A 57,180-nucleotide genomic window follows, 5' to 3' on the forward strand; every position below is an offset into this window, starting at 1 on the left:
GATATTGAAGATCAGGGCCAGTTCATTAATCAGCGCGATGTTGACGTCGCGCTGGGTGTTCTCAATCACCTTCGCTGCTTCCGCAACTTTGATACTAGGGGCAAGATGCGTACCAGCGACGACAATCTGGCGGTAAAGTTCGTCGACCAACTGTGCAATGGCTGGCGTCGAGCCAGAGGTGACCTTTTTGATGGTGCTGACTCGATGCGTCTTATCGCCCGGGTTGATGCGCTCTGGGCTGTAGCCCGCAAAAAAATCAACGTTGAACGTCAAGCCCGACACACGCTCGAGGACTGGTACGCACTCTTCTTCTGTCGCGCCCGGGTAAACCGTCGATTCATAAATAACGAGATCGCCTTTTTTCAACACCGCACCAATGGTTTCACTGGCTTTGACTAAAGGATCCAGATCAGGATTCTTGTACTGATCGATGGGCGTTGGTACGGTGACAATGAAAACGTTGGCGCGAGCCAAGACCGTTCGATCCATCGTGAAGGTCAAATGGGTAGCACTGGCCAGCTCTTGGTCGTCTACCTCAAGGGTATGGTCTTTACCGGATTGCAACTCGCTGATTCTAGCGGCATTGATGTCAAACCCAATCACCGGCATTTTTTTACCAAACTCGACAGCCAAAGGTAAACCGACATATCCCAATCCAACCACTGCAAGTCTAATATCTTGAATCTGCAAAGCAATCTCCACGCAACACTTGCGCCTTTATTTGATTGAGGTCTATTTTAGACTTTTCACGCCCTTAGATGATTTTAGGTTCAGGTTTTTTTACGAAACCTGCTCATGGTGACGAGCGAATGGCCGATGGGTTGAACTTCTCAACAAAAATTGATTAAAAAAAAAGCCCAAGACTTTGCAGTCTTGGGCTAAATCCACCAAAGGAGGAGGGTGGAGGAGACAACCTTGGCAAGTTAAGGAGCTACGGCTCTTAAGGTTTGAACAGCGTGCAATGGCTTTTGACGCTTTATTCAAACGCATACTTAACATCCACAACTGAATAATAGCCTAGATTTTTGTGCATTGCAAGAAACAAGCATTTCTCTGGCAAATATCCCAAAAACTGTTGTTTTTGTGCGTCGCAACAAAATGACTGGTTCGGATTAAGCCCTACAGCCTATACGCCGTCATCGTCATCAGTCGTGACGTCAACTTCATCAATTGCCTTACTGGGCTCGGCAACAGCGCCGCCCCACGCTGCTCGGCCATCATCCGATGACCCGCTTCATCAGCCTTCATTTGCGACACAATTGCCCGAGAGCGCTGATCTTGTGCGGGCAGACTCACTAAATGCGTATCCAGATGGGCTTCAACTTGACGCTCAGTTTCAGCCATAAAGCCTAAGTTGCGTGCGATTCCCGCCCTTGCGGCCAATACGCCCATCACAAATGAGCCGGCATACCAGACGGGATTCAACACACTCGGATGACTCGCTAACTCGACCAAACGCTCACTGCACCACGCCAGATGATCGACCTCTTCTTTGGCTGCGTGCTGAAAAAGGTCGCGAACCGTACTGTCTCGACACGCCAGGGCCTGCCCGCGATAGAGAGCCTGCGCACAGACTTCACCGACATGATTTACCCTCATCAAACCAGCTGCATGAGCGCGTTCTTGCTCGCTCAGCCTTGTTGTGGTTGCATCTGAGACGGAGCGTCCCGCTGGATTGGGCCGCGCAGCTCGAGCGCTGTCCGCCAGCACTTGAAGGGCAACATCCACCTCGACAATTAAACCGTCCAGCCAATGCGAACGACGGGTAAACGACGGATAGGACAAAGTCGGTTTCATCTGAGTGGACATCGTGTGGTCGAGTGATTGAATCGAGAGTAACGTCAGCCAAGTGTCTAGTGTAAACCCTAGGCTATGCGTTTCCCTCAAACTCGGGCGACTTCACCCCGATTTTCATTAGGATGACCAATGACTTAAGGTTTATCATTCTTTCTTTAGCAGAGGATTCAGCATGGAATGCACAATTAACTGGGGTGGTCCACAAGGGATGCTGTTTGTGGCGCAAACCGGCAGTGGTCATGTGACGGCGATGGATGGTGCCCCAGAAGGCGGCGGCCACAATTTAGCCCCTCGCCCGATGGAACTTCTCTTGGCAGGTACCGGTGGGTGCACTGCCTATGATGTTGTGCTTATTCTCAAAAGAGGACGCCACGCGGTGACTGGCTGCTCGGTGAAGTTACTGGCTGAGCGAGCTGAAACAGACCCCAAAGTGTTTACGTCGATTCACTTTACCTTTACCGTGACTGGCAAAAGCCTATCGCGCGCTGCTGTTGAAAGAGCGATTGCGCTGTCCCATGACAAGTACTGCTCAGCGTCGGCAATGCTTGCTCTCACGGCCAAGATCACTTGGTCAGCAGAGATCGTCGACGACGCACTGGTCAGCGCTAAAACCCTTGAATAGAGAGTTGCACGGATGAATCAATATGAAAATTTCATGCGCTATGTTTACACGCATGGCGTTGACAAATCTGACAGAACAGGGACTGGCACGCGCTCGTTATTCGGCCATCAGATGCGGTTTAATTTGCAGGAAGGGTTTCCGCTGATTACGACAAAAAAGCTGCATACTCGCAGCATTTTTCTTGAACTGCTCTGGTTTCTGCGAGGCGATTCAAATGTGAAATGGTTGCAAGAACGGGGGGTCAGCATTTGGGATGAATGGGCCCAGGCTGACGGCGAACTCGGGCCCGTTTATGGGGTGCAGTGGCGCTCATGGCCAACGCCGGATGGCCAGCATATCGACCAAATCAGCCAAGTGCTCGAGCAGATACGACAAACACCTGACTCGCGGCGATTGATTGTCTCAGCTTGGAATGTCGCTGATATCAAAAACATGGCGCTCCCGCCCTGCCACGCTTTTTTCCAGTTCTATGTCGCGCAGGGCAAGCTATCCTGCCAACTGTATCAACGCAGTGCCGATATCTTTCTTGGTGTGCCGTTTAATATCGCCAGCTACGCGTTACTGACGCACATGGTTGCTCAGCAGTGCGACCTGGAGGTTGGCGATTTTATCTGGACTGGTGGCGACTGCCACCTCTATTCCAATCATTTCGATCAAGTCGAATTGCAGCTTTCACGTGAACCCTTCGCCTATCCGAAACTCATCATCCAGCGCAAACCAGCGTCTTTATTTGACTATCAGTTCGAAGACTTCGTGATCGAGGATTACGAACATCATCCTCACATCAAAGCCCCTGTGGCGGTCTAACGCCATGCGCACCTCCTTAATCGTCGCTTATTCAGAAAATCGCGTCATCGGGGTGAACAATTCGCTGCCGTGGTCACTACCGGGTGATTTGGCGCATTTCAAACGCACCACCCTAGGCTGTCCGATTATCATGGGGCGCAAGACTTGGGAGTCTCTCGGTAGACCACTGCCCGGCCGGCGCAATATTGTGATCAGTCGAAATGCTGAGTTCGTAGCGCTAGGGGCTGAGGTTGCCACCAGCGTTGACGCCGCCAAAGCGCTTGTTCATGATGCCCCCGAGATCTACTTTATTGGCGGCGAGCAGATATATAGAGAAGCCCTCGCACATGTTGATCGCATTGTCGCCACTGAGGTGAAAACGCAAGTGGTGGGTGACGCCCGATTTGCCGAACTGGACAAAGCCATTTGGCATGAAACGTCGCGGTTGCCACAATTGCCAGAAAATGGCCTCGCTTATGACATCGTCGAGTATTTGAGACGATCTTGAACCTGAAAGCACTCATCTGCAAAAGAATCACGTGAAGACAAAAATTATCTCTACGGTTGGCGGTATCGTCGTATTCATCATTGCAATTTACGCAACGATTACGTGGTGGTCGGGCAGTCATATCGAGCAAGATACTCGCGATGGGATTGAAGCGCTTAACGAGTATTTAGCCGATGGCGGTATGGATTCAATCTCAGTCAAAGAGATCCAATACCAGAGAGGGATATTTTCAAGTGAGGCGGTTTATTTAATATCGCTCGCGCCTACCACGTCCGATACGAAACCTGTTGACATCAAGATTCTCAGCAAAATAGATCATGGCCCTCTGCCATTATGGTCTCTGTTGCATGGTCAGTTCGCCCCCCATCTTGCTGTCATTCACAGCACGCTTGTGCCCACCGCATTGTCAGAGAAACTCTTTTCGTACGCAAAAGGACAACCCTTTATCGAAGGGCAAAGTCTTTTGGACTTAAACGGCGATTTGCACAGTGTCTGGACAACCACCCCACTCAGTGTTTCTCAAGACGGTCTGCATACCGAGTTGGGCAGCGTCTCGATCAAAATCAATGTCGGTGCTAATTTGACCACTTGGCAAAGTGACGTTGGCATCCCGTCTCTCACTTTGGCGAACAAGTCGGGGTCGATCGCGTTTAATGGCGTTCGCCTGTACAACAACAGCCAACAAAATGACAAAGGGCTGACCGTTGGCACCCGAGGTGCCACCGTCAATCAGTTGAGCATTCAGCAACCTGGGCTGCCAACGCTAAAGCTAGACGAGTTGCAAACCCGACTCGTCCTCAATCAAAACGATCGTTTGCTTGATGGCGTCATTCATTATGAAACCGAGAAACTCACCTTGGGGGCCAAAGACTTTGGAAAACTCAATTTCTTGGTTTCATTTGATCACCTCAGCGCCGAGCCGATGAAATCACTCGTCAACCTGTCTGGTGATTTGGTCATTCGCTCGCTCAACCAAGCCTCTGACGCTGACCTGGTCACCAATACGGACATCAAAGCGTTTTGGCAACAGGTACAGACGCTTTTGAAAGATAAGCCAACACTCCACCTCAATCCATTAGTCTGGGATAGCAAGCAAGGCAGTGGCAAGTTCGAGCTTCACTTGGCCCTGGCACCTGTTGCCCTCAATGCGAGCGGTGTGGGTATGACAACCAATCCGCTCGAGACATTTCACGCCAACCTCAATGTATCGCGACCGCTCGCCACGAGTGTTCTCACTGAGATCAAGCTGGGTCAGGGCGTCCCGGAAAGCAAAGCTCAGGCGTTAGCCGAAAAGGAGGTAAACACTGACCTTTTGCTGGCGAGCATCGCAAAAGTAGTGAAGATTGATGGCAACAATGTCGCCGCAAGCCTCACCTTGGAAAAAAACACTTTTAAATTAAATGGCAATCCCGTTTCAACGAGTGGTTTTCTCAACTGGTTAGTGTCAAAAGCCCCACTCGGCTGGTTAGACAGTGATGTCACACAGGTGCAAGGAGAGCCTGACGATGTCGGCTCAAAAAGCCATTTTGACTCACAGGCGTTCACTGATATTTTGACGGCCAACGGACATAACTTTGAGCAAAGAAAGGACGAGCAGGGAGATCCGGTCATTCAGATCGCCCCAGAAGACACCGGTGCGACTCGGATTGAGTTTGTCTTTGTGGGCTGCGGCAGTGATCCAACCTGCGAAGACGTCGTGCTCAGAGCCAGCTACGATCCCAAAAAACCGCAAGCGATTCAGCATATCAACCAATGGAACAAAGATCACAGCCTGGCTAAAGCACGAATCGGCCAAACACAAGAACCTATCCTCGAGATGGATGTCAGCACCTACGGTGGTCTCAGCAAAGAGTCGATGCAATCCATGGTCAATGACTTCTTCGGATTGGTCAAAGACTTGGCCAAAGAGTTTGAGTCGACCGCCGTTAATTAATCCTGCGCGATCGTTTCATAAGCCGAAGCGTCAAGCAAACCGTCAATATCCTTCGGCTGATCAGGCTTGATTTTGAAAATCCAAGTTTCGTACGGATCCTCATTAATGAGGCCGGGGTTATCGTTCAAGGCATCATTGAACGCGATCACTTGACCGGTCACTGGCGCATGGATATCAGAGGCAGCCTTGACGGATTCAACAATGCCGGCAACTGCGCCTGCAGACAATTTTCCACCGACGTTGACATCTCCGACGAAAACAAGGTCACCCAACTGATCTTGTGCAGGTGCCGAAATGCCAACGAGCATGACGTCGCCTTCGGCCTTTATCCACTCGTGCGTTGTTGCATATCGACGATCGTTTGGTATGTGCATTTGAGCTCCGCTAATCTGCATTCACGGCGATTGTATCTAAAGACTCTTCGCACAGGCTACCGCCGACGCCCACGCCCACTGAAAGTTATAGCCTCCTAACCAGCCCGTGACATCCACCACTTCACCGATGAAATGCAAGCCAGGATGCTTTTTCGCGGCCATCGTTCGTTGATCCAGATCGCGCGTGTCTACACCGCCGCGCATCACCTCGGCCTTCTTGAAACCAGCTGTTCCCGACGGGGTCAGCGTCCAGCCGTGAATACGAGTCGCCAGGTCGCGCAGCCACTTGTCACCCACGTCGGCGAGTTTATGGGTTGAATACTCACCTAACCACTGTTCGGATAAGCGACGCGGCCAGAGATTGGCTAATACCGTTCCCAATTGTTGCTTGTTGCCCGATTTATTGGCGATCAGTTCATCACCCAGTTGCCGCCCCGGAGCGAGGTTCAGGCGAATCGTTTGACCGGGCTGCCAATAGCTTGAAATTTGCAAGATCCCCGGGCCAGACAAACCACGATGAGTAAAAAGAACATCCTCTAAAAACGACGTCACTGGCCGATCTGATCCCGTTGAGACGTCAGCTTCGATCGCAACACCAGATAGTTCGCTGAAAGCCCCCCAATCATCTCCGTTAAAGACGAGTGGCACGAGCGCCGGTCGCGGGTCGATGACTTTCAGGCCGAACTGACGCGCGATCTTTAAACCCCAGTCGGTTGCCCCCAATTGGGGGATAGCAAGCCCGCCGGTGGCGATCACCACCGATGATGTCTCAATCAACCCTTGATCACTCGTGATTCGAAACCGTGGTTGCGCCTGCGTCGAGGCGGCTGGCGACGAAGCTGCCGCTGGCAGATCCATGGGCGCGATCACCTCAACCTTGCAGGGCATGCGCCACTGCACGTGTCCTTTGCCACATTCTGCGCGCAACATGTCGATAATGTCTTCGCTGCTGTCATCACAAAAAAGCTGACCCTTATGCTTCTCATGCCAAGCAATCCCATGTTCATTGACCAAGGCAATGAAATTCTGAGCGGTGTAGGCTGCCAGTGCCGACTTGCAGAAATGAGGATTCGCAGAAATAAAGTTGTTGGGCAATACCTCACGATTCGTGAAGTTGCATCGACCACCGCCAGAGATTCGGATTTTCTCAGCTAACTTGCTGGCATGATCAATCAGTAGCACCTTTAAACCACGCTGCCCAGCCACTGCTGCACACATCATGCCCGCAGCCCCCGCGCCAATCACGACGACGTCAACGCGCTGGGTGGTCATGGCGTGAACAGCTCGTGGTGACGTGGTTCAAGCCTACTCTTCGATAATACAGTCAACGTAATATCGCTTTTCACCGTTGGGCAAGACGTCTTCGGCTAACCCGTGAATATAGGTTTCGAAGCCAGGAAACTGCGCGTTGAACTCTCGCGCAAACTGCAAATACTGAACAATGCGCTTATTGAAGCGCTCACCCGGGATCAACAGCGGAATCCCTGGTGGGTAAGGCGTCAACAACACGCCCGTCACGCGGCCTTCGAGCTCATCGATCAGCACTCGCTCAACTTCGCGGTGGGCCATTTTCGCAAACGCATCCGAAGGCTTGAGCGCAGGCACCATGTCACTGAGATACATTTCTGTCGTCAATCGTGCCACGTCGTGTTTACGATAAGCGGCGTGAATTAATTGACAGAGATCTTTGAGACCCATGCGCTCGTACTTGCGATGAATCTTGCAGAAATCGGGCAGGATTTTCCAGAGCGGGTGATTGCGATCATAATCATCTTTGAATTGCTGCAAAGCAGTCAACAGCGTGTTCCACCGGCCTTTGGTAATGCCGATGGTAAACATGATGAAGAAAGAGTAAAGCCCCGTCTTCTCAACCACGACGCCATGCTCGGTCAGAAACTTCGACACCAGCGCAGCGGGGATGCCCGTTTCACCAAAGCTGCCCGACATATCCAAACCAGGTGTAACGACGGTCGCTTTGATGGGGTCCAACATGTTGAAATCTTTCGCGAGATCACCAAAGCCGTGCCAGTGGGCGTTTGACTCAAGCATCCAGTCTTGCTGTGTGCCGATGCCATCCGCGACTAACTGATCGGGTTCCCACAAGGTAAACCACCAATCGTCTGCGCCATATTCGAGATCGACCTTACGCATTGCGCGACGAAAATCCAGTGCTTCACGGATACTCTCTTCAACCAAGGCAGTACCCCCGGGGGCTTCCATCATGGCCGCCGCCACATCGCAAGACGCGATAATCGCATATTGCGGTGAGGTCGACGTATGCATCAAATAGGCTTCATTGAAGATATTGCGATCGAGCTTGCGTGACTCGGACTCTTGCACAATGATTTGCGAGGCTTGCGAAATGCCTGCGAGCAATTTGTGCGTTGAGTGTGTCGCGAAGACCATCGCTTTTGGGCTGCGCGGGCGATTCGGGCCAATCGCGTGCATGTCTTCATAAAACTCGTGAAAAGCGGCATGCGGCAACCAAGCCTCATCAAAATGCAGAGTATCAATCATGTTGCCAAGCTTTTGCTTGATCATCTCGACGTTGTAGATCACGCCGTCGTAGGTACTTTGCGTCAACGTCAAAATACGTGGCTCTTTATCTTTGACCTTGCGGGCAAACGGATTGGCCTCAATCTTCTTGAGAATGTTTTCAGGTTCAAACTCGCTCAAAGGAATCGGGCCGATAATCCCCAGGTGGTTGCGAGTCGGACGCAAGAAAACCGGGATTGCGCCTGTCATGGTGATCGCATGCAAGATGGACTTGTGGCAATTGCGATCGACCACGACGATGTCATCGGCAGCGACGTTGGCGTGCCAAACGACTTTATTGGACGTCGAGGTACCGTTGGTCACGAAATAACAATGGTCAGCGTGAAAAATTCGCGCGGCGTTGATTTCGGATTCTGCAATCGGACCCGTGTGGTCTAGCAACTGGCCGAGTTCATCCACGGCGTTACAAACATCCGCACGCAGCATATTCTCACCAAAAAACTGATGAAACATCTGACCAACGGGGCTCTTCAAAAACGCCACGCCACCCGAATGCCCTGGACAATGCCAAGAGTACGATCCATCTTGCGCATATTTGACGAGTTCGCGGAAAAACGGCGGTGCCAAGCTATCGATATACGCTCGTGCCTCGCGAATAATGTGTCGAGCGACAAACTCAGGCGTATCCTCGAACATATGGATGAAACCATGCAATTCGCGCAAGATGTCATTGGGGATATGAGCGGAGGTGCGCGTCTCGCCATAAAGATAGATGGGGATATCGGCGTTACGGAACCGCAACTCACCAATAAACGCACGTAAGTTCTTGATGGCGCCTGCGACATCTTCTGGCGAATCTACGTCGAACTCTTCATCGTCGATGGACAAGATAAAAGCACTTGCACGACTTTGTTGCTGTGCAAACGAACTCAAATCACCGTAACTGGTGACGCCGATGACTTCCATCCCCTCTTCTTCTATCGCGGCGGCCAGCGCACGCACCCCTAATCCAGAGGCATTCTCTGAACGGTAGTCTTCGTCAATGATGAAAATAGGGAAACGAAACTTCATGGCGTTGACTCCGCGCGAAAGGGCTAAAGAACTGAGGGCTGAAGACGGTGTTTTAAACAGAAACGAGGCGTAGTGTAATACTCGTAAACCGCTTTTTAATGACAACCTTCAAACATCACGTTCTGGGTAAGGTCACGCCCTGTTGACCTTGATATTTACCGCCACGATCTTTGTACGACGTCGAGCAAATTTCGTCGCTTTCAAAAAACAGCATCTGCGCACACCCCTCGCCTGCGTAGATCTTGGCAGGTAGCGGGGTGGTGTTAGAGAATTCTAAAGTGACGTGGCCTTCCCACTCTGGCTCTAACGGGGTGACATTGACGATAATGCCACAGCGGGCATAGGTGCTCTTGCCCAGGCAAATCGTCAGCACACTGCGCGGGATACGGAAGTACTCAACCGTTCTCGCCAGCGCAAATGAATTGGGCGGGATGATACAAATATCGCCCTTGAAATCGACAAAAGACTTCTCATCAAAGTTCTTTGGGTCGACAATCGTCGAGTTGATATTCGTGAATATCTTGAACTCGTCGGCACAGCGCACATCATAGCCATAACTGCTGGTGCCATAGCTCACGATCCGGCCTGATGCGTTCTCTCGCACCTGGCCAGGCTCAAAGGGTTCAATCATGCCTTGACTCATCGCGGTTCGACGAATCCAGTGGTCGCTTTTAATGCTCATGCCAACGTCCCGGTGAAAAGGATCAAGAGCGCGGATTTTACTCTTGTCGCGCCCGATGTTGAGGGCTAACGGATTTAAACCCGCTTGATAGCGATCGTGCCGAACTTTTCGCTCATGTCGCGAGGCAGCTGAGCGACGCGAGCAGCAACTCGGCGTGCGATCTCATGGTAAATGCCAGCCGCTTGGCTATCAGGCTCTGCCAGTACCGTTGGCAGCCCCAGGTCTGACTGTCGACGGATGGACATCGCCAGGGGCAAGCTGCCTAAGCACGCTGTATGGAATTCAGTCGCCATGCGTTCGCCGCCACCGTCACCAAAGATATGCTCGCTGTGCCCGCAGTTTGAGCAAATATGCACCGCCATATTCTCGACAATGCCGAGAATCGGGACTTCTACTTTTTCAAACATACGTAGACCCTTGCGAGCATCGAGCAAGGCGATATCTTGAGGTGTCGTCACAATCAACGCCGCAACAACGGGGACTTTCTGGGCAAGCGTCAGGGCGATATCGCCCGTACCAGGGGGCATATCAACGATCAAGTAATCCAGATCAATCCAATCCGTTTGGCGCAAGAGCTGCTCAAGCGCCTGGGTGACCATCGGGCCGCGCCAGATGGCGGGTGAATCCGGGCTAATCAGAAAGCCGATCGAATTGCATTGCAAACCATGTCCGATCAGCGGCTCCATGGTCTTGCCGTTGCTTCGGGGCTTGTCGTTAATCCCCAACAGGGTCGGCACGCTGGGGCCGTAAATATCAGCATCCAGCAAACCGACACGTGCGCCTTGCGTCTGCAAAGCAAGCGCCAAATTAACCGCCGTTGTGCTTTTGCCCACCCCGCCTTTGCCAGAGGCGACGGCGATGATGTTCTTGACGTTCGGGACGCGATCCACGCCAGGGCGAATCGCATGTGACAGGACGTTGACCGCCAGATCGATCTGAACGGTGCGAGCCCCCACAGACCGCAATCGATCGGTGAGCAGATCACGCAGACCAGCGGCTTGATCCGCCGCATAATAGCCAGGATTAAGCTTGATGCTGACGTCGTCACCGCGGATGTCGATTTGGTTGTCTTTGACCAGTGCAGCTAGGCTGGCATGGCTGTGCGGATCGATCGTTTCATCCAGTGCCAAGCGCACGTCAGTCAGCGTTAAACTCATGTCAGTTTTCCAGTCTATAGTTAGGTAACACGTTGATTTTCTTTACCAAGGGCGTATGCCAACATTGATAACAAGCATTTTTCGTCTGGTCGCGATGGCCATTGCCGGCCTACTGGGCTTAGGCATGGCCTTGATTTTCATTGGGTCAAGCTTTATTGCGATCATTATCCTGCTTTTGACAGGTCGGATCGCCAGCCGTCCTTCAGCCATCAGAGAATACTTCATGCGCGCTCAACGAGCCTGTAAACCCATGTTCAAGACAGGTGCTTTCTACGCACGTGCGCCAAAGCCACCAGGCGACATCATTGATGTCGAGGCTCGAGAAATCAAGTAATTTGATATGGTCGCACCTTCTACCAAATCCGCATTGACCGGTGACGCTGGCGAATCCAAGTCAGCCCAGCGTGTTATCGGCCTCGGTGAGTTATTTCGCGGTTTTGCGACCATCGGTTTGTTGGGCTTTGGTGGCGTGGCTGCGGCGGCACATCATGTCATTGTTGAGCGTTACCAATGGTTGTCAGATAAAGAATACGCCACGGTCTTAGGGATTGGACAAGTATTGCCAGGCGCCAATACGGTCAATGCCGCCGTGATGCTTGGTGACCGCTATCAGGGCCCTAAAGGCTCAGTGGTGTGTGTCTTAGGCATCATGCTTTTGCCGCTCGTTATTTTGGTTGGGCTCGCGACGCTCTACAACGAGTTTTCGCACATCGCTGCGATCAACGATGCGCTGACTGGTGCGGCAGCCGCTGCCGCGGGGCTCGTCATTGGCACTGGCCTGAAAATGGCAAAACGGCTCAAACCTGGTCTCGCTGCGACGCTCATCATCCTGCTGGCGCTCACGGCGATTGCTGGCCTGCACTGGCCAATGATTTACGTCATCCCAGCCTTCATTCCCGTGGCGCTACTGATCACCTTCGTCTGGGGGAAAAAATGACAGACCCCCTGATTCTATGGCAGATGATGCGAAGCTTTGTGATGATTTCGATCATGGCAATCGGTGGCATGAACGCGACGGTGTCTGCGGTCTTGCACGAGATTGTCGACAACTTACACTGGATGGATGCGTCAGCCTTCATGCATCTTTTTACCGTGGCACAAATTACCCCGGGGCCTAATGTGGTGTTTATCAGCCTGCTCGGCTGGCAAATTGCTGGCTGGAAGGGCTTGCTAACGGCCACCTTGTCGATACTTACTATCCCTTGTTTGCTTGCCTTTGGGGTGGGACGTATGGCCAACCGACTGGGTGGCTCATGCGGATTTCGGCTCGTGCAGAATGCCCTGGTCCCCATTGCAGTTGGCCTGGTCATTGCCAGTGGGTTGGATCTGGCTCAAGCGGCGCATCGAGGCTGGCTGACCGCAATCATCAGCGCGGTGAATGTGTTTGTGGCGTTTTATACCAAAGCAAATCCCATCTGGGGGCTGGCAGCCAGCGCCCTTGTCTCGACGCTCGCCGGCTACTGGGGATTCGTGCATTTCTCGTGAATCGCCGCGTTGCCTTAAAATGATCAGCTTGATCTCTTCTTGTCGGCACGATTCATGTCACGCACCATTTTTGTCACGACCGCACTTCCCTACGCCAACGGATCTTTTCACATCGGCCACATCATGGAATACATCCAGGCCGATATCTGGGTGCGGGCTATGCGCATGGCAGGTCATACGGTTCATTTTGTCGGTGCCGATGACACCCATGGCGCGCCCATCATGCTTAAAGCTGAATCCGAGGGGATTACGCCACAGGCGCTTGTGGCCCGTATCGCAGCAGAACGCCCCCAGTATCTAAAGGGATTTCAGATCGACTTCGATCACTGGCATTCAACTGACTCACCTGAGAACGTTGAACTGTCGCAATCGATTTATCGTCAACTTCGCTCGGCGGGCCTGATTGAAACCAAACAGATCGAACAGTTTTTCGACCCAGTCAAGGGCATGTTTCTGCCTGATCGCTACATTAAGGGTGAGTGTCCTACCTGTCACAGTAAAGATCAGTATGGTGACGCCTGCGAAGTCTGCAGCGCTGTCTATGCGCCCACTGACTTGATTGAGCCCTATTCGACACTGACCCATGCCCGTCCGGTGCTTAAAACGTCTGAACACTTTTTCTTTAAATTATCTGACCCTAAATGTGTGGCCTTTTTGCAAGACTGGACGACGGGCACCAACGTTCAGGGCAACAAGCGTTTGCAATCCGAGGTGTTGGCCAAAACCCGCGAATGGCTGGGCGGCGGCGCGAACAATGCCGAAGTCAACCTGGGTGATTGGGACATTTCGCGCGACGCGCCTTACTTTGGTATCGAAATCCCCGATGCCCCGGGCAAGTACTTCTATGTTTGGCTGGACGCCCCAGTGGGCTACCTGGCCTCTTTGAAAGCCTATTGCCAGCTGCAAGGAATCGATTTCGACGAACTGTTGGATCCCGCCGGGACAACCGAGCAAGTTCACTTTATCGGTAAAGATATCGTTTATTTTCACGCCTTATTTTGGCCAGCAACGCTCAAATTTGCGGGGCGTAAAACACCCGATCAACTCAACGTGCATGGCTTTATCACCGTCAGCGGTGAAAAAATGTCTAAGAGCCGTGGTACAGGCATATCGCCCCTTCGATATCTGGAAATCGGCATGAACCCAGACTGGTTGCGCTATTACATTGCAGCCAAACTAAATGCGCGCGTTGAAGATATCGACTTCAACGCTGACGATTTCATTGCACGGGTCAATAGCGATTTAGTTGGCAAATACATCAATATTGCCAGCCGTGCCGCCAATTTCATCAGCAAGTATTTTGATGGGGTGCTGGGTTATACCGGCAACGCTCAAGCTTTAGCCGACACGTGGGCCGAAGCGGCCGCCAACGTTTTTCAGAATATTGAAGCTCGCGAGTATGGCCGCGCTATCCGTGACATCATGGCGCACGCAGATCAGATCAATCAGGCGTTTGACACTGCCCAACCCTGGTTAGTGGCCAAAGGCTTAGCGGCTGAAGACACCATCAAACGTACTGAGTTGCAAAACATCTGCTCGCAGGCACTTGCTGGCTTTAAAGCCCTGTCGGTGATGTTGGCACCAATTCTGCCGACACTCAGTCATCGGGTGGCGACCGAGTTGTTCAGTCTGAATCGACCTTTCGTCTGGGCCGACGCTGGCACGTTACCCACACACATCAACCCCTTTAAACATCTTATGCAACGGGTTGAACCCGCGATGCTAGATGCCTTGTTTGAGTCGTCTGCAGACGATGTTGCCGCCGAAACCGCCACGACACCTGGCGGTGAAGCCATCGGCCCGACGATCTCCATTGAGGATTTTACAAAGGTCGATCTGCGGGTTGCCCGCATCGTCAATTGTGAGCATGTTGAAGGCGCAGCAAAGCTCTTGCGCCTGACGCTTGATGCGGGTGAAGGCCGCCATCGCAACGTTTTTTCGGGGATTAAATCTGCATACAACCCCGAGCAACTCATTGGCCGCCTCACCGTGCTTGTCGCCAACTTAGCCCCTCGCAAGATGAAGTTTGGTATCTCTGAAGGCATGGTTCTCGCGGCGAGTCACGCGGATGATTCAGTGGATGCAGGTATCTATTTGCTCGACCCTGCGTCGGGATCACAACCTGGGATGCGGGTCAGATAAAGGACGTCAGTTGCGGGCGTTGCCTCGCAACTGAAAGCGACGGTCGTTTAGGCGATTGGCTGCGGGCTTAGGCGATTGGCTGAGGGTTAAGCCCTGAATCAAGCGTCTCACGCTCATCGAAGACAAAACAGTTGCCCTCGTAGCCTATCCCACCGGTCTCTTCGAAATACTTCAAGATGCCGCCATCCAGCTGAAAGACATCTTTCAGACCCAGCTCTGTCATATAGATGGCCGCCTTTTCACATCTGATGCCGCCTGTGCAAAAGCTGATCACCGTTTTGCCTTCAAGCTCAGTTTGATGCGCTTTCACCGCAGCCGGGAATTCTGTAAATTTGGTCAGGTGCCAGTTGATCGCATTCTTGAAAGTACCCGCCTGCACTTCAAAATCATTGCGCGTATCCAGCAAAACAACCGGTTGACCTGCATCATCACACCCTTGCCCTATCCATCTTGCAGCGGTCTGCGCATCGACCGCTGGCGCCCGGCCCTCAATCGGTCGAATCGTCGGGTGGTCCATCCGGATAATCTCTGATTTGATTTTGACTTTGAGTCGTTTGAACGGCAGCTCAGTTGATTCGCTGTATTTCACTTCAAGGGCGGCGAACGCCGGCTCTTGCTGCAACCAGGCAAGAAACGCGGTGATTTGCGCCTTTGACCCAGCCAGAAAGAGATTGATCCCCTCTGGGCTCAACAGCACTGTGCCTTTTAGTTCAAGCTGTGTGGCTTGGTCAAAGAGTTCAACACGTCTTTGATCTAGTTGATCGAGCTCAACGAATTTATAAGCTGCGATATTAAGGACTTCAGGCATGATGTCTACAAAAATCTGGAGCGGGTGATGGGAATCGAACCCACGCTTGAGGCTTGGGAAGCCGCCGTTCTACCATTGAACTACACCCGCGAAGTGTTCGGGATTATACGGCACAAGCAGCTCGATCGCTCACCAATCGCCGCTGCACCTGCCGTCTAGCACCAGATTACAATGTCGCACATGGAAATCCTACTCAATGGCGTAGCAAAAATGCTCGCAGCCCCCACAACCATCGCCGAATTGATTGAACAGCTCGGGTATACCGGCAAACGTATCGCCATCGAGCGAAACGGCGATATTGTGCCTAAAAGTACACACGCCACCGTTATCCTGTGCGACGGTGACCGCCTTGAAATCGTTGTTGCTGTCGGAGGTGGTTGATGTTGACGACTCACATCCGCAGCTTTGTGCACCGCAGAAGCCACATTACTCAAGGGCAGCAACAAGCACTCGATACTTTGCTGGCGAAGTGGGGGGTGACGTATCAAACCTCATTACTGGATCTGAACGCAACGTTTAATCGCCAAGCCGATACGATTCTTGAAATCGGTTTCGGGATGGGCGAGACCACCGAGAAAATCGCGCTGTCGAGACCAGCAGATAATTTTCTTGGTGTTGAGGTATTCAATGCTGGGGTTGGGTCGTTGCTCAAGCGCATCGAAGCGTCATCACTGCAGAATATTCGCATTATTCAGCACGACGCGGTCGAGGTGATCCGTGACATGATTGCCCCCGGCACGCTGGCTGGCGTTCATATTTACTTCCCTGATCCCTGGCCGAAACTGCGGCATCACAAAAGGCGTTTAGTTCAGCCACCCTTTATAGCTTCGCTGGCCAGTCGGCTTAAACCTGGTGGTTATCTGCATTGCGCGACCGACTGGGAGCACTACGCCATGCAGATGCTAGATGTGCTCAGCCACGAACAAAGCCTTGAAAACACCGCAGAAGGGTTCGCCCCCAGGCCAGACTATCGGCCCTTAACCAAATTCGAAAATCGCGGCCTGCGGCTCGGCCACGGGGTCTGGGATGTAATTTTCAAGCGCAAAACTGCGTGAGTAAAAGTCAAGGCGTGCCGTACAATGTTGATTACGGATTGATATGACTGCCTACACTGACGTTTCCTTCTTTCCACGCCACGCCAAACCCCTGAGCAGTTATCGCAAGTTCTGGGCTGAGCGTTTTGGTGTGGCACCCTTCTTACCGATGAGTCGCGACGAAATGACTCAGCTCGGCTGGGATAGTTGCGACATTATCATCGTGACCGGTGACGCTTATGTCGACCATCCCAGTTTCGGCATGGCAGTGATAGGGCGGATGCTGGAAAACCAGGGGTTTCGGGTGGGGATCATTGCTCAGCCCGAATGGCAAAGCGCCGACCCTTTTAAAGTCCTCGGCAAACCGAATCTGTTTTTCGGCGTGACAGCGGGCAATATGGATTCCATGATCAATCGTTATACGGCTGATCGAAAAATGCGCAGTGACGATGCGTATACCGCTGGCGACATTGGTGGCAAACGCCCGGATCGCGCCGCGATTGTGTACACCCAACGATGCAAAGAAGCCTATAAAGACGTGCCCGTTATCTTAGGGGGTATCGAAGGCTCGTTGAGACGAATTGCCCATTACGACTATTGGTCTGACAAAGTCCGTCGTTCGGTGGTCGTCGATAGCAAGTGTGATTTGCTGTTGTACGGCAACGCTGAACGCGCAGTCGTCGAAATTGCCCATCGGCTGGCGGCCAAAGAGCCCGTACATCAAATGATTGATATCCGAGGCACCGCCTTCATGCGGCGTGAAACACCCGAAGGCTGGTTCGAGATCACGTCGACCAGTGTCGATGAGGTCGGGCGCGTTGAAGCCCATGTCAACCCCTATTTAATGATCAGTGAGCAGGCGTTTGAGCAAGGGCAAAGCTGCGCTCGCAACGACGAGGCGCGTGCCGTCGCAGCAGAAGCCACCGCCAAGAGCTCACATAAAAGCAAACGAGTCGCTGGTGAATCGCCACTCGTGTTTTCGCCCAACCCAGCACTGCCATTGAAAGGCAAGCTCAAGGTGCCTGCGCGTGATCGAAGCGTGATTCGACTACCCTCTTACGAGCAAGTGAAATCGGATCCGGTGTTATATGCCCACGCCAGCCGTGTCCTGCACCTCGAAACAAACCCCGGCAATGCTCGTGCCATTGTGCAAGCGCACGGTGAAGGACGAACCGCGCGCGACGTATGGATCAATCCACCACCGATCCCGTTGACCACCGCCGAGATGGATTTGGTCTTTGACTTACCCTATGCACGCAGCCCCCACCCATCTTACGCGGATGAAAAGGGCAGCCACGATGGGGCCACTAAGATCCCCGCTTGGGAAATGATCCGTTTTAGCGTCAATATCATGCGGGGCTGTTTTGGCGGTTGCACCTTCTGCTCAATCACTGAGCACGAGGGACGGATTATCCAGAGCCGCAGCGAAGATTCAGTGATTCGCGAGATTGAAGATATTCGCGATAAAGTCCCTGGCTTTACCGGTGTCATTTCTGATTTGGGTGGCCCCACGGCCAACATGTATCGTATTGGTTGCAAAAGCCCAGAGATTGAATCTGCCTGTCGTAAACCCAGTTGCGTTTACCCCGATGTTTGCCAAAATCTGAATACCGATCACAGCTCGTTGATCCATATGTATCGACGCGCTCGCGCCTTGAAGGGTGTTAAAAAAATCCTGATCGGCTCTGGGCTGCGGTATGACTTGGCGGTGAAGTCACCCGAATACATCCGCGAGCTTGTCACCCACCATGTGGGTGGTTATTTAAAAATTGCGCCAGAACACACCGAGATGGGGCCTTTGTCTAAGATGATGAAGCCAGGGATCGGCAGTTACGACAAATTCAAACAAATGTTTGATAAGTTCAGTCTGGAAGCTGGTAAGAAGCAATTTCTGGTGCCCTACTTTATTGCCGCCCATCCAGGCACGAGCGACGAAGATATGATGCATCTGGCGATGTGGCTCAAGAGCCATGGTTTTCGAGCCGACCAAGTGCAGACCTTCTATCCAAGCCCCATGGCAACGGCGACTGCCATGTATCACTCGGGACGCAACCCACTGTCACGAGTGACTCGCGTCAGCGAGACCGTCGATATAGTGCGCGGTGACCGACGACGGCGCCTGCATAAGGCGTTTTTGCGCTACCACGATGCCAACAATTGGCCGTTGTTACGAGAAGCACTCAAAGCGATGGGCCGCGCGGATCTGATTGGCAACGGCAAAAAGCATCTCATCCCGTTTCATCAACCGCAAACCGATGGTAGCTACACGAGTACTCGCCGTAAAAACAGCACTGAAGCGACTGGCCGGCGCATCGTCAAACCGGGGCGCGTCTTGACGCAACACACGGGCCTGCCCCCGCGCAAAAAGAGCTGATCATTGTGCCAGACTGCCAACCGCGCGCAGTCGAGTCGTGGGTAATCACACGTCAGTGACAAAGTCTGTCAGACCGAGCGCTCTGTCACACCGATAATTTCGTCGTTTGAGTCAAAGTGAATATCCGCGTGGCGATATGAATGCCATGGCACCTGTGCAACAGAACCATATTGTTCAGCATAGTCAGCCAGCGTGTGCAAATCGTGAGCAGCCCATGCTTTAAATTGGTGATGGGTACGTCGGATGACGTTGTAACGATAGGTCGCTAACGCCAACACCCAAGCAATCGACACGATCGACACATAAACGAATAGCTTCAACCGATTCCAGATGCTTTGCCAGTCGGGGGTATCTAACGGTAACAACACGAAAATAGGATCCTTCAAGAAGTCGTAGATCAAGATCCAGACGTCTTTCAGTAAGGCAATGACCAGCAGCCAGCAGAGTACGGTTAGTAAGAAGTCTCTGAACACAATGGCTGAAGACTTTGTCGACCGAACAATTAAATAAGGGTTAACTTCGGTGTCGCTTTGGCGTTTCATTTAAGACCTCGATCCGGGCTGATCCAGCGACCGCGTTCACCGGATGGACGCACACAGGCTCGTACGAAACCCACCACAGCAGTCACGGCCTGTAACACCCAAAAGAGAAGGGGGTACCAAATTAACCAGTACAGGCTGCGGAAACTGTTTTTCTCGTACCGGCGATCCAAAGAGAGCGCAACCACCGATTGCAGAATATAGGTCGAAATCAGCAATTCGCTGCCCCACCCATGCAGGTTGTTTAAGTTGAGCTTCACGTTAGGGTCATATAACCCAGACACAAAAAACGCTGGCAGAAGAATCAACACACAAACAGCCCACGTCGTACTCATGAAAAAATTAGTCCAGATGAGCACCATCCTCAAACGCCGCTTTCTGACGATTTCCCCAATGCAATTCATCGCGGCCTGTGTGCCCCCCTCGGACCAGCGCAGTCGCTGGCGCCATAAACCCACCAATGTTTCAGGCATCAAAATCCAACACAGCGCGTTGGGCTCAAAGGTCACTCGCCACCCAGCGATTTGAATTCTCAACGTCAAATCTACATCGTCGCACATCGCACCGGGTGACCACATGCCAGTTTGCATAATGGCAACTTTACGAAATGCACAGATCACGCCAGACACGGTGAACAACGATCCGTACACCGATTGAGTTCGCTTAATGACACCGATAATGGACGAGAACTCACCCACCTGCAACTTACCGAGCAAGGTGGTGCGATTGCGAATTCTGGGGTTACCCGTCACAGCCCCTACCTCCGAGTCGGATTGAAAGCGCGCAACAAACCATGTCAGTGCATGAGGGTCAATCAGGGCGTCGCCGTCAATACACACCAAAATCTGCCCTCGCGCCATGAAGGCACCGACATTCATGGCGGTGGATTTCCCCTGGTTTTTGAGCAAATTGGCAACCCGCAACTGCGGCATCTCGCGGGCGTACTGATCCAATAGACTGAGCGTATCGTCACTTGACCCATCATTCATCGCAATAATTTCAAAATTCGGATATTGCACTTTGCTAATGGCTGCCAAGGTTTCGCTCAATTGCTGGCTTTCGTTGAAACACGGAAGCAGTAGCGACACCAAGGGGTAATTATTCAGCGTGGGCGGACAATCCGGATTGGGCTGATGACGCTCTCTGATGAAATAGAACAGCATTGCACCAGACATCCAGTACCATGACATGACGAACGGAAATCCAAAGCAAAACAAGCCCAGATACGTCAGCGCGAGTTCAAGAGGCGTCGAGGTCATGGTTTAAACGGAAACGAGGCCGCCGAAACAGTTGCTTGAATCTCTTTTGAGGCTGGCAGATCTTCTAAGACCAAATCCGGACACCAACCAATCGCCGTCCCTTGATGCATCTGCAGCGTCAAGGTATCGGCCACCAGGTTTTTAGCTTGTGGTGGCTCATGACCATCGGTGAGCCAGAGGCCCGTACGACGTCGTTGTGATTCCTTGTTAAGCAACCCAAGCTGATCGAGTTGACGTATTTTTTGCGTCACCGGCTCTACCTCGCTCGTGCCAGCAATCAAGGTTAAATCCACCGCATTACTCAATAGACTTGGCGAGATATCTTTCTTGGTGGTGGTCAATAAACTCAGTGTCGGTCGATAAAAATGCGTCGCCTCAAAACCAGATAGTCCCAATTTTTCATAAGTTTTTAGTGTCGTCAGATCAATCAAATCCCGATTTTTTCTGACTTCCCACGGCCCCTTGAGATCAGGAGTCTTGGTCAAAGTCTCGGCTGTCCCAGGCAAGTCAAGTTCGTCAATCAATAATCCAGAGAGCGGCACCATCCTGCCCAAGTCTACGAACCATTCATTAATTTTTGTTGACGCCATTTTTGTATCGATCATTTCGCCCAGTGGGATCCACGCATAGGTCTTGACCCCAGCCCGCGTTTGCAATTGCCACGAAATGCGGGATAACGCGTCGGCTTGAACACCCGTTGCTTGCGTGGGGAACCAGCTCGTCAGCTCGCCTGCTTCATTGGGCGCAGTGGTCTTGATGACGACTGCCGTCACGCCAAGAGACCGCATCCGTTCGACCGCCAAGCCAAGGCGACGATCAAATTCATTGGAATCACTGGCATAAATTTGCGAAGGATCGAGACAAACCAGTCTTTGCACGTTGGGGAATCCGTCTTGAAACCGCATGGCATCAATCATGGCTGCCAACGTAGGATTGCCCGTTGGGAAAAACCTCGAAAGCCGCATCAGGTCAGCGGCGTTCGAGGGCTCGGGGTCGAGCGTCAACGCAAACTTAAAACCAGCTGACTTTGCGACATCGATGGTTTTTTGAGAATATCGCCCGAATGGCCACACAATCGCTCGCGCAGGCTTTTTGAGTTCTTTCACGAACAACGCCCGATCGAGCTTGAAGTTTTCGATCATCTCCGACTCATATTCTGCCTCGGTGTCGTAGGCCCCGAGCGAGTCGTTAAAACGGTGCGTAATCGCGCGAGGCATGCGGCTGCCGTGCGGGTTCGCAGCCGTGTCAGCGTGCAAAGAGTGAGAGTGCGAAGCAAACTCGACGAGTTTCGACGCTTGCATTTCTCTGACTTCATCCCAACTCAGAAACTTGCTTCTGGGCACCATCTCGCCGCCATAAGAAACGTTCCCGTCCATGGGTCCATCCATCCATTGGCCAACCAGGGCAGCCACCACAGGATAGTGATAGGCCTGTATCAGCGGGTAGACTCTGGTGTACAGGCTTCGGTACCCATCGTCGAACGTGATCAGAATCGACTTTTCGGGCAACGGTTTGATCTTTTGATTCGCCGCAGCGACATCATCCAAGCTGATCACTGTCCAGCCATCTCCCTTTAAAAAATCAAACAGAGCGACCAGATGATCAGTCGTCAGGCTTTCGGCTTCGAGCTCCGCAGGGGTATCCACGACATCGTGCAACGCAATTGAAACAAAGCGTTGACCAGGCGCAATCGCATCAACTGCGAACGCTGGCCGAGCAAACAACAGCAATAAAATGATGAGCAAACGTTTCATGTTCAAAATTTTGCAACCATTTGGAAGTAGAGGATATAGCTATCCTCAGGGACGCCGTCGTAAATTCGGCGCGTCATACCTGCGCCGTACTTGAATTCATAGTCGGAATCGGGACGATAGAACTGCTCATAGGAAACGTCATTGATCAGACCCGTTGCATAACCGTTTTGTTGATACATACCCACACCCGCAATCAAGCGATGTCCAAACACTTGGTCGTAGCGACGATAAAGAATCCCTTCAGCTTTAGCCGAAAGGTTTGCGGCAAAATCACTTGAAGGACTGAAGTACGACACGTCTTGTGACGAGTTGCTTGAGGCGTAAAGCGAGGGCGTCAACGTCAAATTGAAACCCGGCCTATTGATCACGCGCTGAGAATAGCTAGCGTTCACCATTTGACGAGAATTGCCGTCGGTAAACAAAGAGGGCTTGTAGAGCAACCTGGCCGACTGCGATTCGTTCCAGGTGTAGGTGGTGCTCAAGTTCAGTGAGTTGGAGGTCGTCCCGTTGTAGATCGCACGCAGGGGTGTATCAGCTGCATACTGTTCTAGACCAGCAGAAAACCCCCAATGATCGGTGGGCTGCCAGCTTGCCTGCACGCTAGCCCCTAGCGCGTTGATATTGCCCGTGTTTTGCCAAACCAGACTCTCTACGGTCAAATCACCAGTTCTGTATTCTGCCCCTGCGCCAAAGCGGTTTCTGACCGCGACCCCCCCTTCGGGGACCGTCGTCATCATCTTATCGGTCTGAATAACCATGCGCCAACGGTCAGCAAGGGTTGGCGAATACAGCCGCGATGACGCCACGTAACCAGAGCCCGGTGCCGCTAAAGCAGCCCCTGACTGATCCTGATTCACAAACTCGACGTGCAGTTCGTACTGGTCGTGGTGCGAATAGTCTCGGGCAAGACGCTTGACCGCCAGATCATCAGGATAAGTCGCGCTCAAATCCGTCAATATGTCACGAGCGCGCGACCAGTCAGCGCGCCGCGTTGCCGATTCGGCAAGTGCAATTTGTACTGATTTGTTGGCGGGTTCAAGGCTTTCGGCGATTTTGATTTCTTGATCCGACCGTCTTGGCCAATCGCGAGCGGCCGCGACTGAACCCAAGGCCAACCGCAAGTGAACAGAGGCGGGTGCCCCTTGAACCAGTGGCAAGATACGATCCCAGGCTTGGTCGGGCATGTCAGACCAACTGCGAATCAAGGCGGCCATTAATTGACTATCCAGCCAATCATCGTTGGGCGTTGGTTGGATGATTTTTGGAAAATACTTCCAGGTAGATAGTTCTGCAGCCATCTCATCCGCAAGACTGATCGCCGCGTCAGGGTGATCACAATCCGCCTCTGCAAAGATCAGCCCTAGCCTTGCGTCTCGGTTTTTTGGCTCAACAACGAGCACTTCCAAATATCCAAGTCTTGCCAGTTCGGGCCGGCGAAGCGCCAGCAAGGCATCCGCCTCTGCGTGCCTGACGTAGCTGCGCACAGGCCCAAGCTGACGCACAGCGTCGACCTGATCAAGCGCCATTTGCCATTTTTGTCGCTGGCGCAGTGCAACTGCACGATCTCCCATGAGTTCGATCAGCAAGTTTTTGTTGAGCGGGGCTTTTTCCCTCTCGATCTCGATTAAGTGATCAAGGTCTGCTAAGGCTTTATCGATTCGATCAAAAGTTTCTTTGGAAGACAGAGGGGCGATATTTTCGGCCCAACGTACACTGACCGCGGCACGCTTGGCTTGTAATGCTGGGGTTGCTTGCTGACTCGCAAAAATGGCCCCGTTAGGCGCACCCAACGAGCTAAGTTCTCTGGCCAACCCGAGCCGCGCACCTTCATCCTGTGGATCTAGTCGTTGGGCACGCGCGTAGGCATAGAGCGCTTCAAAGGGTTTGTTTGCAGCCTCATGGGCTTTCCCCAACAGGACCCAATACTGAGCCTCGCGCGGATGAGTGCCAACGGCTTGCTTGGCCAGATCAATGGCAGCGCTAGTCTGTCCCGACCGCAGCAGCGCATCCATCACGGCGGATCTGACGTACACAGGGGCTGACCCTTGATCGCTCAGGCCAAGCCATCGGTCAAGCGATTCGCTGTACTTTCCGGCCCAATCCAGCACCACAATTAAATCGTACTGAGCTCGTCGGCCATCAGCTCGGTCGGCCAATTCTCGCAAGAGGGGCAATGCCTGGTCATACTGCCCAGCGCGAGCCATCTTTACCGCGTCATCAAGCCGGCTTGTTTCAGTCGTTGCCGCTAAGACATCCCCCGCGAGCAAGACTGAGACCAGAAAACTACAGCGAAAGCGTTTCAGCAAACGATATCCTTACGATCACGAAAGGGGTGCCCGACAAGCACATTTACATTTTGTCATCGATCTTACAACAGGAAATATTAGCTGTAATCAACTCTTTGGGCCCCTCAAACACCTGCGGTCTGGCCATCTGCGTGTCGCTGAGACACGAACATGATCGAATCGATGAATGCGACGTGCTATACCAAGAGCCATTGTCAATCCGCCATGTAGATGGTCGTCCTATGAACATGTCATTTAAATATGTGCTGGCCCTGTTTGCCTGCCTCTTTTTTCAAGCCAACGCCCAACAGGTATCGAATCACGCTGCGCCGCACGGCAGTCCAAGCAAAGCGTTGGTCTTGCTGGTCAGCATCGACGGCTTTCGACATGACTACATCCACCGTGGCTTGTCGCCCAACCTTTTAGCACTCGCTGAAACAGGGGCACACGCGAAAAAATTCGAACCGGTGTTCCCTTCTATTACGTTTCCCAATCATTACTCACAGGTCACTGGTCTCTATCCTGATCACAACGGTGTCGTCAACAACACCATGTACGACCCTTCTCGAACCGAGCAGGTATTTAAACTGTCTGATCGAAATGCCATCGAAAACCCCCTCTGGTGGGACGAAGCCACACCGCTATGGGTCACGCTTGAACAGCAAGGCAAAATTGCATCGACGCTGTTTTGGGTTGGTTCTGAGGCAGAGAACCACGGCATGCACCCTAACGATTGGTTGCCTTACGACAACAAGCTGAGCTCGTCAGACAGAGCACAACAGTTGTTGCGATGGCTGGCTCGACCCGATCGAACCCGTGCGGACTTTGCGACCTTGTACTTCTCTGAGGTTGACGCCAAGGGACATGAATTTGGGCCAACGAGTCCCGAGGTGAATGCTGCGATCGCCAATGTCGATCACGCGCTCGGTGAACTGTTAGCGGGTCTTCAAACGCTTGGATTGCGAGAACTCACCACGATTGTCATCACCTCGGATCACGGCATGGCGCAGGTCACGCCAGATCACGCCATTGACTTGTCTGTTTACGCCAAAGGGGTTGAGAGCGCAAAGATACAGTGGACGGGTCCGCTGGCGGGCTATGACGTCAATACCAGCGATACGCCAATCTTATTGAATCTGTTGAAGCAAGACACGCACATGAGTTGCTGGGCGAAAGAAGCGATGCCCGCTCAATACCATTTCGGCACTCACCGCAGGATACCGACCGTTGTTTGTCTGGCTCAACCGGGTTGGTCGACGATTGCAAAACCGGGTCAAAAAGTAATCCCCGGGCAGCACGGCTACGACCCAAGCACAGCGGATATGCAGGGGCTTTTTATTGCCCAGGGCCCTCACCTCAAAGTAACGAAGCTAGACACCGTTAAAAACATTGATATCTACAATTTGCTCGTACGACTCTTGAAGGTCACCGGCGAGAAAAACGATGGCGAAGACCAGCTTTACGATCAGATCAAAAACTGAGATTGTCGCGCTTGGGGATTAGCGCCCAAAACCGCCCATCTTACCGAGCGCCTTCATCCCGCCCATGGCCCGCATCATCTTAGCCATCCCACCTTTTTTCATCTGTTTCATCATGCCCTGCATTTGCTCAAACTGATTGAGCATGCGATTGACCTCTTGCACGGGCACACCAGCCCCAGCAGCAATACGGCGCTTGCGAGAGGCTTTGAGCAGTTCAGGCTTGCTGCGCTCAGCTGGGGTCATCGAGTTGATAATGCCTTCAGTTCGGCGCATTTGCTTCTCGGCCTGACCACTTTGCATTTGACCAGCCGCTTGCGCAAATTGCGCAGGCAGCTTTTCAAGCAATGAGCCCATGTCGCCCATCTTCTTGACCTGTTGCAATTGATCTTTGAAATCATTCAAGTCAAACCGGTCGCCTGACTTGATCTTATTCGCGAGCTTTTGCGCCTCTGCGACGTCGATGTTCTGATGGGCCTGTTCAACCAGCGACAAAATGTCGCCCATGCCGAGAATTCGCTGAGCCATCCGCTCAGGATGAAACGGTTCAAGTCCGGTGAGTTTTTCTGAGACACCGACGAATTTGAGCGGTTTACCCGTGACATGACGAACCGACAGTGCAGCACCACCGCGTGAGTCGCCATCGACTTTGGTCAGCACCACCCCAGTCAACGGCAAGGCTTCACCAAATGCGCGCGCCGTGTTGATGGCATCTTGCCCCTGCATTGCATCAACCACGAATAGCGTTTCGATGGGATTCAGAAGGCCGTGCAAGGCGCGGATTTCCAACATCATCGCTTCGTCAATACCCAGCCGCCCCGCCGTGTCGACAATCAGCACATCAAAGTGATGCTTTTTAGCGTAATCCACCGCATCGCGGGCGATGTCTTCAGGCTTTTGCGTCGGATCGGACGGTATCCATTCAACGCCTACTTGAGCCGCGACCGTTTTAAGCTGCTCAATCGCGGCGGGTCGATAGACGTCGGCACTGACCACGGCCACTTTTTTCTTGCCCGTTTTACGACCGTGCTGGACATGCCCGCCCTCGGAGAGCCACTTGGCGAGCTTACCGGTGGTCGTCGTTTTACCGGCCCCCTGCAGACCCGCCATCAGAATGATGGCAGGAGGCTGCATGGCGAGAGATAACTCACTCGCGTCAGCCCCGAGATCACCCCCCATCAGCGCAGTCAATTCTTGGTGGACTACCCCGACCAGTGCTTGCCCCGGGGATAAACTGCCCACTACCTCTTCACCCAATGCTTTTTCTTTCACCTTAGCGATGAAATCCCTGACAACTGGTAAGGCCACGTCAGCCTCAAGCATCGCGAGACGAACTTCGCGCAACATATCCTGCATGTTGCTTTCAGTGAGTCGCGCTTCACCTCGCATCGTTTTGACGACACGGGCGAAACGATCAGTCAGGTTTTCAAGCATGGTTTAACTGTTGCACCAAAGTAGTAAGAATGGAAGTAAAAGCACCTTTGCCCAAAAATGGCACAGTACAATACCGGAATGTCTGCTGCTATTGTATTTCACACTCTTGCTGCGTTTTCTTATGCTGGGCTGGCGCTGGCATTATGGCGAGCTCTCACGTCTGGTCAAACGGTTATTCTGGCCGGTCAATGGGGCAGGCTTGGGGTGCTCGCTGGCCTGATCTTTCAGGGCATCGCCCTGTACGGCGGTATCGCGCGTGACGGGCAATTGTTGATTAGTTGGTCGCTCGCCTTATCGGCGGCAGTTTGGCTTGGGATCATTGTTTTCTGGGTTGAGAGTCTGCTGGTACGCATCGATGGGTTGTTGCTGTTGCTCTTGCCGCTTGGTGTGCTGGTCTGCGCCTTGGCAGCCGTCTCGTCCGAGGCACAACTGATTGCACGGCCTGACAACGCTGCGCTTCGAAGTCATCTTTTGTTATCCCTGTGTGCCTATGGCCTCATCACCATATCGGCTGCCCAAGCTATTTTGATGTCAGCGCTTGACAGGCGACTACACTTCCCTCGATCGACAAAGACGACTAAACGCAGTGGGGTACGTGTGGCCCTCGGGCGCGTGCTCGATGCGCAGCCATCGCTGCTTGCGCAAGAGCAGCTTCTCTTCAGAGTCATCTCAGTCGCCTTTGTTGCGCTGACGCTGGCCATTGCAACGGGATCAATGATCTCTATGGCCATCAGTGGCCGGTGGCTGCCATTTGATCACAAGACCGTTTTTACCCTGTTGTCTTGGGTGACCTTTGGGGTATTGCTGGCAGGTCGTCGGCTCAGAGGCTGGCGTGGTCGCCTAGCGTTGCGATACACCTTAGCGGGTTTTGCCTTCATCTTGCTCTCTTACACCGGCAGCCGGTTTGTACTGGGCGTGATTTTGCATAGGATTTGACATGGCTAAACTGATGATGTGGATTGGCATCTTCTTTGGCTTGATGTTTGTCGCACGACTGGTCGCTCATAAACAAGCAAACGATCGCACGAAGGCTAGGGCTCGCGCGACTGACAGAGCCAATCAGCAGGCGCGGCACAGCCCGGGCGGCAGCAACCGCAGCGGCGACGACCTAGGCAACGCTGGCAGACGCCCCAGCCAAAAAGGCGACCCTGAGTCTATGGTCTGTTGTGAACATTGCGGGCTGCACTTGCCGCAATCCGAGGCGATCACGACCGCAACCGGCATCTGGTGCAGTGATCGCCATGCTCGGCTTGGCGCACAGCGCTAAGAGCGTCTCACGATGCAAATGATGAATGGGGGCTGGTTGGCCTTGTCTTCCAAGGTCAGCATCCGTCCTTCGCCTAACTTCAATGACCGACCTGCGAATACGACGGTGTCACTGCTCGTCATTCACAACATCAGCCTGCCACCTGGCGTTTTCAACACACCTCATATTGCTGATTTATTTTTAAACAAGATAGATCTCAATGCGCACCCTTGGTTTATCAATCTGCAAGGCTTGAAAGTTTCAGCTCACTTTTTGATTGACCGCCAAGGCCATGTCACGCAATTTGTATCGACCGACCGGCGTGCCTGGCATGCTGGCGTGTCAGCGTTCAATGGCCGCGAGCAGTGCAACGATTTTTCGATCGGGATCGAGCTTGAAGGGACGGACACCCTTGCCTATGAGCCCGCCCAGTATGCGTCTCTGAGTGAACTCACACAATGTTTGCGGCAAGCCTATCCGTTGACTGATGTCAGAGGGCACGCAGATATCGCCCCAGGCCGTAAAACTGATCCGGGGCAAGCGTTCGACTGGCCGCACTACGCCGCCCTGGCAGAGTGGCCTGCCACGGCGTTCAAGCAGCGCTGACTAGGCAGGCACTACCGCTCAGTGCAGCAGCAACTGATTGATCCGCTTCACAAACGCGGTCGGGTCGGGCAACTGACTACCGTCTGCCAATAACGCTTGATCCAGCAAGATACTTGCCCAATCGTCAAAGCTCTCGTCTGACACCCCGTTAAGCTTTTGAACCAACGCATGTTCGGGATTGATCTCTAACACAGGTAAGATGCTGGGTGCGTCCTGGCCTGCTGCCTTCAACATCCGCTGCAGATGCGGACTCAGCTCATTTTGACCGACGACGACGCACGACGGCGAATCAACCAGACGAGAGCTGACCCTAACCTCTTTAACGCGGCTTTTCAACACCTCTTGCAAACGTTCAACCAATGGTTTGAATTGCTCAGCGACTTCAGTTTGATGCTTTTTCTCTTCTTCATCCGCCAAAGCCTCAAGGTCGAGCCCACCCTTTGCAACAGACACCAGAGACTTGCCATCGAACTCACGCAAGTGAGACAACATCCACTCGTCTACCCGATCAGAAAGCACCAATACCTCGATGCCCTTTTTACGGAATATCTCAAGTTGAGGACTGTGGTAACCGCCCAGGTAATTATCGGCTGTTACATAATAAATTTTGTCTTGACCCGCCTTCATCCGCGAGACATAGTCTGCCAAGGTGACGACTTGCGCTTCTGCCATTTCGTGAGTTGAGGCAAAACGCAAGAGCTTGCTGATCCTTTCTAGATTGGCTGCATCCTCACCCGTACCCTCTTTTAGTACTTGGCCAAACTCGGCCCAGAACGTCGTGTAGTCGTCCTTTTTGTTCTCTGCCATGTCTTCAAGCATGCTCAACACGCGCTTGGTAGACCCTTCTCTGATGGCCTTGACGTCACGGCTTTCTTGCAACAACTCTCGCGATACGTTCAGTGGCAAGTCAGCAGAGTCGATCACCCCGCGCACAAAGCGCAAATACGAGGGCAAGAGCTGCTCTGCGTCATCCATGATAAAGACACGCTTGACGTATAGATTGACACCTCGACGAGCCTCTCTGTCATAGAGGTCGAACGGTGCCCGCTTGGGGATGAACAACAATTGGGTGTATTCGTTACGCCCCTCGACACGGTTGTGCGTCCAGGCGAGCGGGTCGTCAAAATCGTGCGACACGTGTTTATAAAACTCTCGATACTGTTCATCCGTGACCTCAGACTTATTGCGTGTCCAGAGTGCGCTTGCTTGATTGACCGATTCCCATTCGTCGTGTTTGACTTGCTCGCCCTTGTCTTTATCCCACTCTTCTTTACGCATTTGAACGGGTAGCGAAATGTGGTCCGAATAACGACGCAACACCTCTCTGAGCTTCCAGTTACTCAGAAAATCATCTTCGTCTTCGCGTAAATGCAAGGTGACTTCGGTGCCTCGGCTTGATTTGTCTATTTGAGCAATCGAAAATTCACCTTGACCGTCAGAGATCCACTCAACCCCGTCGCTTGCCGCTAACCCGGCGCGACGACTACGAACCGTCACTTTGTCAGCGACGATAAATGAAGAATAGAACCCAACCCCGAACTGACCAATCAGCTGAGCATCTTTTTGCTTATCACCCGTCAATTTAGTGAAAAACTCTTTGGTACCTGAGCGTGCAATCGTGCCAAGGTTGGCAATGGCCTCATCGCGCGACAAGCCGACCCCGTTATCGGCAATCGTAATCGTCCGGTTTTCTTTGTCGTAATCCACACGCACGTGCAGATCTGTATCGCCCGCCAGTAAATCAGGCTGATCGATCGCTTCGAAACGCAGTTTGTCGCAGGCATCCGAGGCATTAGAGACCAGCTCGCGCAAAAAAATCTCTTTGTTGCTGTAGAGCGAATGAATCATCAGGTGCAGAAGTTGCTTAACTTCAGCTTGAAAACCCATCGTCTGGGTTGCGTCTGCAGATGGAGTAGCTTGAGTCATAGGGGGTCTACCGAAAAAGGTTGTTTACAGATAAGCACAGGCGGCCAGCAACGGCAAGCGCTCACGCTAGCCAGACCGACCTGCGAAGTAGATGGGGATTAACCGAATGATTTCAAGACCCGAGACGTTTGACAAGGCTCAAGCCTCGGCCAGGCAAGGATCAACGGTGATGACCACCGTGCCAAGCGCCGTAAGGTCGGGGCCCGTAACCACGATATCCCCCTGCGTAGCCATAGCGAGCCACAAACGGCTGGTAGACAACGGGATTGACGACAACGACCCCCGTACGCCAATGCGGGGTAGCCCAGATGACCGCGCCGGCCGCGATGCCGGCACCAAAGACCACGGGCCCCCAGCCAGGGTTATAGATGGGATAAGGTGGGTAGGCTGCATAGGCCCAGGGCCCGTACACCACGGTCGGGTTGTACTGCGGGACGTAAATCAGCTGCGGATTGACCGGGTTAATGAGCACCTGACCTTGATTATCGACCATGACCTGTATTTGCGGACTGGATTTTAACGTCCCAAGTTGCAGGGCCTGTTTGCGCAACACTTGAATAGCCTGCATTAACGCTTGCGGACGAAACTTGTACAAATCACCCATTTGGCGCGTCCAGTCGTGTTGGGTGGCCATCATGGTCAGGACACCTGGAAAGGACAGCAACGCTTTGACTGCTGGATCCCAATTCTGCATCCGAATGGTCTGGGCCGCTTGGTCGGGCAGCTCGCCAGACAGGGTGGGCTGCAGTAACTGAGCCTGCTCCAGCTCTGCTGGAAACCCAGCGGCCAGAAACATCAGCGAAAGCAACCCATCTTGATAAAGCGCCACACCCGCCACCAAGGACTCAATCTGTGGCGTGGTCAATTGTGTGACCGGCACCAATTGCCGCGCCGCTGGAGCGGGCACTGAAGGTGCCAGGGTTGTCTTGGGCGTGCCCGGGGCGGGTGCGACGGGGACTGGGATCGTTGCAGACTGCGCTTGTGCCAACGAGGCCACCAGACACGTTGCCGCAGCGATCGCCAACCACGTACCGAAGGCAGTCGTCACATTCAACCTTTGTGGTGAAGTCCTTAATTGCATAGGTCGAGTGTTACCCCTGTTTGTGCTGATTCTGGTGCTTAGCCATTTGTTCATCAAGTTTGGCACGTTGCTCGGGTGTCAACACAGCTCTGATATCTGCGCGCGCCTGAGTCATGGTTTTTTCCCAAATCGTCTGACGGGTTAGTTTCGCATCTTTCGGGACGGTTGCCAGTTCAACGGTCATTGAATGGCGAGCATTTTCAGCAATCAGGTTGATTTGATGCCGCTGATCCTCAGTTGCATGCACCATTTTCATCATTCGCTGCAGCCGCTTTGCCCACCACTTGCCATGGTGTTCGCCGTGTTGCCATTGCGCTTTGCCCTCGGCGTGAGCTGCCTGTTGACTGCTTGCCTCACTCGTCGCTTGAGCGGCAGATGTTTGAGCCTCGGCCGCGGGCGTGATCGCAGCCTGAGCAAATACCGTTGAAGCCGACACTGACAAGAGCGTGGCGGCCAGATAGGAAACCATTTGTCTCGTACGCATAGAAATCTCCTGATAGGTAAAGACTGACTGCCGCAACCGCGAACACACGTTCTGTTGCATCAACAAAAAAATTCAGTCTATAAGGCTCAGATGGCAAAGTCAGTCATTCGTTCGGTCGTGCATTACCTAAAAGATTTCAGTCGGTTACAGCTGGTGATTTTGAAGTCCAGAAGAATTTGTGCCATAATTGCCGGCTTGCGTGTCGCCCGGGTGGTGAAATTGGTAGACGCAGGGGACTCAAAATCCCCCGCCGCAAGGCGTGCCGGTTCGATTCCGGCCCCGGGCACCACAGACAGCAAGCGCGGCTCTATGGCTATACGCCATTAAAGGCGATGAGCAGTATTCATTAAATAGCAGTACTCATCAAACACGGCAAAATACGCCGCCCCAACCGCAGTGGGCCAAGACCCTTAGCCGGTAACTTTCAAAGTGAAGAGCACTTTTTAGGACGTCAATTTACCGTCTTAAGCAGCAGCCAATATTAAGCGTCTGACATCTGCTTTGGTCGGACGAAGCCTTATTTCAATGTCGTAGCCCAGCCGAGTCACTATGGGCGAGGCCAGTCGTTGAGCACTTCAAGGATGAGACTGTGCATACCACCCCACACGATCTGAACGCCAATGGCCAGCAGAATAAACGCAAAGAGCCGGGTAAAGACGTTAGTGCCGCTCTCGCCCAGCAGTCGCTCAACATCAGACGCCTTCCAGTACGCAATATAGACCGCCACCGATACAGCCACAACGGCAATCACGCCACCAACCATTGCCGAGATCTCTGTTTCAATATTAACGACTGCATCGCCATTAAAAATGGACGCCTGTGAGCGGCTCGCAACCAAGGCGATCGCTGTTGCGACAGAGCCTGGCCCAACTGTCAAGGGAAGCGTCAAGGGATAAAACGCATGGCTCATCGCTGTGGCGTCATTGATGCGGGTGCTTTCGCTAGCGTCGCCCTTGGCTCTGGGCGCCTGATTAAGCAGCCCCCATCCCATGGCGGTCACCACCGCGCCACCCGCGATTTTTAAGACGGGCAAAGAGATCCCAAAAAAAAGCAATAGCTTGGGACCAATCAACATACTCGCCAGCATAAGCACGCAACTATTCACCGCAACCGACCGTGCAAGCTTTCGCTTAATTTCAGGACTGCAGTCAGTCACGAAATTCAAGAAGATAGGCGCCCCGCCCAAAGGATTCACAATGGGGAACATGGTCGCGAAGACCGTGACGAAAACCGTGAGCGAATCGTTGATAAATTGCAAAGCGTGACACCGAATGAATTGAGAACGAATGAGACGAACTATACCGCCTCCTCTCGCACCGGTGGCGCGTTCGCTGGTGGCTAACCCAAACTGAGTCAACGCACTCACCAGTGACGTATCACTGCTGTTATCACTGCTGTTATAAACGAGTTCGTCAGGCTTCTTATCACCGCATTATAAAAAAGGCTTCCCCATCATGCGTTACAGATTGTTAGGCAGTACTGGTTTGTATGTCTCTGAATTGTGCTTGGGCACGATGACCTTTGGTAGTAAGGGATTCTGGGCAGTGATGGGTGGCTTGGCGCAGGCCGAAGTCACCGCCTTAGTTAAAGCGTCCTACGAGAAAGGCATTAACTTCATTGACACCGCCAACGTTTATTCATTGGGCGAATCCGAGACTTTGCTCGGTCAAGCGATCAAAAGTCTCGGATTGCCAAGAAGCGAACTGGTGATTGCCACTAAATCCACGGGCCCGATGGATGAGCATTTGCCAAATGCACGAGGTCAATCGAGACACCACATTTTTAACGAGGTCGATGCTAGTCTGAAACGATTACAGCTCGATCATATTGACCTATACCAAGTTCATGGCTTTGATCCCCTGACCCCGTTTGAAGAGTCGCTAGGCGCGCTGACCGACCTCGTCAGGGCTGGCAAGATAAGATCCATCGGCCTGTGCAATATGGCGGCCTGGCAGATCATGAAAGCGCTCAGCGTATCAAAGCTTCAAGGGTTTGAATCGTTTAAGTCGGTGCAGGCCTACTATTCACTCGCGGGGCGAGATTTAGAGCGTGAAGTTATCCCGCTTGTCCAAGACCAGCATCTAGGGCTGATGATCTGGAGCCCTCTAGCAGGCGGCTTTTTATCTGGCAAATTCAGCGCAGAAAGCGCGAGCCCCGATAACGCACGTCGCTCGACGTTTGACTTCCCGCCGCTGAATAAAGACCGGGCTTATGCTTGTATTGATACCATGCGTCCGATCGCACACAAACATCAAGTGTCTGTCGCTCAAATCGCACTTGCCTGGGTCTTGTCCAACAAAGCGGTTTCAACCATCATCATCGGTGCACGCACACTCGAACAGTTGCAAGACAACATTAACGCCAGTCAGTTGAACTTGGACGCTGATGACCTGGCCGCGTTAGCGGCAGTAAGCGCCTTGCCAATTGAGTACCCGCAATGGATGCTGGGGCTTCAAGGTCAGTACAGAGCGACCGCCCCCAGCAAGGATATTTGACTGACAAGTCACCCGTCGATGAAGATTTGGCGAACCAAGCGTAACTGCTCGCTCACCCCAAAACAACTAGGGGGTTTTTACGTGCTGCTGGTCGGTTTCTCGCTGACGGTGGGACTCGGCTTCTTGGTCGCTGGCATTTGGGTGGTAGCCATCTTTACCGCCATTGAAGTGACAGCAGTGACCATTGGCTTTCTCGTGTATTCACGTCATGCGCTGGATTTTGAAGAGATACAAATTCACGGCACACGGATGACGGTGACCACCTTTATCGGCTACAAGAAGCAGGTGCACCACTTCAACACGCTTTGGGCTGAAATCAGCAGACCGCGCAGAAACAGCAAAGTTTTTCAATTGTCAGAAGCTGAAAAAACCGTCGAGATCGGGCAGTTTGTACCAAGAGAGCAATTAGGCCCCTTGATGGCCGAAATTCGGACACATTTGAAATCGCCTGCCAGCCAGTGACGCCAGCACCCTGCTCGCCATTCAAGCGCGCAGGGGTATGTGGATTATTTGGGTGCCAACCGGATTGCGCCATCCAGACGAATAGTTTCGCCGTTGAGCATTTCGTTGGTGATGATGGATTGAACTAATTTTGCATAATCCTCGGGACGACCCAAGCGCGAGGGGAAGGGAATATTCGCTGCTAGAGAATCCTGTACTTCTTGTGACATGCCAAACATCATGGGTGTGCCAAAAATACCTGGCGCAATGGTCACACAGCGAACGCCAAAGCCAGCAAGATCGCGGGCGATAGGCAGTGTCATCCCAACAACCCCACCTTTAGACGCAGAGTATGCTGCCTGACCAATCTGCCCTTCGTAGGCCGCAACTGAAGCCGTATTGATCATGACGCCACGTTCACCCGTTGCTTCGGGATCGTTTTTACACATCGCCTCGGCTGCCAACCGCGCCATATTGAAAGAGCCAATCAAATTAATGGTGACAACTTTTTTGAACAGCTCAAGGTCGTGTGCGCCCTGCTTGCCAACGATTCTTGAGGCAGGTGCAATACCGGCGCAATTGACTAGCCCCATCAGCTTGCCCATGCCAACAGCCGCCGCAATAACCGCACGACCGTCATTTTCACTGGTCACATCGCAATGGACATAGCGCTGTTTCAGTTCGCTCGCAAGTGTCTGACCCGCCTCGTCCTGCAGATCGGCAATCACCACGTGAGCCCCGTTTTCAGTAAGCATACGAGCCGTGCCCGCGCCCAGCCCCGAAGCACCGCCAGTGACGATGAAAACTTTATTTGCAATATCCATGAATGATCCGACGAAATAAGAGGTTAACGTTGAGATAAAAGGCTGACTGAGAAACCATCCAGATTTAGCTTCTTTGGTATTGTTGCAAATTATGCGGCTGGTTGCTTGCCGGCAGCACCGCCAGGTCTCTGAACCCAGCTCAGGTCGTTCGGCTAAGCCTTTGGCCAATGCCGTAGCTGGCAATGAGCACCAACATGACGACCAGACCAAGCCATAACTCTTTGCCAACACGCCAGGCATCAAAATTGGGCAACATCGCCGCGGCAATATTCAAGCCGGCCACCAAAATACTGACGCTGGCGACCGAGAGTGCCATCACGCGAGAGGCGATCCGAGCGGTTTGATCTGATCGTTTGATCAAGTGGGCAATGAACAATCCGTTGATACCATCAGTTAGCAGCATACCTGAGACAAAAACCACCGCCAGAATGAACGCCAGTTGCCAACGCTGATACTCACCCGCGATCACGGCGAACAATGCCGCCTGACTCAGGGTGTCAAACGACAAAGCAAACAACGCCCCTACTGCCAACATTGCAGATGAACTGCGCACGTTCAAGTACCCAGCAAACCATTGGTAACGCCAACCACGTAAAGAAACAAGTGCGCTCTTGGGCGTATGCAACACCCCACGGATATTAGCGATCGCCAGCGTGAGCAAAATGGTCACAGATACCCAAGTACCAAATCCATTCAACCATTCGGGTATGTTCAGACCATGCGCCAACGTTGCTGCGCCGACTGAAATAGGTACGATGATCAAGCCATGGCCCAACGAAAAAAACAAACCCGCCAGCCTCGCGAGCTTAGGATTATCCTTGTGGTTATATCGGGTCAAACCATCGATGGCTGCCAGATGATCGGCGTCAAAGCCATGGCGCATGCCTAGCAGCAATACCAGCAAAATAACGCTCAAGACATCTGGGGAATTGGCAAGACTATGCATCAACAAACTCGAAAGCACGTTCGATCGGGCAGGGCAGTAAATAATAGTGCAGAATCTAATCGTGCAGAATCAATCCAATGAATTCGCCATCATTGGTAGTCAAACGGGCGATAGAAAATGAAAATACGGATTTTTACAGCAGCTGACACCAAAGCGGTCATTGATCTCTGGGATTTATGCGGCCTAACGCGCCCATGGAACAACCCTGCACTCGATATTGAACGCAAATTGGCGGTGCATCCCGAGTGGTTTGTCATCGGTGAAGTAAGCACCGAGATTATCGCCACCGCGATGTTTGGCTATGACGGTCATCGCGGCTGGGTCAATTACTTGGCGGTTTCCCCGCAACATCAACGCCAGGGTTACGCACGACAGATCATGCAGCACGGTGAACAAGTGCTTGAATCCGTTGGCTGCCCCAAAGTGAATCTGCAAATTCGCACGACCAACAAGCAGGTCATTGCCTTCTATGAAAGCCTCGGATACCGACAGGACGATGTCATCAGCCTGGGAAAACGTTTGATTTCTGACGAACAACCATAGCGAATTTTCAAACACCAGATTTCTCGCTCAATCGCTCGGTTTTGCGCTACCCTTACCCGCACAACGATAGCAATAGGGGAGACCTGTCATGAAATCTTTATTTGTTAGCGCTCTGCTGCTCGCCAGCACAGCGACGATTGCTCAGTCCGCTGTCCCCGAGATCCCTTTTGACTCGGTTCCGAACCCCATCGTGATGCCCAAGGATATGTACCTGGGCGAAGTCAGTGGGGTCGCCGTCAATTCTAAAGGGCATATTTTTGTACTGCACAGGGGTGCCACCAATGGCCCTGCCTTTTCGGCAGCAGCTGCACAATTACTCGAGTTTGATAGCAAAGGTAAATTTATCCGTGAAATCGGCAAAGGCCTTTATGCCTGGTCTTATGCTCATATGGTTCGAATCGATAAGGACGACAACATCTGGGTGACCGATAAAGGCTCAGACATGGTGATCAGTTTCGATCCGGCCGGTCGCGTCAGAATGGTCTTTGGTCGCAAGCAAGAGGCCTCTGATAAAGAAACCGGGCCACTTGAGCACCCCAACCCGCCCCTGAAGGCCGAAGTCGGCCGCTTTAGACAAGTGACTGATATGGCTTGGAATCCGCAAGGGGATGTCTTTATCAGTGACGGCTACGTCAATTCACGAATCGCCAAGGCTGACAAGCAGGGCAACTGGTTGATGTCATGGGGTGATCGAGGTCAGAAACAGGGTGAGTTTCATACCCCACATAGTATCGCCGCGGATGGCAGCGGCAACATTTATGTGGCTGATCGCGGCAACCGACGTATTCAGGTCTTTGACAGTAATGGTAAGTTTGAGCGCGAAATCAAGATCGACGTGCCGTTTGATCCCAAGATCCAACCAGCCATCGGTGAGGTGCCTGATGTGTCGAAAAAAGACGATCCGGCACTTATTAACAAGAACATGATGCCGGGATCTCCGTGGACCTTATGCATTACCGCAGGCCCTAACCCTGTCATGTTCGCCTCAGATGCATACCCTGGTCGCATCTACAAGATGTCTCTGGATGGAAAGGTGCTGGGTGTTCTCGGGCAATCGGGTAAGCAGATCAAGCAGTTCGGCTGGATTCATGCAATTGCATGCCCTGATGAAAACACCTTGTATGTGGCTGAACTCTTGAATTGGCGAGTGCAAAAGTTAGTGCTCCACCCAACCAAGGTCAGGCGGTGACGTTGATCAGGCTGCCAGTAGAAGACGGACTGGTATGACCCAGTGCGTTAATCGTCAGCTCGAGGTTTTGTAAAAACGAGGCAAGACTGGGGGTGTTTGGTGACGTAGCAGACCCCCCCGAGGCTGCGACAATTTGTTGAAAATCAGCCTGTAAGGTCTGAATCACAGAGTTTTGCTCAGTCCCACTGCCCGATGAGTCTAGTGAAGGGCCTGACAATTGCGCAATCAAACTGTTTAAGACACTCGACATATTGGTGTAGCCCGCCACACTCACACTAGACGCGAACCCAGAAGACGATGAGCCCAGTGTTGTCGCGCTTTGCTGAGCGTTAACGGCCGTCATCAAGTCATGCATGAATTGATGGACAGCATCTCGTACAGGCACGGCACCGCCACTCGTCTGCGCCCCACCTGAGGCGTTAACCGCCCCTGTCGTTGCACCGGGTTGCTGAGCACTTGAAACTGGCTGAGCTGACTGCGTTTGGGACGGTGCAAAAAGGCTTACGCCCGACTGCAGCAACGCAGTCCCGAACGCTTGCAGCAGATAGCCGTTTGGTTTGCCATTTTGTTGGCTCTGCTGCCCGCCCGTCTGCGAGGCATTCTGACTTTGAGCCCCTGGGTTCACCCCGGTTAAACCGACCGACGTGACAGTCGTGTTTAACGCAACCGCATTTGTCGCAGACGAGGCAGAACCGGTTGCCGCGGCAGGCGGTGCAACAGGCGTGGGCAACGGCCCAACAGAAATAGGATTTGTAGCCATCGTTGTTCTCGCTCAAATAAGAGTGATTTAAGCTTTTGACAATGATTTTTTAAACGAAAAGTCCTTAAATATCAAGCACTCTGCAACGAAAACGAGCCTAAACGTTAAAGTTTTTCGACACACTGCCGTTAAACAGTTAAGCCGTTAATGTGCAGGTTAGCTGGCCTTGCAAGCTATTTTCAAAAAAAATAAATCACCACGCTGCCTCGGCGTGACATCAACACACTGATTTCAGCCCGTTACAAATGAGGAACCCCCACCCCTTGATACCGTCAAAATGAAGTTAAAACACAGGTTATCAAAGGAAATTCACTATGGTGACGGAACAAAATATCGCTTTAATTTGGCCCACCAATGACTTATCCCAAGCAGCCAGTGCTGCGGTCTCGCCACTAGACGGGTTCAATTACCTGTTGGCAGAGCAAACCCGTTTCGCGTTGCTCAATGCATGCCATTTGATTGACGCTGCGTCCATCCACGCATCTCCTGAAGAGCTACACGCAGTGATTACGTCTGTCATTGACGTTTTAATGCTAGGGGTGTCTTAACCACGCTGCAGTCTCTGCTGGCGCACACTGCGCTTGAGCTCAATATTTCATCGCAAGCATATAGTTTTCCCCTATATGCTTGACCTAGCCGCCATGTAAGCATACGGGATAATCGCAAAGGCATACGCTCAACCACAAGCGGCCGCGCTAGCGAAAGCATCATGACGTGCAACTGATAACAAAGAGACAAACAATCATGAAGAACAACGCTGTACTCAATCAGAATCCCCGACTGTCACGCCCTTATCTGCTTGCGCTCTGTGCAGTAGGTTTGGCTTTCGGTGCTCAGCAAGCCATCGCGGCAGACCCTATCCGTATTGGTGTGATTGCTGAAGAGCAAGCAATTTCAGGTGCGTCGATTTCGCAGGCCGCCAAGATGGCGGCAGATGAAATTAATGCAGCGGGAGGCTTAGATGGCCGTAAGATCGAGATCATTACGTACGACAACAAGAGCTCTGCCACTGATTCGGTACGTGCGTTTCAGCGCGCCGCTGGCGAAGATAAAGTCAATGCCGTGATTGCGAGTTACATCAGTGAAGTGGTCTTGGCGCTTGAGCCCTGGGCAGCTCGTCTAAAAATGCCCATGATTACACCGGGCGCTGCAAGCAATGAGATCAGTAAAGCGGTACATAAAGACTACGACCGTAACAAATACACGTTTCATGGATACTTGACCTCTGCTGCCCTGGCCACCGAGGTGTGTGATGCCGTCAAAGACCTCATGGTGGATAAGCGAGGCGTCAAAACCGCGTTCATCATGAGTGAAGATGCCGCCTGGACCACACCACTCGATGCGGGTTACGCCGAGTGTCTGCCGAAAGCTGGCCTGCAAGTCGTCGGGCACACCCGTTTTTCTCCTGACACGACGGATTTCACCCCGATTTTCAATCAGATTGAAGCGGCCAAACCAGATATTATTGTGACGGGAATTTCACACGTTGGCGTGCAGCCTACGGTGCAGTGGAAGAGCAAGCAGATCCCTATCCCCATGGTTGGCATCGCGTCACAAGCGACTAACAGTAGTTTCTGGAAAGAGACCAACGGCTCTGCGCTTGGCGTGATGTTTCAATCCATCTCGAGCCCAGATGTAGCCATTACGCCCAAAACCATTCCCTTTGCCGAGGGATTCAAAAAGCGCTACGGCAACTACCCGTCGTATTGTGGCTACACCGCGTACGACGATGTCTATATGATCGTCGATGCGATCAAACGGGCAGGTTCGACCGATGCCGACAAGATGGTCACGGCGCTTGAAGCCACAGATTACCAAGGGACTATTGGCCGCGTGCGGTTTCAAGGACGTGACTCTGAATTTACGCATTCACTTGTCTACGGCAAAGAGCTGACCGGTCTGATTCAGCAGTGGCAAGAGAACAAGCAAGTGACCGTGTGGCCAACCAAACTGGCTGCGGGCAAAACGGTCTTCCCAGGCTTTGTCAAACTGAACCCAGAAAAATAATCACGCTGGCTCATCACTCCCTCAACGAGCGTCGGGGGAGTGATCGTTGCATACGATCGGAACCTGAGTAATGAAAATAGCCATGCAAATCTTGCTCGACGGCTTCGCCGTGAGCGCGCTTTATGCATTGGGTGCAACCGGATTCACCCTGATCTTTGGGGTCTCTGGGGTTCTCAATCTGTCTCATGGGGCTTTGATGGTCATGGCGGCGGTGATCGCCTGGGCTGCAACGGCCTACCTTGAATTAAGCAGCGTCGCAGCAGCATTTGTTGGTATTCTCGCCTGTCTAATCGCCACGGTCATGACGAATTTCGTCATCGTCAGGCCGTTACAGAAATCACGCAAAATCCCCGAAGAAGAGAAAGAGATCTTCATCCTGACTGGCACTCTGCTTTGGGGGATTTTGATTCAAGAATTAGTCGCCTATTTTTTTACCTCAAACGCCAAAGCCGTGAATCCGATTTTTGAAGGGGTACGGCTCATTGGTGGCGTACGGGTGCCCGACAACGAAATTTTTACCGCAGTGATATGTTGGGCGATTATTGGCTTACTTTGGGTGCTCGTGAACAAGACGACCCTAGGCAAGGTGTTGCTGGCGGCGTCGATGAATTCAAAAGGCGTGACGCTGCTGGGCTTTGAGTTGTCAAAAATCTATATCGCCGTGTGGCTGATCTATGGCTTACTTGCTGGCGTTGCAGGCGTATTGCTGGGCATGTTTCTAGGCGTCAGTTCATATAGTGCGGGGCCCTTGATGGCGAGCGCCTTCACGATCGTCGTCCTCGGCGGTTTAGGCAGCATCGCAGGCTCACTTTATGCGGCCTATGCGGTGGGGTACCTCGAAACGATGACCGCCTATTTGATCTCTCCAGCGTATCGCACGATACCATCCCTTATCCTGCTGGTGATCGTGATGTACGTTCGCCCTCAGGGCTTTCTTGGTCGTCGTTGATAAGAGGCCCTCATGACTTCGCACGCACAAAAACGTCTTTTTTGGTTCACGGCACTGTTCTTGGCCGCTGCTTTTGTCTTGCCGATGTACTCTCGCGCTTACGTGCTGGGTCTACTGACGGTGGGATTTTATTTTGCAGTTTTTTCCATGTCCTGGGATCTGCTGTTTGGTTACGCAGGGGAGGTCAACTTCGGCCCTACCTTTCTGATTGGTCTGGGTGCCTACACCGCAGGCATCCTGAATAGTCGCTACGGCTTAGCCATCCCTTGGTGCATCGCGGCTGGTTCACTCGCGGCGGTGGTGGGTGGTGTCATATTGGCCATGCCCGCCCTCAGACTGAAAGGGCCCTACTTCGGTTTGATCACGCTGGTGGCTGTGCTGCTGATGCTCAACGTCGTCGTCGTTGGGGCAAGTGTGACGGGCGGTGAGATCGGCCTGACGATCCCGGATGTGATTGCGATTGATCCCGTGGCAAATTACTACATCGCCCTCGCCGTGATGCTCGTATCGGGCGCCGTGTTGTACTTTATTTCTCGATCGCCGGTCGGTTTAATTTTGCAAGCGATTGGTCAAAACTCGGTTGAAGCCTCAGCGCTGGGTTTTAACGTCGCTAAACATAAGCTGGCTGCTTTTGTGGTCAGTGCCTTTTTTACCGGCATGGCAGGAGCATTTTTAGCCTTTTATTTGGGGACAGCCTCCGTTGGCACCATGATCGACGTGTCGGTGGGCGTGCAAATCATCATTGGTGCCGTCTTAGGGGGTCGCCGCACTATCGTCGGGGCAGTGCTCGGTGCGATCTTCATGATTGCCGCCGGTGAGGCACTTCGCCCATTTGGCACGCTATCGACCTTTATCGTTTCTCTGATTGCACTGATTGTCATCATGATCGTGCCGGGTGGGTTCTTGGGGATGATGTTGCATCGCAAGGAGCGCGGCTAATCATGCAAGCACTCAACACCATGCTAAGCGTCAAGGGGCTGACCAAACGCTTTGGCGGCCTGGTGGCCGTTAACGATATTGCGTTTGATCTCAAGGGCGGTGAAATTCTCGGCCTGATCGGACCAAACGGGTCGGGTAAATCAACCGTGATGAAACTCATCATGGGCGTCACAAAACCGGACTCGGGTTCGATCATCCTCAAAGGGCAGGACGTTGCCGGTTGGCCGTCAAACCGTGTAGCACGCGCGGGGATCGGGATTGTGTTTCAGCATTCTCGGCCATTACACCGACAGACGGTGCTCGAACACATCAAACTCGGCTTGTTGCCGGATAAGCTGACCACGCTTTTCATGCCCAAAGCGCTCGACCAAAGAGCGCGGGATATTGCGCATCTGGTGGGACTTGGTTCGGTGATGGATCGGTTACCTGGCACCTTAGCCTTTGCAGATCTGCGCCGGATGGAAGTTGCCAAGGCAATCGCGCGAAACCCCGATGTCGTCTTGATCGACGAACCGTTCGCCGGGCTGACCGCTGGCGAAGTTGAAGATTTTTCTAAGCTCATTCGTTCATTGCGCGATGAAGGGCGTGCTGTACTACTGGTGGATCACAACGTCAAAAGCGTTGCCGCTCTGGTTGATCGTGTCTTCGCCATGTACCTCGGCAATAAGATCGCTGAAGGGGCTGCGGAAGCTGTCATGCAAGATGAAACTGTTCGTCGCGTTTACCTGGGTGGTGCCCTTGAAGTGGCTCAGCGACCGGCACTAGCGCAGACCGGGACGTCCATGCTCGATGTCACTCACGTGAGTGTGAATTATGGCAAAGCTGTTGCGTTGCAAAACGTTTCGCTGCATATCCGCGAACGCGAGTTCGTCTCTGTCGTGGGCCTGAACGGTGCCGGCAAGACGACCTTGTTCAATGCCATCTCTGGCATGATTCCTTATCAAGGTGAGATCAAATTTCTCGGTGTTGATCAACAAGCGATGTCTGCCGCTCAGATTGCCCAGCGCGGGCTCATCCAATGCCCAGAAACCCGTGAGCTCTTTGGTCAACTCAGTGTCGGCGAAAATCTTGAAATTGCCGGATTACGCCTCAGCGCAGAGGATAGGCAAAAGCAGCTGGATTGGCTGTTCGATCTCTTCCCCATCCTGAAATCACGGATCGCCCAAGCCGCAGCCACACTCAGTGGGGGCGAACAACAAATGTTGGCCATTGGCCGTTGCTTAATGGCTAAACCAAAACTGTTGTTACTCGACGAGCCAACCCTTGGTTTAGCACCTGTGATTCTTGAACAATTGTCTAAGGCACTCGAGCGGTTAAGACAAACGACAGATCTGACGGTCATCCTCTCTGAACAGAATGTCACCTTTGCCCTACCGCATGCGGATCGCGTTTATGTGGTCGAGCACGGTCAAATCGTTTGGGTGGGCCCCCCCGAGCGATTTGCGCAAGAGGCAGGAAAGGATTACCTTTAAGGATTGCTTTTGGCTTTTTGGCCCCTGTCGTCCTGCCAATTACGCGTTTGTAATGACTCGGTCGATCGAAATCTGGCAAATTAACGGAACTTAGATTGCTTTGAGTAATCTCACTCTTGCGATTAACTTGAATTTGGTGATGCCATGAAAAAACTTCTTCTGTCTGCTGGCTTTGCTGCTGCCTTGCTGATGAGCGTCAATGCGAACGCTTGGTATGGTTACCATGGGGGCTATCGAGGCGGTTGGGTCGGCCCTGCGGTAGTGGGTGGTGTCATTGCTGGTGCGGTCGTTGGGGCATCACTCAACTCGCCCTACTACGGCGCGCCTTACTATTACAGCCCACCTCCAGTGATCGTCCAGCAACCGGTTGTTGTGCAGCAACAACCCGTTTATGTGCAAAGTCCAGGGGTCACAAGGGCGGCCCCTGCCGGGTATCACTGGCAAATCATGACCAACCCGCAAACGAATACAGCGCAAGAAGTTCTCGTACCCAACTGATACGCTGAGCGCAAGGCCCCTCTTGGTTGAACTAAAGCGTGTTGACAGAGCTTGTCATCACGCTTTTTTTTGACTATATCAACGAACACCTGAGACTTCAGGCCACTGACGTGTGATCAATTGGTTGTTGTATGCTGCGACTCGCTACTGTCTCGAGACCAGCCACCGCCCAGTGATTGATAGAGGGCAACGGTATCGCCCAGATAGGTAGCTTGCGCCTGCAAACGCGCGGTTCTGGCTGACAAGTAACCCTGACGGGCCAATTGCGCAGCGGGCTCAGACGCATAGCCTTTTTCGAATTGTTGTTGCAGACCGTTTGCAATCGCCAAGTTGGCTTTCTCGTTTTCTAAGGCTGTGTCGAAGGCCGTCTTATCCGCTTCTAACGCGTAAAGCGTATCAGCCACATTTTGGTAAGCCACGATGACAGTCGCCCGATATTGTGCCACTGCTTGTTCGGTCGCTGCTTCAGCGGCCCGTTTGCGGTTGTAGAGCGTGCCGCCGTCAAACACCACCTGACCAACATTACCGGTTAACGACCAGAACGGGTTGCCCGAACTGAACAGGTCGCTCCATACATTGGCGGCCCCCCCTAATGAGCCGACGATGGAGAACTGAGGCAACATATTCGCGATTGCCACCCCAATTTGGGCATTCGCAGACTTAACCAAGGCTTCGGCAGCCATCACATCGGGCCGTTGGTCGACCAGTTGTGAAGGGACAGCTTGTGGAAGATGAGCTGGGATTTGAACCTTCTCGAGGTTGACAAGCTTTAGCTCAGTGCTGGGCAACTGACCACACAGGACTGCGATCAAATCGCGCGTCTGATCGAGTAGTTTTTTAACCGCCAATGATCCCTGTACCGATGCTGCATACGCCATTTCTTGATTAGCCAGGTCAAGCCGGCTGAAATAACCGAGTGAGAGCATCTTGCGTGCAGTCACCAGCTGCATACTGCCAAGTCTGACCAACTCTTGCTGGGCGGCATATTGTTCCGCTAGGGCGGCTTCTTGAATCACAGCCGCAATGACGTTACTGGCGATCGTGATCTTAAGCGCGTCTAACTGGTACTGAGCGTTCTTCGATTGCGCCTCAAGCGACTCGACTTGTCGCCTGTTCAAACCGAAAATGTCTGGCGTAAAGCCCACGTTGAACGTTGCCGTTTGTAAAGAATAGCTATAGGTGTTGGCATCCCAATTAACCGTCGGGGCCGTAATATTATTGCCAGTATTACCTCTGACCCCCGAGAACCCTGCGGTGATGGCGGGAAAAAAGAAACCCTGCTGTGCCCTAACGTTAGCTCGGGTCACTTTCAAGGTCGCTTCCGCTGCCTCAACGTTCGGATTGTGTTTCAACGCGAGTTCGACGATGTCGTTCAAGGCATCGGATTGATAATCACGCCACCAGTCAGCCTGTATGGGATGCTTAACGAGATCAACAGAACTCGCGCTGACAGGGTCCTGTTCACGAGTAAAGCGAGATACGCTAGCCGCCTCGGGGCGAACATAATCAGGCCCGACGGCACAGGCCGTGAGCGCCAGAATCAATCCACAAGCGAGACTGATTTTAGGTAGCTTTCGCTGAAAAGGATTTGCTGTATACATTTCTTTCATGACGGTCAGACGATCTTCAAGGCGGGGTCAGTTGTGTCAACACAATCGTTGGGGCGAAGACCTCCCGCAGCCCAAAGTATTGCTGTCACTGAATAAGCGCTGTGTCCTAGCACCACTGACAATAAGGGCAACTTCACGAATATTGCCAGCTGGGTAACAACATTGGTCCAGATCAGCGCATAAAACAATATCAGCGAGAGGCTTGATACGGGTGAAAACAACAAGTCCCGAACCCCTATCGCTAACAAGGCAAAAACATCGCTATCATCGACCGCAAGCCTAGACGCGCAAGATGTAGCAAACAAGATGACAACGGCCTCTGCAAATGCATAAGGAAACACAGCAATCACAGGTACATTCAGGCGCGTGCCGATCTCTGACAAGGGAAGTAGTCGCAGCAAATCACTTAGACCCGTGTAGAGAATGAAACTAAGCACGCCATATAACAACAAACTGATCAGGGCGATAGGGCGAGTGCCAAGTGCAGTCGCATTTTTTATCCACAATGCTGGCACCCTGCTAGCAGGTATCGCCGAGTCACGCAGCAATGTGCACGCCACATAGGCGAGAAAAGGCCAGCTTAGCCAAGGCAAGAACGGAATGAATTGGGCGAGCGTTTGCAAGCCCACTGTGACAAGCACGGTAATCCAAAGACCCATGCCGTGCTTTCGGCTCATGGTTCTTACGAAAGATGCTCGCAAAAGGAGATCGAGTGCGGAGAGCCGAAGTTTCATTTTTTCCCGGCAGGTGCTGGATTAGCGACAGGAGGTGGCGTAGTTGCCCCACCTACCGTCCCTCGTGCTTTACTGTTGGCTGAAGCGGCACCACCGACACTCGTCCCCGCGTTGCTTTTGGGCCCTCCAACTGTCGCCTTGCCCGTCGCACTCCAGACTGGCATCACAGCGAGAAACAGCAACGATGTTAATACGAGCGGGCTCGCCACCCTCAAACGCTTCATTTTTTAGCCTCCGCACGCTTGTTGGCTGCAATATCTTTCAACAACATGAGGGCTGGCACCACGATTAGCAACATGAGAGGTCCGATTAACAGGCCGCCCACCACTACCGTTGCCAACGGCTTCTGCACTTGGCTGCCAATACCGTGAGAAATCGCAGCAGGAAACAACCCGATACATGCTGACCACGCTGTCATCAACATCGGTCTCATCCGCTGACTGGCCGCGTGAAACATCGCATCGATCAAACTCAACGCTGTGGTCTCACGCGTGTGGTTGTAGTAACTCGTCATCAAAATGCCGTTCATCACCGTAATCCCGAACAGCGAGATAAATCCGATCGCCGCAGAAATACTGAAATCTAAACCAGCAACATATAGACCAATCACCCCTCCGCCGATGGCAAAAGGCAAACCCGCCAGCACGAGCAAGCTATCAGACCACGAGTTGAACAGACAATAAAGCAGAATCAAAATCAATATCAGCGTGATGGGCACAATGGTGGTCAACCGCTCTTTTGCCTTTTGCAAATCCTGAAACTCTCCGGCCCAGATGATCTGATAGCCGCGGGGTAAAGTCACTGTTTTGGCAATCTTATCTTGCGCTTCAGCAACCGTACTCCCCAAATCTCGGCCACGCACACTGAATTTAATTGGGATAAACCGTGACGTGGATTCGCGATAGATGTAGGTTGCCCCCGTGTCCACGGTGATATCAGCTAACGATGAAAGAGGGGTATAGGCGGTCGCACCGCTGGGGGTCTGATAACCAATGCGCAGCGCCTTTACTTTCTCGATATCATTGCGATCATCGTTCGACAGGCGCACGGACAAGCCAAACTGGAGCGGCCCCTCCAACACATTGGTCACAACAAGATCGGCCAGTGATGCCTGAATGAAGGTATTCACATCCCCCGTATTCAAGCCATAACGGGCCGCCTTCTCACGATTTATTTTTACATTCAGGTTCGGTTGCCCTCTGAGATAAAAAATACCAAGATCCTCAACGCCCTTTACCGTTCTCATCTGCGCTCGAACTTCTTCCGCAATCTCCTCGAGTTTGGCCAGATTAGGGCCGAGAATTTTGACCGAGTTGGCGCCTTTCACGCCTGATAACGCTTCTTCAACGTTATCTTGAATATATTGCGAGAAATTAAACACGACGCCTGGTAGCTCATCGTCAAATTCCTTTTGAATGTCGGCCGTCAAATCTTCTTTGGTTCGCCCGCTCTTCCACTGATCAAAAGGCCTTAACGGCACGAACAACTCTGCGTTCGAGAAAGCGGCGGCATCGCTGCCGTTATCTGGGCGGCCATGTTGGGAAACGACAGTCAGTACCTCGGGATGGCGAAGCAAAATGTCACGCATCTTACCCACTGGTTCAGTTCCAGCATCTAGCGCCATGGTCATTGGCATCGCAGCACGAATCCACAAATTACCTTCTTCTAGCGCGGGAAGAAATTCGGATCCCAGTCTGGTCGCCAGAAAGAAAGTCAGCGCCAAAAATATCAAGCCAAAACCCACCATCTTTTTACAGTGAATAAGTGACCATCGAAGTACTGGCTCATATTTGAGCCGCAAAAACCGCACCAAAAAGGTTTCGACTTCTTCGATGTGTGCTGGCAGTAGCAGTGAGGCCAAGACAGGGGTAACGACGAACGTTGCAATCAAAGCGCCACTTAACGCATAAGCGTACGTCTTGGCCATTGGGCCAAAAATCTGGCCCTCCACCCCTTGCATGGTGAACAAGGGGATAAAAGCAGCGACCGTGATGACAGAAGAGAACAACACCGAACTGTCAACTTGTTTTGAACTAATTAAGATCATGCTCAACCGTTCTGTCCACTTCGGATAACGCTTGATTTGCGCCTGTTCATCGAAGCCCGTGCCTTCAACATCTTCTATCAGCCTGCGTCGCGCCGCACCAGACTGCTGGAAATTTCTGAAAATGTTCTCAACAAGAATCACCGCAGAATCCACAATAATGCCAAAGTCGACAGCGCCGATCGACAGCAAATTGGCATCCTCACCTCTGACAACAAGAATCATGATGCTAAACAACAACGCAAACGGGATATTGACCCCCACGATGATGGCGCTGCGCAAATCACCCAGAAATACCCACTGAATGAAGAACACCAACAGACAACCAAAAACCAAGTTTTCAATCACCGTATGCGTGGTCACTGCCACTAAACCTGATCTGTCGTAATAAGGCGCCACTTTGACACCCGCCGGCAAACTGCCGTCGGTATTCAACGCTTCAATCATGGCCTTCACTTTGGGGATCATGTCATTGGTGTGCTGGCTACGCCCCATCACCACGATGCCGGCAACGATGTCGTCTTGATGGTCTTTACCCGCGATTCCCAAACGGGGAACATATCCAATATCGACTTTGGCCACATCTTTAACAAGCACCGGAACACCATTGGTTTGTGACAAAACCACGTTTTCGATATCAGTCACGCGGCTACCTTGAGTGAGGTCATCCTCACCTCCGTCATCAATCAATCCAACCCCTCTGATGTTGACGGACTGCTGACCGAAATCGAGCTCTCTGCCACCCACGTTGCTATTAGAATTTCCGAGTGCGCTGACGACTTGCGAGAGCGTCAGGTTACGAGCCTGCAGTTTCGCTATGTCGACGAGTACCTGAAATTCTTTCGTGGTCCCTCCCCACGTATTGATTTGAACGATGCCCGGGATCGTTAAGAGTCGCCGCCGTACAACCCAATCGTCCACCGTTCGCAAGTTTGTCAGGCCGAAGTTTTTCGGCCCGACGATTTGATAGCGGAAAATCTCACCGACCAAGCTTGACTGTTGTATCTGCGGGATCTGATTGCCGGGCAAATTGACGTTTTGCTGAAGGCTGATCCCCGCCTGCGAGTACGCAAAATAAAAATCAACGTCATATTTGAATGTCACTCTGACAAACGCCAAACCATAGAACGAGGTAGAACGGATATTGGTAATTCCTGGCGTAGGATAGAGGCCAATTTCCATGGGGATGGTGTAATACTTCTCCATCTCTTCGGCTGACAAACCTGGCGCTTGTGCCGTAATCTCGAGGATGACAGGGGCAGGATTAGGGTAGGCCTCAATGTTGAGTTTACTAAAGGCCATCAAGCCCGCTGCGATAAACACGAGCAGGCCTAATAAAATGATTGGCCGACGTGTGAGACCAAAAGAAATAATTGACGCTATCACAAAAAATCTCTCTGTTTCAAAACTAAGGGGCACACATTACGGTCGATGACAAGACCAAAGCAAAACGTCAACTACTCGCCAACCAATAGCAAATTACTCAAGAATATTGATCCAGTTGACGCAATCGGTTCGCCCTCTTTAAGACCTTGAATGATTTGAACCAGGCCGTTGGTCCGCAGGCCCGTCGTCACTGTGCGCTTTTTCATTCTGTTGTTGGATTCGGACACCCAAACCGACATTGAGCCGTCACCTTCGCGAACCAACGCATCATCCGGCACAGCAACGCTTCTGACGGCTTGATCGGATCGCACGGTAAACGTCGCATACATCCCCGAGCGCAACAAATTGGCTGAATCAGCAATCTCTGAACGTACGGTGACTGTCCTAGTGACTGGGTCAACCACAGACCCAACGACCTTGATTCGGCCCTTGAAGGTTTCATTCGCAAAAGCATTGACTTTCACTTCAACCTCTTGTCCCACTTTCAATTTAGGGCTCTCTGCTTCTGTCGCATTAATAATCAACCATTTGGTTGACACGTCGGCCACGACGAAAGGCGCCGGTGTCGCGCCTGCCTGCACGAACAGCCCAGGTTGAACGTTGCGAGTGATCACCGCGCCCGACACAGGGCTCAACACTTTCATTGTCGAGTCGATCTTCCGTTTGCTTTCGATCTGCGCTATCTCAGCCTCTGATTTACCAAACAGCGCCACGGTAAGTCTGGCGGCCTTCAATGCGCCTTCTGCGGCGCTCTGATCCGCCACGTTCTGTTGGTATTCCTTTAGTGCGATTGCCTTGATCTCATAAAGCTCTTTTGCTCTGGCCAGTGTCGCGGTAGTTTGGCTATACACACCTTTGGCCGCAAGCAGTGCGGACGAAGCTTGCGCCAGATCGGCGCTGTCGACCGTAAATAGCACCTGCCCTTTTTTCACCGTGTCACCGACATCTGCAAAGGTTTGACTTACTCGACCTTGGTAATTGGTAAACACTTGCACAGCAGCGTTCTCGTTAAAATCCACGCTGCCAAATGCTTTATAGGTCGCCAAGAAGTCAGCGCTTTGGGCTGGCTCAACTTTTACACTGGCCAATTGCTTCTCATTGAGATCGACAAAATCTTTATCTTCTGTTTGAGTGGTGTTGACTCTTGTCTGGGGGACATCTTTCTGAAGTAGCCTGCTGCCCACAAAATAAACAAGTGCTAACACCACCACGGCTGCTGCCCAGAGCCAGAATTTTGAAGTTTTTTTGTTTGCGAAGGGGTCGAATGAGGTCATTTTGATCGAATCAAAGTTCAGCGGTAACAAGTCATAAAAATGCAACGCGCTGCGGCGGCATTTTCAAAAGAGTGAAGTGTAATGATAAACATATGACCATCTGTAACAATTTTTGTTACATCTTGGTAATAAAGGGCTAAGAACTACTGACGGGGTTTGAGACCACCCCAAGGGGATACCAAATCGGTCTGAATGTGAAACAAGTCAAGCGCTCTGCCGACCGTGTGGTTGATAACATCATCCACGGTATGGGGACGTGTATATAAAGCAGGAACCGGCGGCATCACAATGGCGCCATTTTCCGTGACCTGCGCCATCGCTTTGAGATGACCTGCATGCAATGGCGTTTCACGCACCAACAACACCAGGCGTCGTCGCTCTTTTAAGACCACATCTGCAGCTCTCGAGATCAAGTTACCCGTGATCCCCCAGGCAATTTCAGACAAAGAATTGATTGAGCAAGGGGCCACCACCATCCCCAGCGTTGAAAATGACCCTGAGGCAATCGACGCACCAATGTTTTTCGCGGCATGAACAACGTCTGCCATTGCTTCGACCTCATCGACTTTGAAGTCCGTCTCAGCCGCCATCGTTATTTTGGCCGAGTCGCTCATGATCAAGTGGGTTTCAATGTCACTGACGCTCAAAGCTTGAAGCATCCTGATACCGTAAAGTGTGCCTGAGGCACCTGTGATCGCGATGATCAAGCGTTTGGTCTTTTCCATACCGGCATTATAGGGTGGGCAATGTCGTAGTAACAAAGCGTTACTATTGCGGTGGAAACTTTCTGGCCCGTGCTCGATCGACATGCAACGATGGTTGCGGCCATCCCTTTAAAAGCCCTGTATTCATGAACAATATTATTTCTGTGTCTTCCTTATCGAAGACCTACGCGACGGGTTTCAGTGCCCTAAAAAACATCAATCTCGATGTCAGGAAAGGTGAGATTTTTGCCTTGCTCGGGCCTAACGGCGCAGGCAAAACCACCTTAATCGGCATCATCTGCGGCACCGTCAACGCCTCAACGGGTCATGTGGTCATCGATGGTTTTGACCACATCACTCATTACCGGCAGGCCCGCGAAAGAGTGGGGTTGGTGCCTCAAGAGATTTCGACCGACATGTTCGAGACAGTCTGGAACACAGTGTCTTTTAGCCGAGGCTTGTTCGGCAAACCGGCCAATCCAGCCTTGATTGAAAAAATTCTTAAAGATTTATCCCTTTGGGATAAAAAAGACAGCAAAATCGTTAGATTGTCCGGTGGGATGAAGCGTCGGCTAATGATCGCGAAGGCACTATCCCATGAGCCGCAAATTTTGTTTCTGGATGAGCCAACTGCTGGCGTGGATGTCAGCCTCAGGCGAGACATGTGGCAATTGGTCAGGCAGCTCAAGCAAACCGGCGTCACCATTATTTTGACCACCCACTACATTGAAGAAGCCGAAGAGATGGCGGATCGCATCGGCATCATCACTCAAGGTGAGATTCAACTCGTGGATACCACCGCATCACTCATGAAAAAGCTCGGTAAAAAGCAACTCATCCTGCAGTTAGCTATGCCATTAACGACGCTACCGACAGCGCTGAAGATCGACGGGCTATCCCTCTCGGCTGCAGGTGACGAAATCACTTATACGTTCGACTCACAAAGCAAAGGTCCTGCCATCACAGAAGTGCTCAATCTCGTTGCTAGCGAAAAGATTCACTTCAAAGATTTACGCACAACCGAGAGTTCACTCGAAGATATTTTTGTCGATCTGGTCGACGGTGGAGCCAAATAAACATGCAACTCAACACTCATGCCATCTGGGCGATTTTTAATTTCGAGATGGCCAGAACACGCCGCACCATCATGCAGAGCGTGATCGCACCTGTCATCTCTACCTCGCTCTACTTTATCGTTTTCGGCGCGGCTATCGGCTCGCGCATCACGGCTATTGATGGTGTCTCGTACGGTGCGTTTATTGTGCCCGGTTTGATCATGCTGTCGCTGCTCACCCAGAGTATTTCAAACGCCTCTTTCGGGATTTACTTTCCGAAATTCAGCGGAACCATTTACGAGATTCTTTCAGCGCCGGTGTCGCATCTCGAGATCGTTTTAAGTTATGTTGGCGCGGCAGCCACCAAATCGATCATTCTCGGCTTGATCATTCTTGCGACCGCCACTTTTTTCGTGCCACTGCATATCGCCCATCCTTTCTGGATGATATTCTTTTTGCTACTGACCGCAATCACCTTCAGTTTGCTCGGCTTTATTATTGGGGTCTGGGCGGATAGTTTTGAAAAGCTTCAGGTCGTACCGTTACTCATCATCACGCCCCTGACGTTTCTGGGTGGCAGTTTCTACTCAATCGCGGTGTTGCCACCCTTCTGGCAGAAGGTCGCTCTCATCAACCCGGTCGTCTACCTGATTAGCGGCTTTCGCTGGAGTTTCTACGACGCGGGCGATGTCAGTTTAGGTCTGAGCGTTGGCATGACTTGTTTGTTTTTGCTGGTTTGTCTGCTTGTCGTTCAATGGATTTTTAAGACTGGCTATAAACTCAAGAACTAAACACTGGCATCAACTCAAGCGGGGTCAAGGCGCGACTGACAGGCCCTTGACCTCGTACTTCTCAATCAGACGAGCAACCCTTCCGCTCGATTTTGCATCGTCGACAAACGTCTGTAAAAAAGCCGCAGCCTCGGGTCGGCCTTTAGGCGTGCCGATCGCTTGTTGAACCGCCGTAAACCGGCCGTCCAGAAGGCGTGAACCTGGTAGGCGCACTGCATCCGCCATCAGACCGGTTCGCAAGCCCGCCATGGCATCCAGCTTTTCGTGGACAAAGCGCTCGAAGGTCGCTTCAAACCCATCCGCATGGATCAAACTTGCGTGCTGAATATGCCGTTTCAGCCAGAGGTCATAGGCACTGCGTGCAGCAACAGCAATCCGGACACCCGGTTGATCCACCTCATCGATCGACTGAAAACTGGATTCAGGCGGCACGAGATAGGTCGCTTCGATTTCGACGTAAGCGCTGGTGAAATCAATGGTCTCTGCCCGAGTCGGTTCAGCACCGATCAGGCCGATATCCCAACGCCCCGCTGTCGCGGCATCCGCCAATTCACCGGGTGAACCAAATGGGATTAACTCAACCGGCACACCGAGAATGTTTGCGATAGCACGGGCCATGTCAGGCGCCACGCCCTCTGGCTCTCCCTCAGGTGAGACACCAGACACGAGCAGAAAATTGATCATATTGATCCCCACGCGCAACACGCCGGTAGGCGCCAATTGGCGCACTGCAACTAAATCGACCATCGTCCCAAGATCCCCCATTAGACATGACATTGGCATTGCCCAACGTTATCGTTCAAATAGGGACATGCGTCAAGCGAGGCTTCGTTGACAAACGAGAGGTCGATGCCTACATTACCAGCACACATTCAAAGAAATTGGTCGCACGATGACAAACCACGAGACAAAGGCGGCGCCCCCGCCGACGGCATTGCCCTTTTTAACGTTGCATGAAATTATTCAGAAAGCCAGGCAAAGGCTAAATCATGACAATTGGGACTATATCGTCGGTGGTACTGAAACCGAAACCACGGTCAAGCGCAATCGTGCTGCCCTTGATCGATTAGCATTCAAACCGAGGATTTTGCGCGACGTCAGCGAAGTAAAGACGGGCACTACTTTTCTTGGACGCGATCTTCGGTTACCGGTCATGTT

General features: G+C 52.3%; 54 protein-coding genes, 2 tRNA genes and 1 pseudogene (2 of these 57 running past the window's edge). 29 read left to right on the plus strand and 28 right to left on the minus strand.

Annotated features, from left to right (window positions below):
* Positions 1-690, minus strand: partial view of a Vi polysaccharide biosynthesis UDP-N-acetylglucosamine C-6 dehydrogenase TviB gene (gene tviB, locus AC1W8Y_RS01585; RefSeq protein WP_482012709.1) — the 5' portion only. 585 nt of this gene lie to the left of the window's left edge; only the first 690 of its 1,275 coding nucleotides appear in the window; its start codon is at positions 688-690; the stop codon falls past the left edge of the window.
* Positions 691-1,119: 429 nt separating this feature from the next.
* Positions 1,120-1,797 (minus strand): 2-polyprenyl-3-methyl-6-methoxy-1,4-benzoquinone monooxygenase, encoded by a 678-nt coding sequence (gene coq7 / locus AC1W8Y_RS01590; RefSeq protein ID WP_482012894.1) that lies wholly within the window; start codon positions 1,795-1,797, stop codon positions 1,120-1,122.
* Between the two features lie 172 nt (positions 1,798-1,969).
* On the opposite strand from coq7, the gene AC1W8Y_RS01595 reads away from it, so the two are divergent.
* From AC1W8Y_RS01595 to AC1W8Y_RS01610, 4 genes are read left to right on the plus strand one after another with little or no spacing between them, the layout of a single operon-like run.
* Positions 1,970-2,419, plus strand: coding sequence for an OsmC family protein (locus AC1W8Y_RS01595; protein ID WP_482012710.1), 450 nt, complete (start codon positions 1,970-1,972; stop codon positions 2,417-2,419).
* A 12-nt stretch (positions 2,420-2,431) separates the two neighbouring features.
* The gene (locus tag AC1W8Y_RS01600) at positions 2,432-3,226 is read left to right on the plus strand and encodes a thymidylate synthase (protein ID WP_482012711.1); all 795 of its coding nucleotides are present in this window, start codon (positions 2,432-2,434) and stop codon (positions 3,224-3,226) included.
* Positions 3,227-3,230: 4 nt separating this feature from the next.
* The gene (locus tag AC1W8Y_RS01605) at positions 3,231-3,713 is read left to right on the plus strand and encodes a dihydrofolate reductase (protein ID WP_482012712.1); all 483 of its coding nucleotides are present in this window, start codon (positions 3,231-3,233) and stop codon (positions 3,711-3,713) included.
* Between the two features lie 31 nt (positions 3,714-3,744).
* Positions 3,745-5,646, plus strand: coding sequence for a DUF945 family protein (locus tag AC1W8Y_RS01610; protein ID WP_482012713.1), 1,902 nt, complete (start codon positions 3,745-3,747; stop codon positions 5,644-5,646).
* Here the strand turns inward: AC1W8Y_RS01610 and gcvH are convergent.
* From gcvH to apbC, 5 genes are all read right to left on the minus strand, one after another.
* Positions 5,643-6,020: a glycine cleavage system protein GcvH gene (gene gcvH, locus AC1W8Y_RS01615; RefSeq protein WP_482012714.1), complete on the minus strand. Its 378-nt coding sequence runs from the start codon at positions 6,018-6,020 to the stop codon at positions 5,643-5,645. The genes AC1W8Y_RS01610 and gcvH overlap by 4 nt on opposite strands.
* Before the next feature lie 36 nt (positions 6,021-6,056).
* On the minus strand, positions 6,057-7,292 hold the full coding sequence (locus AC1W8Y_RS01620; protein ID WP_482012715.1) for a BaiN/RdsA family NAD(P)/FAD-dependent oxidoreductase: 1,236 nt from the start codon (positions 7,290-7,292) through the stop codon (positions 6,057-6,059).
* A gap of 33 nt (positions 7,293-7,325) precedes the next feature.
* Positions 7,326-9,587 carry an Orn/Lys/Arg family decarboxylase gene (locus tag AC1W8Y_RS01625; protein ID WP_482012716.1) on the minus strand — a complete coding sequence of 754 codons (2,262 nt, stop codon included), beginning with the start codon at positions 9,585-9,587 and terminating at the stop codon, positions 7,326-7,328.
* Between the two features lie 115 nt (positions 9,588-9,702).
* Positions 9,703-10,269, minus strand: coding sequence for a dCTP deaminase (gene dcd, locus AC1W8Y_RS01630; protein WP_482012717.1), 567 nt, complete (start codon positions 10,267-10,269; stop codon positions 9,703-9,705).
* A gap of 74 nt (positions 10,270-10,343) precedes the next feature.
* Positions 10,344-11,426 carry an iron-sulfur cluster carrier protein ApbC gene (gene apbC / locus AC1W8Y_RS01635; RefSeq protein WP_482012718.1) on the minus strand — a complete coding sequence of 361 codons (1,083 nt, stop codon included), beginning with the start codon at positions 11,424-11,426 and terminating at the stop codon, positions 10,344-10,346.
* A gap of 55 nt (positions 11,427-11,481) precedes the next feature.
* Between apbC and AC1W8Y_RS01640 the strand changes: the two genes are divergently transcribed.
* The 4 genes from AC1W8Y_RS01640 to metG are packed head-to-tail and all read left to right on the plus strand — an operon-like array spanning position 11,482 to position 15,053.
* Positions 11,482-11,760 carry a hypothetical protein gene (locus tag AC1W8Y_RS01640; protein ID WP_482012719.1) on the plus strand — a complete coding sequence of 93 codons (279 nt, stop codon included), beginning with the start codon at positions 11,482-11,484 and terminating at the stop codon, positions 11,758-11,760.
* Between the two features lie 6 nt (positions 11,761-11,766).
* On the plus strand, positions 11,767-12,363 hold the full coding sequence (locus tag AC1W8Y_RS01645) for a chromate transporter (RefSeq protein ID WP_482012720.1): 597 nt from the start codon (positions 11,767-11,769) through the stop codon (positions 12,361-12,363).
* On the plus strand, positions 12,360-12,911 hold the full coding sequence (locus AC1W8Y_RS01650; protein WP_482012721.1) for a chromate transporter: 552 nt from the start codon (positions 12,360-12,362) through the stop codon (positions 12,909-12,911). Before AC1W8Y_RS01645 ends, AC1W8Y_RS01650 begins: the two co-directional genes overlap by 4 nt.
* A 54-nt stretch (positions 12,912-12,965) precedes the next feature.
* Entirely contained in the window at positions 12,966-15,053 is a 2,088-nt protein-coding gene (gene metG / locus AC1W8Y_RS01655) for a methionine--tRNA ligase (RefSeq protein WP_482012722.1), read from the plus strand.
* A 67-nt stretch (positions 15,054-15,120) separates the two neighbouring features.
* Here metG and AC1W8Y_RS01660 read toward each other — a convergent pair whose 3' ends face one another.
* Together AC1W8Y_RS01660 and AC1W8Y_RS01665 are read right to left on the minus strand one after the other, a co-directional pair.
* Positions 15,121-15,861, minus strand: a complete 741-nt coding sequence (locus AC1W8Y_RS01660) for a sulfurtransferase (protein WP_482012723.1) — start codon at positions 15,859-15,861, stop codon at positions 15,121-15,123.
* A gap of 16 nt (positions 15,862-15,877) precedes the next feature.
* Positions 15,878-15,951 (minus strand) — tRNA-Gly (locus tag AC1W8Y_RS01665).
* 90 nt (positions 15,952-16,041) lie between these two features.
* Here AC1W8Y_RS01665 and thiS point away from each other — a divergent pair.
* From thiS to AC1W8Y_RS01680, 3 genes and pseudogenes are all read left to right on the plus strand, one after another.
* Positions 16,042-16,242 carry a sulfur carrier protein ThiS gene (gene thiS, locus AC1W8Y_RS01670; RefSeq protein WP_482012724.1) on the plus strand — a complete coding sequence of 67 codons (201 nt, stop codon included), beginning with the start codon at positions 16,042-16,044 and terminating at the stop codon, positions 16,240-16,242.
* A gap of 8 nt (positions 16,243-16,250) precedes the next feature.
* Positions 16,251-16,916, plus strand: a pseudogene (gene trmB, locus AC1W8Y_RS01675) (tRNA (guanosine(46)-N7)-methyltransferase TrmB); the annotation flags it as partial.
* Positions 16,917-16,959: 43 nt separating this feature from the next.
* On the plus strand, positions 16,960-19,269 hold the full coding sequence (locus AC1W8Y_RS01680) for a YgiQ family radical SAM protein (RefSeq protein ID WP_482012725.1): 2,310 nt from the start codon (positions 16,960-16,962) through the stop codon (positions 19,267-19,269).
* Between the two features lie 68 nt (positions 19,270-19,337).
* On the opposite strand, the gene AC1W8Y_RS01685 is transcribed toward AC1W8Y_RS01680, so the two are convergent.
* Genes AC1W8Y_RS01685 through pgaA form a run of 4 tightly spaced genes read right to left on the minus strand, consistent with a single transcriptional unit; the run spans position 19,338 to position 25,127 of the window.
* Positions 19,338-19,811: a hypothetical protein gene (locus AC1W8Y_RS01685; protein WP_482012726.1), complete on the minus strand. Its 474-nt coding sequence runs from the start codon at positions 19,809-19,811 to the stop codon at positions 19,338-19,340.
* Positions 19,808-21,067 carry a poly-beta-1,6-N-acetyl-D-glucosamine synthase gene (gene pgaC / locus AC1W8Y_RS01690; RefSeq protein ID WP_482012727.1) on the minus strand — a complete coding sequence of 420 codons (1,260 nt, stop codon included), beginning with the start codon at positions 21,065-21,067 and terminating at the stop codon, positions 19,808-19,810. Before pgaC ends, AC1W8Y_RS01685 begins: the two co-directional genes overlap by 4 nt.
* Positions 21,064-22,821, minus strand: coding sequence for a poly-beta-1,6-N-acetyl-D-glucosamine N-deacetylase PgaB (pgaB, locus tag AC1W8Y_RS01695; RefSeq protein ID WP_482012728.1), 1,758 nt, complete (start codon positions 22,819-22,821; stop codon positions 21,064-21,066). Before pgaB ends, pgaC begins: the two co-directional genes overlap by 4 nt.
* A gap of 2 nt (positions 22,822-22,823) precedes the next feature.
* Positions 22,824-25,127, minus strand: a complete 2,304-nt coding sequence (gene pgaA / locus AC1W8Y_RS01700) for a poly-beta-1,6 N-acetyl-D-glucosamine export porin PgaA (protein WP_482012729.1) — start codon at positions 25,125-25,127, stop codon at positions 22,824-22,826.
* Between the two features lie 221 nt (positions 25,128-25,348).
* Here pgaA and AC1W8Y_RS01705 point away from each other — a divergent pair, with 221 nt between their 5' ends.
* Positions 25,349-26,587, plus strand: coding sequence for an alkaline phosphatase family protein (locus AC1W8Y_RS01705; RefSeq protein ID WP_482012730.1), 1,239 nt, complete (start codon positions 25,349-25,351; stop codon positions 26,585-26,587).
* Between the two features lie 18 nt (positions 26,588-26,605).
* On the opposite strand, the gene ffh is transcribed toward AC1W8Y_RS01705, so the two are convergent.
* A complete protein-coding gene (ffh, locus tag AC1W8Y_RS01710; RefSeq protein WP_482012731.1) occupies positions 26,606-28,018 on the minus strand; it encodes a signal recognition particle protein in 1,413 nt (470 codons plus the stop codon).
* A 78-nt stretch (positions 28,019-28,096) separates the two neighbouring features.
* Between ffh and AC1W8Y_RS01715 the strand changes: the two genes are divergently transcribed.
* The 3 genes from AC1W8Y_RS01715 to ampD are packed head-to-tail and all read left to right on the plus strand — an operon-like array spanning position 28,097 to position 29,870.
* The gene (locus AC1W8Y_RS01715; RefSeq protein WP_482012732.1) at positions 28,097-28,954 is read left to right on the plus strand and encodes a cytochrome C assembly family protein; all 858 of its coding nucleotides are present in this window, start codon (positions 28,097-28,099) and stop codon (positions 28,952-28,954) included.
* 1 nt (position 28,955) lies between these two features.
* Positions 28,956-29,285, plus strand: coding sequence for a PP0621 family protein (locus AC1W8Y_RS01720; RefSeq protein WP_482012733.1), 330 nt, complete (start codon positions 28,956-28,958; stop codon positions 29,283-29,285).
* Between the two features lie 12 nt (positions 29,286-29,297).
* The gene (gene ampD / locus AC1W8Y_RS01725) at positions 29,298-29,870 is read left to right on the plus strand and encodes a 1,6-anhydro-N-acetylmuramyl-L-alanine amidase AmpD (RefSeq protein ID WP_482012734.1); all 573 of its coding nucleotides are present in this window, start codon (positions 29,298-29,300) and stop codon (positions 29,868-29,870) included.
* Positions 29,871-29,888: 18 nt separating this feature from the next.
* Here ampD and htpG read toward each other — a convergent pair whose 3' ends face one another.
* The 3 genes from htpG to AC1W8Y_RS01740 form a co-directional block, all read right to left on the minus strand.
* A complete protein-coding gene (htpG, locus tag AC1W8Y_RS01730) occupies positions 29,889-31,796 on the minus strand; it encodes a molecular chaperone HtpG (RefSeq protein ID WP_482012735.1) in 1,908 nt (635 codons plus the stop codon).
* 160 nt (positions 31,797-31,956) lie between these two features.
* Positions 31,957-32,877 (minus strand): DUF3300 domain-containing protein, encoded by a 921-nt coding sequence (locus AC1W8Y_RS01735; RefSeq protein ID WP_482012736.1) that lies wholly within the window; start codon positions 32,875-32,877, stop codon positions 31,957-31,959.
* Positions 32,878-32,887: 10 nt separating this feature from the next.
* Positions 32,888-33,361, minus strand: a complete 474-nt coding sequence (locus AC1W8Y_RS01740; protein ID WP_482012737.1) for a hypothetical protein — start codon at positions 33,359-33,361, stop codon at positions 32,888-32,890.
* 204 nt (positions 33,362-33,565) lie between these two features.
* Between AC1W8Y_RS01740 and AC1W8Y_RS01745 the strand changes: the two genes are divergently transcribed.
* Positions 33,566-33,650, plus strand: a tRNA-Leu gene (locus tag AC1W8Y_RS01745).
* A gap of 258 nt (positions 33,651-33,908) precedes the next feature.
* Here AC1W8Y_RS01745 and AC1W8Y_RS01750 read toward each other — a convergent pair.
* Entirely contained in the window at positions 33,909-34,727 is an 819-nt protein-coding gene (locus tag AC1W8Y_RS01750; protein WP_482012738.1) for a MarC family protein, read from the minus strand.
* 88 nt (positions 34,728-34,815) lie between these two features.
* Between AC1W8Y_RS01750 and AC1W8Y_RS01755 the strand changes: the two genes are divergently transcribed.
* A complete protein-coding gene (locus tag AC1W8Y_RS01755) occupies positions 34,816-35,856 on the plus strand; it encodes an aldo/keto reductase (protein ID WP_482012739.1) in 1,041 nt (346 codons plus the stop codon).
* A gap of 18 nt (positions 35,857-35,874) precedes the next feature.
* The gene (locus AC1W8Y_RS01760; RefSeq protein ID WP_482012740.1) at positions 35,875-36,318 is read left to right on the plus strand and encodes a DUF2244 domain-containing protein; all 444 of its coding nucleotides are present in this window, start codon (positions 35,875-35,877) and stop codon (positions 36,316-36,318) included.
* A 44-nt stretch (positions 36,319-36,362) separates the two neighbouring features.
* Here AC1W8Y_RS01760 and AC1W8Y_RS01765 read toward each other — a convergent pair whose 3' ends face one another.
* Complete coding sequence (locus tag AC1W8Y_RS01765; protein ID WP_482012741.1) at positions 36,363-37,121, minus strand: 3-hydroxyacyl-CoA dehydrogenase; 759 nt, start codon at positions 37,119-37,121, stop codon at positions 36,363-36,365.
* 139 nt (positions 37,122-37,260) lie between these two features.
* Positions 37,261-38,067, minus strand: coding sequence for a HoxN/HupN/NixA family nickel/cobalt transporter (locus AC1W8Y_RS01770; RefSeq protein WP_482012742.1), 807 nt, complete (start codon positions 38,065-38,067; stop codon positions 37,261-37,263).
* A 117-nt stretch (positions 38,068-38,184) separates the two neighbouring features.
* Between AC1W8Y_RS01770 and AC1W8Y_RS01775 the strand changes: the two genes are divergently transcribed.
* Together AC1W8Y_RS01775 and AC1W8Y_RS01780 are read left to right on the plus strand one after the other, a co-directional pair.
* A complete protein-coding gene (locus tag AC1W8Y_RS01775; protein ID WP_482012743.1) occupies positions 38,185-38,610 on the plus strand; it encodes a GNAT family acetyltransferase in 426 nt (141 codons plus the stop codon).
* An 88-nt stretch (positions 38,611-38,698) separates the two neighbouring features.
* The gene (locus tag AC1W8Y_RS01780; RefSeq protein ID WP_482012744.1) at positions 38,699-39,799 is read left to right on the plus strand and encodes a peptidyl-alpha-hydroxyglycine alpha-amidating lyase family protein; all 1,101 of its coding nucleotides are present in this window, start codon (positions 38,699-38,701) and stop codon (positions 39,797-39,799) included.
* Here AC1W8Y_RS01780 and AC1W8Y_RS01785 read toward each other — a convergent pair.
* A complete protein-coding gene (locus tag AC1W8Y_RS01785; protein ID WP_482012745.1) occupies positions 39,789-40,559 on the minus strand; it encodes a hypothetical protein in 771 nt (256 codons plus the stop codon). The two genes, AC1W8Y_RS01780 and AC1W8Y_RS01785, sit on opposite strands and share 11 nt — an antisense overlap.
* A 314-nt stretch (positions 40,560-40,873) precedes the next feature.
* Between AC1W8Y_RS01785 and AC1W8Y_RS01790 the strand changes: the two genes are divergently transcribed.
* The 6 genes from AC1W8Y_RS01790 (at position 40,874) to AC1W8Y_RS01815 (ending at position 46,424) form a co-directional block, all read left to right on the plus strand.
* Positions 40,874-41,107: a hypothetical protein gene (locus tag AC1W8Y_RS01790; RefSeq protein ID WP_482012746.1), complete on the plus strand. Its 234-nt coding sequence runs from the start codon at positions 40,874-40,876 to the stop codon at positions 41,105-41,107.
* A 196-nt stretch (positions 41,108-41,303) separates the two neighbouring features.
* A complete protein-coding gene (locus tag AC1W8Y_RS01795) occupies positions 41,304-42,566 on the plus strand; it encodes an ABC transporter substrate-binding protein (protein WP_482012747.1) in 1,263 nt (420 codons plus the stop codon).
* Positions 42,567-42,648: 82 nt separating this feature from the next.
* On the plus strand, positions 42,649-43,515 hold the full coding sequence (locus tag AC1W8Y_RS01800) for a branched-chain amino acid ABC transporter permease (protein ID WP_482012748.1): 867 nt from the start codon (positions 42,649-42,651) through the stop codon (positions 43,513-43,515).
* Between the two features lie 12 nt (positions 43,516-43,527).
* Positions 43,528-44,454 carry a branched-chain amino acid ABC transporter permease gene (locus AC1W8Y_RS01805; RefSeq protein ID WP_482012749.1) on the plus strand — a complete coding sequence of 309 codons (927 nt, stop codon included), beginning with the start codon at positions 43,528-43,530 and terminating at the stop codon, positions 44,452-44,454.
* Between the two features lie 2 nt (positions 44,455-44,456).
* Positions 44,457-45,926 (plus strand): ATP-binding cassette domain-containing protein, encoded by a 1,470-nt coding sequence (locus AC1W8Y_RS01810; protein ID WP_482012750.1) that lies wholly within the window; start codon positions 44,457-44,459, stop codon positions 45,924-45,926.
* 144 nt (positions 45,927-46,070) lie between these two features.
* Positions 46,071-46,424 (plus strand): hypothetical protein, encoded by a 354-nt coding sequence (locus tag AC1W8Y_RS01815; protein WP_482012751.1) that lies wholly within the window; start codon positions 46,071-46,073, stop codon positions 46,422-46,424.
* 116 nt (positions 46,425-46,540) lie between these two features.
* Here the strand turns inward: AC1W8Y_RS01815 and AC1W8Y_RS01820 are convergent, their stop codons facing one another.
* The 6 genes from AC1W8Y_RS01820 to AC1W8Y_RS01845 form a co-directional block, all read right to left on the minus strand.
* The gene (locus AC1W8Y_RS01820) at positions 46,541-48,034 is read right to left on the minus strand and encodes an efflux transporter outer membrane subunit (protein WP_482012752.1); all 1,494 of its coding nucleotides are present in this window, start codon (positions 48,032-48,034) and stop codon (positions 46,541-46,543) included.
* Between the two features lie 5 nt (positions 48,035-48,039).
* Positions 48,040-48,711 carry a hypothetical protein gene (locus AC1W8Y_RS01825; protein ID WP_482012753.1) on the minus strand — a complete coding sequence of 224 codons (672 nt, stop codon included), beginning with the start codon at positions 48,709-48,711 and terminating at the stop codon, positions 48,040-48,042.
* 53 nt (positions 48,712-48,764) lie between these two features.
* Entirely contained in the window at positions 48,765-48,992 is a 228-nt protein-coding gene (locus AC1W8Y_RS01830) for a hypothetical protein (protein WP_482012754.1), read from the minus strand.
* Positions 48,989-52,198 (minus strand): efflux RND transporter permease subunit, encoded by a 3,210-nt coding sequence (locus tag AC1W8Y_RS01835; protein ID WP_482012755.1) that lies wholly within the window; start codon positions 52,196-52,198, stop codon positions 48,989-48,991. The genes AC1W8Y_RS01830 and AC1W8Y_RS01835 overlap by 4 nt, the downstream gene beginning before the upstream one ends.
* 71 nt (positions 52,199-52,269) lie before the next feature.
* Positions 52,270-53,472, minus strand: a complete 1,203-nt coding sequence (locus tag AC1W8Y_RS01840; RefSeq protein ID WP_482012756.1) for an efflux RND transporter periplasmic adaptor subunit — start codon at positions 53,470-53,472, stop codon at positions 52,270-52,272.
* 143 nt (positions 53,473-53,615) lie between these two features.
* Positions 53,616-54,197, minus strand: a complete 582-nt coding sequence (locus AC1W8Y_RS01845) for a UbiX family flavin prenyltransferase (RefSeq protein ID WP_482012757.1) — start codon at positions 54,195-54,197, stop codon at positions 53,616-53,618.
* A gap of 125 nt (positions 54,198-54,322) precedes the next feature.
* On the opposite strand from AC1W8Y_RS01845, the gene AC1W8Y_RS01850 reads away from it, so the two are divergent.
* Both AC1W8Y_RS01850 and AC1W8Y_RS01855 read left to right on the plus strand, forming a co-directional pair.
* A complete protein-coding gene (locus tag AC1W8Y_RS01850) occupies positions 54,323-55,252 on the plus strand; it encodes an ABC transporter ATP-binding protein (RefSeq protein ID WP_482012758.1) in 930 nt (309 codons plus the stop codon).
* Between the two features lie 2 nt (positions 55,253-55,254).
* A complete protein-coding gene (locus AC1W8Y_RS01855; protein ID WP_482012759.1) occupies positions 55,255-56,022 on the plus strand; it encodes an ABC transporter permease in 768 nt (255 codons plus the stop codon).
* 24 nt (positions 56,023-56,046) lie between these two features.
* Here the strand turns inward: AC1W8Y_RS01855 and AC1W8Y_RS01860 are convergent, their stop codons facing one another.
* Positions 56,047-56,799 (minus strand): transporter substrate-binding domain-containing protein, encoded by a 753-nt coding sequence (locus tag AC1W8Y_RS01860; RefSeq protein WP_482012760.1) that lies wholly within the window; start codon positions 56,797-56,799, stop codon positions 56,047-56,049.
* A gap of 115 nt (positions 56,800-56,914) precedes the next feature.
* Between AC1W8Y_RS01860 and AC1W8Y_RS01865 the strand changes: the two genes are divergently transcribed.
* Positions 56,915-57,180: the 5' portion of an alpha-hydroxy acid oxidase gene (locus AC1W8Y_RS01865; RefSeq protein WP_482012761.1), read on the plus strand. 850 nt of this gene lie beyond the right edge of the window; only the first 266 of its 1,116 coding nucleotides appear in the window; it begins with the start codon at positions 56,915-56,917; the stop codon falls past the right edge of the window.

The organism is Jezberella sp., assembly GCF_964834465.1.

Coding starts and splice junctions, on each gene's coding strand:
- coq7 (WP_482012894.1), bottom strand. CDS start 1,797: ATGAAACCGACTTTGTCCTATCCGTCGTTTACCCGTCGTTCGCATTGG.
- AC1W8Y_RS01595 (WP_482012710.1), top strand. CDS start 1,970: ATGGAATGCACAATTAACTGGGGTGGTCCACAAGGGATGCTGTTTGTG.
- AC1W8Y_RS01600 (WP_482012711.1), top strand. CDS start 2,432: ATGAATCAATATGAAAATTTCATGCGCTATGTTTACACGCATGGCGTT.
- AC1W8Y_RS01605 (WP_482012712.1), top strand. CDS start 3,231: ATGCGCACCTCCTTAATCGTCGCTTATTCAGAAAATCGCGTCATCGGG.
- gcvH (WP_482012714.1), bottom strand. CDS start 6,020: ATGCACATACCAAACGATCGTCGATATGCAACAACGCACGAGTGGATA.
- AC1W8Y_RS01620 (WP_482012715.1), bottom strand. CDS start 7,292: ATGACCACCCAGCGCGTTGACGTCGTCGTGATTGGCGCGGGGGCTGCG.
- AC1W8Y_RS01625 (WP_482012716.1), bottom strand. CDS start 9,587: ATGAAGTTTCGTTTCCCTATTTTCATCATTGACGAAGACTACCGTTCA.
- dcd (WP_482012717.1), bottom strand. CDS start 10,269: ATGAGCATTAAAAGCGACCACTGGATTCGTCGAACCGCGATGAGTCAA.
- apbC (WP_482012718.1), bottom strand. CDS start 11,426: ATGAGTTTAACGCTGACTGACGTGCGCTTGGCACTGGATGAAACGATC.
- AC1W8Y_RS01640 (WP_482012719.1), top strand. CDS start 11,482: ATGCCAACATTGATAACAAGCATTTTTCGTCTGGTCGCGATGGCCATT.
- AC1W8Y_RS01645 (WP_482012720.1), top strand. CDS start 11,767: ATGGTCGCACCTTCTACCAAATCCGCATTGACCGGTGACGCTGGCGAA.
- AC1W8Y_RS01650 (WP_482012721.1), top strand. CDS start 12,360: ATGACAGACCCCCTGATTCTATGGCAGATGATGCGAAGCTTTGTGATG.
- metG (WP_482012722.1), top strand. CDS start 12,966: ATGTCACGCACCATTTTTGTCACGACCGCACTTCCCTACGCCAACGGA.
- AC1W8Y_RS01660 (WP_482012723.1), bottom strand. CDS start 15,861: ATGCCTGAAGTCCTTAATATCGCAGCTTATAAATTCGTTGAGCTCGAT.
- thiS (WP_482012724.1), top strand. CDS start 16,042: ATGGAAATCCTACTCAATGGCGTAGCAAAAATGCTCGCAGCCCCCACA.
- AC1W8Y_RS01680 (WP_482012725.1), top strand. CDS start 16,960: ATGACTGCCTACACTGACGTTTCCTTCTTTCCACGCCACGCCAAACCC.
- AC1W8Y_RS01685 (WP_482012726.1), bottom strand. CDS start 19,811: ATGAAACGCCAAAGCGACACCGAAGTTAACCCTTATTTAATTGTTCGG.
- pgaC (WP_482012727.1), bottom strand. CDS start 21,067: ATGACCTCGACGCCTCTTGAACTCGCGCTGACGTATCTGGGCTTGTTT.
- pgaB (WP_482012728.1), bottom strand. CDS start 22,821: ATGAAACGTTTGCTCATCATTTTATTGCTGTTGTTTGCTCGGCCAGCG.
- AC1W8Y_RS01705 (WP_482012730.1), top strand. CDS start 25,349: ATGAACATGTCATTTAAATATGTGCTGGCCCTGTTTGCCTGCCTCTTT.
- ffh (WP_482012731.1), bottom strand. CDS start 28,018: ATGCTTGAAAACCTGACTGATCGTTTCGCCCGTGTCGTCAAAACGATG.
- AC1W8Y_RS01715 (WP_482012732.1), top strand. CDS start 28,097: ATGTCTGCTGCTATTGTATTTCACACTCTTGCTGCGTTTTCTTATGCT.
- AC1W8Y_RS01720 (WP_482012733.1), top strand. CDS start 28,956: ATGGCTAAACTGATGATGTGGATTGGCATCTTCTTTGGCTTGATGTTT.
- ampD (WP_482012734.1), top strand. CDS start 29,298: ATGCAAATGATGAATGGGGGCTGGTTGGCCTTGTCTTCCAAGGTCAGC.
- htpG (WP_482012735.1), bottom strand. CDS start 31,796: ATGACTCAAGCTACTCCATCTGCAGACGCAACCCAGACGATGGGTTTT.
- AC1W8Y_RS01735 (WP_482012736.1), bottom strand. CDS start 32,877: ATGCAATTAAGGACTTCACCACAAAGGTTGAATGTGACGACTGCCTTC.
- AC1W8Y_RS01740 (WP_482012737.1), bottom strand. CDS start 33,361: ATGCGTACGAGACAAATGGTTTCCTATCTGGCCGCCACGCTCTTGTCA.
- AC1W8Y_RS01755 (WP_482012739.1), top strand. CDS start 34,816: ATGCGTTACAGATTGTTAGGCAGTACTGGTTTGTATGTCTCTGAATTG.
- AC1W8Y_RS01760 (WP_482012740.1), top strand. CDS start 35,875: ATGAAGATTTGGCGAACCAAGCGTAACTGCTCGCTCACCCCAAAACAA.
- AC1W8Y_RS01765 (WP_482012741.1), bottom strand. CDS start 37,121: ATGGATATTGCAAATAAAGTTTTCATCGTCACTGGCGGTGCTTCGGGG.
- AC1W8Y_RS01770 (WP_482012742.1), bottom strand. CDS start 38,067: ATGCATAGTCTTGCCAATTCCCCAGATGTCTTGAGCGTTATTTTGCTG.
- AC1W8Y_RS01775 (WP_482012743.1), top strand. CDS start 38,185: ATGAAAATACGGATTTTTACAGCAGCTGACACCAAAGCGGTCATTGAT.
- AC1W8Y_RS01780 (WP_482012744.1), top strand. CDS start 38,699: ATGAAATCTTTATTTGTTAGCGCTCTGCTGCTCGCCAGCACAGCGACG.
- AC1W8Y_RS01785 (WP_482012745.1), bottom strand. CDS start 40,559: ATGGCTACAAATCCTATTTCTGTTGGGCCGTTGCCCACGCCTGTTGCA.
- AC1W8Y_RS01790 (WP_482012746.1), top strand. CDS start 40,874: ATGGTGACGGAACAAAATATCGCTTTAATTTGGCCCACCAATGACTTA.
- AC1W8Y_RS01795 (WP_482012747.1), top strand. CDS start 41,304: ATGAAGAACAACGCTGTACTCAATCAGAATCCCCGACTGTCACGCCCT.
- AC1W8Y_RS01800 (WP_482012748.1), top strand. CDS start 42,649: ATGCAAATCTTGCTCGACGGCTTCGCCGTGAGCGCGCTTTATGCATTG.
- AC1W8Y_RS01805 (WP_482012749.1), top strand. CDS start 43,528: ATGACTTCGCACGCACAAAAACGTCTTTTTTGGTTCACGGCACTGTTC.
- AC1W8Y_RS01810 (WP_482012750.1), top strand. CDS start 44,457: ATGCAAGCACTCAACACCATGCTAAGCGTCAAGGGGCTGACCAAACGC.
- AC1W8Y_RS01815 (WP_482012751.1), top strand. CDS start 46,071: ATGAAAAAACTTCTTCTGTCTGCTGGCTTTGCTGCTGCCTTGCTGATG.
- AC1W8Y_RS01820 (WP_482012752.1), bottom strand. CDS start 48,034: ATGAAAGAAATGTATACAGCAAATCCTTTTCAGCGAAAGCTACCTAAA.
- AC1W8Y_RS01825 (WP_482012753.1), bottom strand. CDS start 48,711: ATGAGCCGAAAGCACGGCATGGGTCTTTGGATTACCGTGCTTGTCACA.
- AC1W8Y_RS01830 (WP_482012754.1), bottom strand. CDS start 48,992: ATGAAGCGTTTGAGGGTGGCGAGCCCGCTCGTATTAACATCGTTGCTG.
- AC1W8Y_RS01840 (WP_482012756.1), bottom strand. CDS start 53,472: ATGACCTCATTCGACCCCTTCGCAAACAAAAAAACTTCAAAATTCTGG.
- AC1W8Y_RS01845 (WP_482012757.1), bottom strand. CDS start 54,197: ATGGAAAAGACCAAACGCTTGATCATCGCGATCACAGGTGCCTCAGGC.
- AC1W8Y_RS01850 (WP_482012758.1), top strand. CDS start 54,323: ATGAACAATATTATTTCTGTGTCTTCCTTATCGAAGACCTACGCGACG.
- AC1W8Y_RS01855 (WP_482012759.1), top strand. CDS start 55,255: ATGCAACTCAACACTCATGCCATCTGGGCGATTTTTAATTTCGAGATG.
- AC1W8Y_RS01860 (WP_482012760.1), bottom strand. CDS start 56,799: ATGTCATGTCTAATGGGGGATCTTGGGACGATGGTCGATTTAGTTGCA.